General features: G+C 71.8%; 52 protein-coding genes and 1 pseudogene (1 of these 53 only partly in view). 27 read left to right on the top strand and 26 right to left on the bottom strand.

The features are described from left to right. Positions 1–20 precede the first annotated feature (20 nt). Complete coding sequence (locus ACWGJM_RS17435) at positions 21–473, bottom strand: DUF6924 domain-containing protein (RefSeq protein WP_453412550.1); 453 nt, start codon at positions 471–473, stop codon at positions 21–23. 283 nt (positions 474–756) lie between these two features. Here ACWGJM_RS17435 and ACWGJM_RS17430 point away from each other — a divergent pair, with 283 nt between their 5' ends. The 3 genes from ACWGJM_RS17430 (at position 757) to ACWGJM_RS17420 (ending at position 2901) form a co-directional block, all read left to right on the top strand. Continuing rightward, the gene (locus tag ACWGJM_RS17430; RefSeq protein ID WP_453412649.1) at positions 757–1467 is read left to right on the top strand and encodes a chitinase; all 711 of its coding nucleotides are present in this window, start codon (positions 757–759) and stop codon (positions 1465–1467) included. Between the two features lie 59 nt (positions 1468–1526). Next, positions 1527–2381: a glycoside hydrolase family protein gene (locus tag ACWGJM_RS17425; protein WP_453412549.1), complete on the top strand. Its 855-nt coding sequence runs from the start codon at positions 1527–1529 to the stop codon at positions 2379–2381. An 85-nt stretch (positions 2382–2466) separates the two neighbouring features. After that, complete coding sequence (locus tag ACWGJM_RS17420) at positions 2467–2901, top strand: septal ring lytic transglycosylase RlpA family protein (protein WP_453412548.1); 435 nt, start codon at positions 2467–2469, stop codon at positions 2899–2901. 52 nt (positions 2902–2953) lie between these two features. Here ACWGJM_RS17420 and ACWGJM_RS17415 read toward each other — a convergent pair whose 3' ends face one another. From ACWGJM_RS17415 to ACWGJM_RS17390, 6 genes are all read right to left on the bottom strand, one after another. Continuing rightward, positions 2954–4135, bottom strand: a complete 1182-nt coding sequence (locus ACWGJM_RS17415) for an ROK family transcriptional regulator (protein ID WP_453412547.1) — start codon at positions 4133–4135, stop codon at positions 2954–2956. 439 nt (positions 4136–4574) lie between these two features. Continuing rightward, complete coding sequence (locus ACWGJM_RS17410; RefSeq protein ID WP_453412546.1) at positions 4575–6095, bottom strand: serine/threonine-protein kinase; 1521 nt, start codon at positions 6093–6095, stop codon at positions 4575–4577. Positions 6096–6785: 690 nt separating this feature from the next. Then, the gene (locus tag ACWGJM_RS17405; protein ID WP_453412545.1) at positions 6786–7808 is read right to left on the bottom strand and encodes a LacI family DNA-binding transcriptional regulator; all 1023 of its coding nucleotides are present in this window, start codon (positions 7806–7808) and stop codon (positions 6786–6788) included. Between the two features lie 76 nt (positions 7809–7884). Then, positions 7885–8721, bottom strand: a complete 837-nt coding sequence (locus ACWGJM_RS17400; protein ID WP_453412544.1) for an ATP-binding cassette domain-containing protein — start codon at positions 8719–8721, stop codon at positions 7885–7887. After that, positions 8718–9713, bottom strand: a complete 996-nt coding sequence (locus ACWGJM_RS17395) for an ABC transporter permease (RefSeq protein ID WP_453412543.1) — start codon at positions 9711–9713, stop codon at positions 8718–8720. Before ACWGJM_RS17395 ends, ACWGJM_RS17400 begins: the two co-directional genes overlap by 4 nt. 165 nt (positions 9714–9878) lie before the next feature. Further along, a complete protein-coding gene (locus tag ACWGJM_RS17390) occupies positions 9879–10895 on the bottom strand; it encodes a substrate-binding domain-containing protein (protein ID WP_453412542.1) in 1017 nt (338 codons plus the stop codon). Between the two features lie 249 nt (positions 10896–11144). Here ACWGJM_RS17390 and ACWGJM_RS17385 point away from each other — a divergent pair, with 249 nt between their 5' ends. Beyond that, positions 11145–12107, top strand: a complete 963-nt coding sequence (locus tag ACWGJM_RS17385; protein ID WP_453412541.1) for a carbohydrate kinase family protein — start codon at positions 11145–11147, stop codon at positions 12105–12107. A gap of 79 nt (positions 12108–12186) precedes the next feature. After that, positions 12187–12477, top strand: a complete 291-nt coding sequence (locus ACWGJM_RS17380; protein WP_361447169.1) for a putative quinol monooxygenase — start codon at positions 12187–12189, stop codon at positions 12475–12477. Between the two features lie 213 nt (positions 12478–12690). Here the strand turns inward: ACWGJM_RS17380 and ACWGJM_RS17375 are convergent, their stop codons facing one another. Genes ACWGJM_RS17375 through ACWGJM_RS17340 form a run of 8 tightly spaced genes read right to left on the bottom strand, consistent with a single transcriptional unit; the run spans position 12691 to position 21201 of the window. Further along, entirely contained in the window at positions 12691–14244 is a 1554-nt protein-coding gene (locus tag ACWGJM_RS17375) for an NADase-type glycan-binding domain-containing protein (RefSeq protein WP_453412540.1), read from the bottom strand. Continuing rightward, positions 14241–14816, bottom strand: coding sequence for a phage tail protein (locus ACWGJM_RS17370; RefSeq protein ID WP_453412539.1), 576 nt, complete (start codon positions 14814–14816; stop codon positions 14241–14243). The genes ACWGJM_RS17375 and ACWGJM_RS17370 overlap by 4 nt, the downstream gene beginning before the upstream one ends. Next, positions 14816–16777 (bottom strand): putative baseplate assembly protein, encoded by a 1962-nt coding sequence (locus ACWGJM_RS17365; protein WP_453412538.1) that lies wholly within the window; start codon positions 16775–16777, stop codon positions 14816–14818. The genes ACWGJM_RS17370 and ACWGJM_RS17365 overlap by 1 nt, the downstream gene beginning before the upstream one ends. Then, positions 16777–17211 (bottom strand): GPW/gp25 family protein, encoded by a 435-nt coding sequence (locus tag ACWGJM_RS17360; RefSeq protein WP_361811883.1) that lies wholly within the window; start codon positions 17209–17211, stop codon positions 16777–16779. Before ACWGJM_RS17360 ends, ACWGJM_RS17365 begins: the two co-directional genes overlap by 1 nt. A 37-nt stretch (positions 17212–17248) precedes the next feature. Then, positions 17249–19156 carry a VgrG-related protein gene (locus ACWGJM_RS17355; protein ID WP_453412537.1) on the bottom strand — a complete coding sequence of 636 codons (1908 nt, stop codon included), beginning with the start codon at positions 19154–19156 and terminating at the stop codon, positions 17249–17251. Next, complete coding sequence (locus tag ACWGJM_RS17350) at positions 19156–19881, bottom strand: CIS tube protein (protein ID WP_453412536.1); 726 nt, start codon at positions 19879–19881, stop codon at positions 19156–19158. Before ACWGJM_RS17350 ends, ACWGJM_RS17355 begins: the two co-directional genes overlap by 1 nt. A gap of 14 nt (positions 19882–19895) precedes the next feature. Then, positions 19896–20318, bottom strand: a complete 423-nt coding sequence (locus ACWGJM_RS17345; RefSeq protein ID WP_453412535.1) for a phage tail protein — start codon at positions 20316–20318, stop codon at positions 19896–19898. Positions 20319–20370: 52 nt separating this feature from the next. After that, positions 20371–21201 carry a hypothetical protein gene (locus ACWGJM_RS17340; RefSeq protein WP_453412534.1) on the bottom strand — a complete coding sequence of 277 codons (831 nt, stop codon included), beginning with the start codon at positions 21199–21201 and terminating at the stop codon, positions 20371–20373. 109 nt (positions 21202–21310) lie between these two features. Between ACWGJM_RS17340 and ACWGJM_RS17335 the strand changes: the two genes are divergently transcribed. Together ACWGJM_RS17335 and ACWGJM_RS17330 are read left to right on the top strand one after the other, a co-directional pair. Then, positions 21311–21496: a hypothetical protein gene (locus ACWGJM_RS17335; protein ID WP_453412533.1), complete on the top strand. Its 186-nt coding sequence runs from the start codon at positions 21311–21313 to the stop codon at positions 21494–21496. A gap of 1146 nt (positions 21497–22642) precedes the next feature. Continuing rightward, positions 22643–23749: a hypothetical protein gene (locus ACWGJM_RS17330; RefSeq protein ID WP_453412532.1), complete on the top strand. Its 1107-nt coding sequence runs from the start codon at positions 22643–22645 to the stop codon at positions 23747–23749. Here the strand turns inward: ACWGJM_RS17330 and ACWGJM_RS17325 are convergent. Genes ACWGJM_RS17325 through ACWGJM_RS17310 form a run of 4 tightly spaced genes read right to left on the bottom strand, consistent with a single transcriptional unit; the run spans position 23698 to position 26486 of the window. Further along, positions 23698–23856, bottom strand: a complete 159-nt coding sequence (locus ACWGJM_RS17325) for a DUF6760 family protein (protein ID WP_165955685.1) — start codon at positions 23854–23856, stop codon at positions 23698–23700. The two genes, ACWGJM_RS17330 and ACWGJM_RS17325, sit on opposite strands and share 52 nt — an antisense overlap. After that, positions 23853–24374 carry a hypothetical protein gene (locus ACWGJM_RS17320; RefSeq protein ID WP_453412531.1) on the bottom strand — a complete coding sequence of 174 codons (522 nt, stop codon included), beginning with the start codon at positions 24372–24374 and terminating at the stop codon, positions 23853–23855. The genes ACWGJM_RS17325 and ACWGJM_RS17320 overlap by 4 nt, the downstream gene beginning before the upstream one ends. Next, complete coding sequence (locus tag ACWGJM_RS17315; RefSeq protein ID WP_132856017.1) at positions 24374–24817, bottom strand: phage tail protein; 444 nt, start codon at positions 24815–24817, stop codon at positions 24374–24376. Before ACWGJM_RS17315 ends, ACWGJM_RS17320 begins: the two co-directional genes overlap by 1 nt. A 55-nt stretch (positions 24818–24872) precedes the next feature. Then, positions 24873–26486: a phage tail sheath subtilisin-like domain-containing protein gene (locus ACWGJM_RS17310; RefSeq protein WP_453412530.1), complete on the bottom strand. Its 1614-nt coding sequence runs from the start codon at positions 26484–26486 to the stop codon at positions 24873–24875. Positions 26487–26703: 217 nt separating this feature from the next. Between ACWGJM_RS17310 and ACWGJM_RS17305 the strand changes: the two genes are divergently transcribed. From ACWGJM_RS17305 to ACWGJM_RS17295, 3 genes are all read left to right on the top strand, one after another. Further along, positions 26704–27837 (top strand): DUF4765 family protein, encoded by a 1134-nt coding sequence (locus tag ACWGJM_RS17305; protein ID WP_453412529.1) that lies wholly within the window; start codon positions 26704–26706, stop codon positions 27835–27837. Positions 27838–27940: 103 nt separating this feature from the next. Then, positions 27941–29362 carry a hydrolase gene (locus ACWGJM_RS17300; protein ID WP_453412528.1) on the top strand — a complete coding sequence of 474 codons (1422 nt, stop codon included), beginning with the start codon at positions 27941–27943 and terminating at the stop codon, positions 29360–29362. Between the two features lie 4 nt (positions 29363–29366). After that, positions 29367–30806 (top strand): RICIN domain-containing protein, encoded by a 1440-nt coding sequence (locus ACWGJM_RS17295; RefSeq protein WP_453412527.1) that lies wholly within the window; start codon positions 29367–29369, stop codon positions 30804–30806. Positions 30807–30827: 21 nt separating this feature from the next. Here ACWGJM_RS17295 and ACWGJM_RS17290 read toward each other — a convergent pair whose 3' ends face one another. The 3 genes from ACWGJM_RS17290 to ACWGJM_RS17280 form a co-directional block, all read right to left on the bottom strand. Next, on the bottom strand, positions 30828–32852 hold the full coding sequence (locus ACWGJM_RS17290; RefSeq protein WP_453412526.1) for an ATP-binding protein: 2025 nt from the start codon (positions 32850–32852) through the stop codon (positions 30828–30830). Then, a complete protein-coding gene (locus ACWGJM_RS17285) occupies positions 32849–33532 on the bottom strand; it encodes a DUF4255 domain-containing protein (protein WP_453412525.1) in 684 nt (227 codons plus the stop codon). The genes ACWGJM_RS17290 and ACWGJM_RS17285 overlap by 4 nt, the downstream gene beginning before the upstream one ends. A 158-nt stretch (positions 33533–33690) precedes the next feature. Beyond that, positions 33691–34353 carry a helix-turn-helix transcriptional regulator gene (locus ACWGJM_RS17280; RefSeq protein ID WP_453412524.1) on the bottom strand — a complete coding sequence of 221 codons (663 nt, stop codon included), beginning with the start codon at positions 34351–34353 and terminating at the stop codon, positions 33691–33693. 227 nt (positions 34354–34580) lie between these two features. Here ACWGJM_RS17280 and ACWGJM_RS17275 point away from each other — a divergent pair, with 227 nt between their 5' ends. From ACWGJM_RS17275 to ACWGJM_RS17245, 7 genes are all read left to right on the top strand, one after another. Further along, positions 34581–37448, top strand: a complete 2868-nt coding sequence (locus ACWGJM_RS17275; RefSeq protein WP_453412523.1) for a LuxR C-terminal-related transcriptional regulator — start codon at positions 34581–34583, stop codon at positions 37446–37448. Next, on the top strand, positions 37445–37909 hold the full coding sequence (locus ACWGJM_RS17270; protein WP_453412522.1) for a hypothetical protein: 465 nt from the start codon (positions 37445–37447) through the stop codon (positions 37907–37909). The genes ACWGJM_RS17275 and ACWGJM_RS17270 overlap by 4 nt, the downstream gene beginning before the upstream one ends. Positions 37910–37958: 49 nt before the next feature. Beyond that, positions 37959–38339 (top strand): sortase-dependent protein, encoded by a 381-nt coding sequence (locus ACWGJM_RS17265; protein WP_453412521.1) that lies wholly within the window; start codon positions 37959–37961, stop codon positions 38337–38339. After that, a complete protein-coding gene (locus ACWGJM_RS17260; protein WP_453412520.1) occupies positions 38336–38944 on the top strand; it encodes a class F sortase in 609 nt (202 codons plus the stop codon). The genes ACWGJM_RS17265 and ACWGJM_RS17260 overlap by 4 nt, the downstream gene beginning before the upstream one ends. A 101-nt stretch (positions 38945–39045) precedes the next feature. Then, complete coding sequence (locus ACWGJM_RS17255) at positions 39046–39537, top strand: RNA polymerase sigma factor (protein ID WP_453412519.1); 492 nt, start codon at positions 39046–39048, stop codon at positions 39535–39537. Beyond that, on the top strand, positions 39521–40015 hold the full coding sequence (locus tag ACWGJM_RS17250; RefSeq protein ID WP_453412518.1) for a hypothetical protein: 495 nt from the start codon (positions 39521–39523) through the stop codon (positions 40013–40015). Before ACWGJM_RS17255 ends, ACWGJM_RS17250 begins: the two co-directional genes overlap by 17 nt. Positions 40016–40046: 31 nt before the next feature. Next, the gene (locus ACWGJM_RS17245; RefSeq protein WP_453412517.1) at positions 40047–40577 is read left to right on the top strand and encodes a hypothetical protein; all 531 of its coding nucleotides are present in this window, start codon (positions 40047–40049) and stop codon (positions 40575–40577) included. On the opposite strand, the gene ACWGJM_RS17240 is transcribed toward ACWGJM_RS17245, so the two are convergent. Then, complete coding sequence (locus ACWGJM_RS17240) at positions 40570–41730, bottom strand: serine hydrolase domain-containing protein (RefSeq protein ID WP_453412516.1); 1161 nt, start codon at positions 41728–41730, stop codon at positions 40570–40572. The two genes, ACWGJM_RS17245 and ACWGJM_RS17240, sit on opposite strands and share 8 nt — an antisense overlap. Before the next feature lie 272 nt (positions 41731–42002). On the opposite strand from ACWGJM_RS17240, the gene ACWGJM_RS17235 reads away from it, so the two are divergent. Beyond that, positions 42003–43703, top strand: coding sequence for an RNA polymerase sigma factor (locus ACWGJM_RS17235; protein ID WP_453412515.1), 1701 nt, complete (start codon positions 42003–42005; stop codon positions 43701–43703). Here ACWGJM_RS17235 and ACWGJM_RS17230 read toward each other — a convergent pair. Both ACWGJM_RS17230 and ACWGJM_RS17225 read right to left on the bottom strand, forming a co-directional pair. Then, the gene (locus tag ACWGJM_RS17230; protein ID WP_453412514.1) at positions 43685–44392 is read right to left on the bottom strand and encodes a glycerophosphodiester phosphodiesterase; all 708 of its coding nucleotides are present in this window, start codon (positions 44390–44392) and stop codon (positions 43685–43687) included. The genes ACWGJM_RS17235 and ACWGJM_RS17230 overlap by 19 nt on opposite strands. A gap of 20 nt (positions 44393–44412) precedes the next feature. After that, positions 44413–45483, bottom strand: coding sequence for an adenosine deaminase (locus tag ACWGJM_RS17225; protein ID WP_453412513.1), 1071 nt, complete (start codon positions 45481–45483; stop codon positions 44413–44415). Positions 45484–45743: 260 nt separating this feature from the next. Here ACWGJM_RS17225 and ACWGJM_RS17220 point away from each other — a divergent pair, with 260 nt between their 5' ends. Beyond that, positions 45744–46409 carry a DUF4190 domain-containing protein gene (locus tag ACWGJM_RS17220; RefSeq protein ID WP_453412512.1) on the top strand — a complete coding sequence of 222 codons (666 nt, stop codon included), beginning with the start codon at positions 45744–45746 and terminating at the stop codon, positions 46407–46409. A gap of 21 nt (positions 46410–46430) precedes the next feature. Here the strand turns inward: ACWGJM_RS17220 and ACWGJM_RS17215 are convergent, their stop codons facing one another. Further along, positions 46431–46991: an NADAR family protein gene (locus ACWGJM_RS17215; RefSeq protein ID WP_453412511.1), complete on the bottom strand. Its 561-nt coding sequence runs from the start codon at positions 46989–46991 to the stop codon at positions 46431–46433. A gap of 209 nt (positions 46992–47200) precedes the next feature. On the opposite strand from ACWGJM_RS17215, the gene ACWGJM_RS17210 reads away from it, so the two are divergent. The 8 genes and pseudogenes from ACWGJM_RS17210 to ACWGJM_RS17175 form a co-directional block, all read left to right on the top strand. Beyond that, positions 47201–48736 (top strand): gamma-aminobutyraldehyde dehydrogenase, encoded by a 1536-nt coding sequence (locus ACWGJM_RS17210; RefSeq protein ID WP_453412510.1) that lies wholly within the window; start codon positions 47201–47203, stop codon positions 48734–48736. Between the two features lie 66 nt (positions 48737–48802). Then, the gene (locus ACWGJM_RS17205; protein WP_453412509.1) at positions 48803–50050 is read left to right on the top strand and encodes a polyamine ABC transporter substrate-binding protein; all 1248 of its coding nucleotides are present in this window, start codon (positions 48803–48805) and stop codon (positions 50048–50050) included. 5 nt (positions 50051–50055) lie between these two features. Then, complete coding sequence (locus ACWGJM_RS17200; RefSeq protein ID WP_453412508.1) at positions 50056–51222, top strand: ABC transporter ATP-binding protein; 1167 nt, start codon at positions 50056–50058, stop codon at positions 51220–51222. Further along, on the top strand, positions 51222–52151 hold the full coding sequence (locus ACWGJM_RS17195) for an ABC transporter permease (protein ID WP_453412507.1): 930 nt from the start codon (positions 51222–51224) through the stop codon (positions 52149–52151). The genes ACWGJM_RS17200 and ACWGJM_RS17195 overlap by 1 nt, the downstream gene beginning before the upstream one ends. Then, entirely contained in the window at positions 52152–52952 is an 801-nt protein-coding gene (locus ACWGJM_RS17190) for an ABC transporter permease (RefSeq protein WP_453412506.1), read from the top strand. Positions 52953–52974: 22 nt separating this feature from the next. Next, on the top strand, positions 52975–54393 hold the full coding sequence (locus ACWGJM_RS17185) for an NAD(P)/FAD-dependent oxidoreductase (RefSeq protein ID WP_453412505.1): 1419 nt from the start codon (positions 52975–52977) through the stop codon (positions 54391–54393). A gap of 114 nt (positions 54394–54507) precedes the next feature. Continuing rightward, positions 54508–54857 (top strand): annotated as a pseudogene (locus tag ACWGJM_RS17180) (hypothetical protein). Between the two features lie 85 nt (positions 54858–54942). After that, positions 54943–56219, top strand: the 5' portion of a protein-coding gene (locus ACWGJM_RS17175) for a chitinase (protein WP_453412504.1). Its footprint extends 538 nt past the window's final position; the window shows 1277 of its 1815 coding nt (coding positions 1–1277); its start codon is at positions 54943–54945; its stop codon lies off the right edge, out of view.

Below are 56219 nucleotides of genomic sequence, written 5' to 3'. Positions count from 1 at the left end.
CGCCGGCCCGAGGGCTACGCTCACCAGCGCAGGATCTTGTCCGGGGCTCGCACCGCGGCGTATGCGAACTCCCAGAAGTCCAGGTGCCCGATGGCCAGGTTCACGTGCACATCGTTGACCAGCGTGGGCCACAGGCGGAACGCACAGCCGAGTTCCTCGTCGCCCTCTTCCAGCTCCTCGGGCCTGGTGGAGACGGCGAGGAGGCTGTGGTCGCCTGTCATCGTGGCGGTGTCGGCCAGGAACACCACTTCGAGTCCCGGGTCGGCGACCACGGCGGAGAGGGCCACCTCATCAGGGCTCGCTCCCGCATAGGCAAGGTCGTCCACCAGGTGGCTGCGGACTTCGAACTCGCGGCCGGGCTGATCGAGGAGGGCTACGACTGCTCGCCACGCCTCGTCGTCCGAGTAGTCCGTGCGTACGACCAGGGCCTCGGTCTCGAAGTCATGCCCTGCACGGTTGATGATCGGTCGCATGAACCCCCTCCGGAAGAACACGGATGCCCGATCGCGAGGACCGGCGAACAGCTGCCCTGGATCATAAGGTCGTCATGCGCGGTATTCCGCCTGGCGGCGCATCAGTCGGGTTGGGAATTCTTGCTCTTCCGTCCGCGGTTATTGCGATCGAACTCCCCGAGCAACAACTGCCGTCCCGGCAGCAATTTCTGAGTCTTTTCGCCGGGCGGCGGCAGGTAACTTTGTCGCTGGATTCCCGATGGGCAACCCGCCTTTACTTCAAGGAGTTTCCCGCATGCGAAAGATGCGCGCCGTCTACGCCGTGCTCATGGCCGCACTGATAGCGATCTCCGCGATCAATCTGAGCGCCACCACGGCGTCCGCCGCAGAGCAAAGCGGCGGCTTCGTCGTCAGCCAGGCGCAGTACGACAAGATGTTCCCGCACCACAAGAAGCTCTACACCTACAAGGGCCTGGTCAAGGCGATGAAGGCATTCCCGGCCTTCGCGCACACGGGCGACGCCAAGACCAGGAAGCGTGAGGCCGCGGCCTTCCTCGCGAACGTCAGCCACGAGACCAGCGGGCTGATCTACATCAACGAGCAGAACAAGGCCAACTGGTCGACCTACTGCCAGGACGAGCCGTATGGCTGCCCGGCCGGCCAGTCCGCGTACCACGGCCGCGGCCCGCTCCAGATCAGCTGGAACTACAACTACAAGGCCGCCGGCGACGCGTTCCACGTCGACCTGCTGCACCACCCGAACCTCGCGGCGAAGAACTCCGTCGTGACCTGGAAGCTCGCGCTCTGGTACTGGATGACCCAGTCCGGCCCCGGCACCATGACGCCGCACCACGCGATGGTCAAGAGCGGCGGCTTCGGCGAGACCATCCGCAGCATCAACGGCGCCGTCGAGTGCAACGGCGCCAACCCGGCCGAGATGAAGGACCGGGTCGCGAAGTACAAGAAGTTCACCAAGATGCTCCACGTCGGCACCGGCAAGCACCTCAGCTGCTGACGTCCGCATGACCCCCGGACTCCCGGGCCAGAAACCTCGACCCTCAACAGGGAGACGTCATGCGTAAAGTACGCGTCCTCGCCCTGCCTCTCGTACTCTCGGCCGTGCTCGTGGCCGGCAGTCAGGGCGCCGCGCCCACCGCGTTCGCGGCCGGCGGCCATTCCGCTGCCGCCACCTCCGCGGCGAAGAAGAAAGGCATCAGCGCCTGGAAGTTCGACGGCGTCACCAAGGCGCTCGCCGACTCGAACTCCGGCTGGTTCTACACCTGGTCCTCGAGCAAGGGCGGAATCAAGCCGCCGCGCGGTGTCGAGTTCGTGCCCATGATCCATGACGCGGGCTCGGTGACCAAGAAGGAGCTCGGCCGAGCCAAGAAGCAGGGCAGGACCCTGCTCGGCTTCAACGAGCCCGACAGGCCGGATCAGGCGAACATGACCGTGAACCAGACGCTCGACCTGTGGCCCCGGCTCCAGTCGACCGGTCTGCGGCTCGGCGCTCCCGCCGTGGCCACCGGCGGTGATGTCGCCGGCGGCTGGCTGGACCGGTTCATGAAGGGCGCCGCCGCCCGCCACTACCGGGTCGACTTCATCCCCCTGCACTGGTACGGCGCGGACTTCGACGCCCAGCGCGCGACGGGCCAGTTGCGCAGCTATCTCGAGGCCGTGCACAAGCGCTACAAGAAGCCGATCTGGCTCACCGAATACGCCCTGATCGACTTCTCGTCCGGCACCCCGCGCTATCCGACCAAGGCGCAGCAGGCCGCGTTCGTGAAGAAGTCGACGACCATGCTCCAGCACCTGTCCTACGTCCGGCGCTACGCGTGGTTCACCCTCTCCACGAACCGTGGCGACGGCACCGGCCTTTATCACGGTGCGAAGGCCAACCGGGTGGGCGCCGCCTATCGCTCTGCGGGCTGAACAAGGGCCTTCGTCCCCATTCCGAAGCCTTCAGCTCCAACGGCGAGAGAAATCAAGAAAAACCAAGAGAAATGAGGCAGAGAACATGAGCAAGCGGACCCTGCACGCCTCCATCGCGGCCGGAGCAGCCGTACTGACCGCGATGGTCGCCCTCGCCCCGGCGAGTTCCGCCGCACCCGACTCCGCGCAGGCTCACAGGCCGAAGTGCTGGGCGACGCACTACGGCCCGATACCCGCCGGCAGCACCACGTCCAACGGCGACATCTTCGACAACAGCAAGAACACCGCGGCGACTTCGCTGACCCGCAAGCACCAGCTGCCCTTCGGCACCAGGGTGAGGGTCACCAACGTGGCGAACGGCAAGTCCCTGGTCGTGCGCATCAACGACCGTGGCACGTTCAAGCACACGAAGCAGGAACCCAAGTGCCTGGACCTGACCGACGGAGCCTTCCGCAGGCTCGGCGGGAGCCTCAACCCCGACGCCGGTCACATCGTCGTCCGGCAGAAGGTGCTGAAGTGACCCCCTGAGAGAGACGGGGTGACCGGCTGCCCGAGCAGCTGACGTCTCCGCGTCACGGCATGAGCGCCCGGGTTGTCTCCTGCAGCCCGGGCGCTCCGTGACCTGTGTGCCGCTGGAGCAGGGCGATGGCGCCGAGGGCGGTGCCGGAATCGCCGAGTCCGGCCGTAACCACTCGTGGCACCCCGTACGAGCAGCGCGCGACGTGCGTGTTGAGCACGCGTTCGATCGGCGCCATCAGGGCCCGACCGGCGGCGACCAGCTCACCGCCGACGACGATCACGTCGGGTCCGACGGCGTGGCTCACATCGGCCAGCACCCTGCCGACATACGCGCCCACCTGCGACAGAACCGCATGCGCGGCCTCGTCGCCGGCCTCCAGTGCGGTCACCAGCTCCGGCACGTCCGCTGCCGCACTTCCCGCGGTGCGGCAGGCGTCGAGTACGGCGCCGATCGAGGCCACGGTCTGCAGGCATCCGATCGCGCCGCACTCGCAGGGTGCGCCGCCCGGGTCCACGGTGATGTGGCCGAACATTCCGGAGCGGCCCTGGGCCCCACGGTGCAGTGTGCCGGCCATCACGAGTCCGCCGCCGACGCCGTGCGACAACCGCAGGTACAGCACGTTCTGTTCACCCGCGGTGGCTCCCCAGATCGTCTCGGCCAGGGTGGCCAGCCGGGTGTTGTTGTCGATCAGTGCCGGTGCGCCGAAGCGTTCGCGAACGCGTGCGGCTACGGCGGCGTGCCGAGGCGCCCACAACGGGCCGTTCCCCGGCGTGCCGACCGGCCCGACCACCCCGATGCCGATGCCTTTCAGGGCCCCCGGTCGCAGCGTCCCGTCCATCAGCTTGTCCGCCAGCCGCCACGCGAGGTCGATACGGGCCTGCCATGGAGTGTCGGGGCCGTGCGGTTCGCCCGTGGTGCCGACGATCTCGTGCGCCGTGTCCATCGCGGCCACCCGCACTGCCCGTCGCGCGAACTCGATGCCGAGCAGCCGGCCGGCCCCGGGGTTCAGGGTCAGTACCTCCGCCGGGCGGCCCCGTTTGCGTCGGGCCGCCTTCGGTACCGAGGCGAGGACGGTGCCGTTGTCCATGAGCGCTCCGACGGCGTCGTAGAGCGTGGTGCGCGACAGGCCGCTCAGGATCCCTAACTCTCCTCGGGTGAGCGGACCGTGCTCGCGCAGCAGGCGCAGTACCAGGGCCTCGTGCGCGGTGGAGGCCCGTGTCGTCTCTGACAGCATGGCGGAAGGTGCCCCCTCTTTGAGTACAGCTGTGGCGTGGGAGGACGGAGATGACTCCGTCGCCCGTGGCGCGAGAAGTTAGAGGGCGTCTTTGTGGGAATTCTGTGGGCCTGCGATGTGACGGTCGGCCGGGTGTGCCGCACGCGCGCCTGTTCTCCACCGGGTGCCGGCGTCCAGAAGCTCGGCACCCGGCGGACGGGCCCGAAGTGGAGGGGGCGACCGCCGGAGTCGGCAGCAATCCTCCGCGCCGGCGCCCGGAAGCGGACGCCGGCCTGGGTGCGGCTTCAGCCGCTGGGCCGCGCGCCGGATCACCCCGGGGAGGGGCGTGGACGGCTCCGGCCGGCGTGATCGCCAGCGGATGGAGGCAGCGGCTGGCAGCGCAGGTCGGAGCCCGCGATGGCCGGGCTCGAACGACGAGGCTGGTGCTCAGGGCTGCCTGTCAAGGTTGATGCGTGACGCTCACCTGCACGGTCAGCGTGCCCCTGTTGTCCTGGGAGCAGACACCGGCGCTGTCGTTCATGCCCAGTTGCAGGGAGGCGTTCCCGGTCGCTCGGAAAGTCAGCCTCCGCCCGACGGCGTGGACCGGGAAGTTCTGCTCACCCACGAGCCGGGCCAGCAGGGTGGCGTACGGAGCTGCGCCCTTGATCTTGCAGGCGTTCGCTCCGCCCGGCAGCTTGTTGGCGTTCGCGTCGTAACCGTCCGGCCCGGTCATGGGCAAGGTCGGGTAGTCGGCCGTCCATTCTCCGGACACATACTGCACAGTGATCCGGTCGCCCCGCTGGATGGACACTCCGGTGACCGACTGCCAACCGGCCGTCGACTGGACGACCTGACGGGTCGCCCCCGCTTTCGGATCCGCCTTGAGCGGCAGCGTCCCGGTGAGGAAGAGACCGCCCGCAACGCCCGCCGCCAGCACGGCCGTTCCGGCCAGTGCCCACCACAGCCGCTTCGGCCCCGCCGGGCGGGACGCCTGCGGCTGCGGCCGCGAAGGTTCGAGTGACGCGGTGTGCCGCGCCGTCGGCACGGTCTCCCCGGCCGGGACGCGCCACTTCTGGCTACCGGTCATCGTGTCCGCGTCGGCCAGTGGGGCCGAGGGCCGGAACTCGCGTACGGTTGCCGGAGGCAGCACATCGGCGTCAGGCTCGCCGGCCATGACCCCTCGCAGCGCGGAACGCACGGCGGCCGTCGAAGGACGCTCGCCCGGGGACTTGCGCAGCAGCGCTTCGACGACCGGGCGCAACGGACCGAGCCGCTCCGGCAGGCCGGGTTCCTCGTACGCCACCGCGTGCATCGTCGCGGGCGCTCCCGGTCTGCGGAAGGGGGACTGACCGCCGCACACCGTGGCAAGGGTCGCGCCCAGTGACCACAGGTCGGAGGCCGGCCCGACCTCTGCTCCCGTCACGCGCTCCGGTGCCATGAACTCGACGGAGCCGACCACTTGACCGGTGGTCGTCAGGAACTCGCCGTCGTCGAGGGCAGCGATGCCGAAGTCGGTGAGGACGGCGCTGCCGTCACGGCGCAGCAGCACGTTGGCGGGCTTGACGTCCCGGTGCAGGGTCCCGACCGCGTGGACGGCGTCCAGCGCGTCGATCAGTTGCAGGCCGACGGCGGCGGTCTGCTGCGGTGTGAGCGGTCCGGCCTCGGCGATCCGATGCGCCAGCGAGGACCCTTCGACGAGTTCCATGACGATCCACAGCCGGTCCTCGGACTCGACCAGGTCGTGGACTCCCACCACGTGGGGATGCGGCACCCGGGCGACCGCGCGGGCCTCGCGTTTGGCACGCCGTACCCGTACGCGGTGGTCCTCGTCGCCGTCGGTGAGGATGTGCAGTTCCTTGGCGGCGACCGGCCGATCCAGCAGTTGGTCGTGGGCGCGCCAGACCGTGCCCATGCCGCCTCTGCCGAGGACGTCGTGAAGCAGATACCGTCCGGCGATCACCCGTTCCGAACGCGTGGCCACCTCGTGATCACCATCTCCGGATATCACGCGCTCTCACATTTCCTTCGGGAGCGGTGGTCGCCGGAGCGCTGGACCGCGCCAGCCGCCCGCGGAACAATCCCACGCCCCGCAACGGCCTGGTCCTCACCCAGGATGCCGATCTTTCTCATATCTCGAACCGGAGCTTCCTCTGCTGCGTTCGCCCGAGCCGAGCACTGGCTGCGGATCTCCAGGATCGCCACCGGTCAGGGCCGGTGACGTGGCTGTTGCCACGTGTCGTCAGAACGCTACGAGTACCGGAGCGGGCCACCGGCTCCTGTGACACAGGTGGCTCTCGCCGCTCGATCCGGAAGGTGCGGTTACCGGTTCGGATTCACTTAGCACTCGTTCGCTCTGCCGTGCGCCATCGCGAGACATTAGAACCATGAGGAAAGCGGCAGCAAGGCCCGAAGGGGTGGATTAAATGCCCTGTCGCCGGGATTAATTCACTTCGTGTGGCTCCTCGGGCACGCGGCTGAGCTCGGGGTGGGTCCTCCCCGGAGCGCCGGCCGTAGCCGACTGGACCTGACCGACGGAGCCTTCCGCCGGCTCGGCGGCAGCCTCGACCCCGACGCCGGCCGCATCGTCGTCCGGCAGAAGGTCCTGAGGTCACCTCCGCCGCGGCATTCGGCTGACCGCTCGTCCCCGCGCCCGGATCGCGCGGGCCCCGCATCAAAGGGTCGGCGCCGGCTGCTCTCCCGAGCCTCGGACGATCAGCCGGGTGGGCACGGTGATGGTGCGGGCCCGGGAGCGGTCGCCGTCGAGGCGGGCCAGGGCGGTGGCCGCGGCGCTGCGGCCGATTTCCTCGGGGTCCTGGGCGACCACGGTCAGGGCCGGTTCCAGCGCCTCGGCGAGCGACACGTCGTCGAAGGCGACGACGGCCACGTCCTTGCGCTTGCCGCGGGCGAGTTCGGCGACGATGCCCAGCGCCATGATGTTGTTGCCGGCGAACAGGGCGGTGGGGGGATCGACCAGATCGAGCAGCTGGGCGGTCGCGGCCTCCGCCCCCTGCTGGTCGTGTGCGCTGACGACCAGGGAGCGGTCGTAGGGGATGTCGGCCTCTTGCAGGGCCGAGCGGTACCCGGCCAGGCGTTCGCGGCGGGTGTACAGCTTGACGGGCAGGTCACCGACGAAGCCGATGCGCCGGTGGCCATGGGCGACCAGGTGGGCGACCCCGTCGTGGGACCCCGCGCGGTTCGAGCTGACGATGCTGTCCGTGGACAGGCCGACTCCGGGCCGGTCGAGGAAGACCACGGGAAGCCCCGCCGTGCGGTGGGACTTCAGGTGGGCGTGGTCGGCGCCGACGGACGGCACGACGATCAGGATGCTGACGCGCCGGGCCAGGAACTTGTCCGTCAGGGCGCGTTCGCGGTCGGGATCGTCCGCGGAGGAGCCCATGAGCAGGGTCAGTCCGCGTTCGCGGACGGTGTCCTCGATGGCGCGGGCCACGGCTCCGAAGAAGGGGTTGGCGAGGTCCGGGATGACCAGACCGATGGTGGTGTCCGGGCCGCCGACGCGGATGTTGCGTGCCATGAGGTTCGGCCGGAAGCCGAGCTTGGCCACTGCGGCGAGCACCTGTTCCCTGGTCTCCGCCGAGGCGGGTCCGTCCTCGTTGAGGACGCGGGAGACAGTCTTGGCGCTGACTCCGACTTCTCGGGCGACGTCGGCCAGGGTGGGTGGGCGGTTCGCTGCCATGGAGGAAACCGTCTCCTGTGAGCCCTCTGTTCCGACCGCGGCCTCGGCCGGAAACCGTGAGAGCTGTGTCGAGTTGTCAGGTGGCCTGGACTCCGGCGGCCTTCGCGGCCTCCGAGTCCGCTACGACAGTACCGCCGGTCTCGTCGACGCTGAGCGCGCCGGTCATGATGGCGACGACCTCGGCCATGGAGTAGTCGGAGGGCTTGATCAGGGCGGCGCGCCGGCCCAGCCGGTGGACGTGGATACGGTCGGCGATCTCGAAGACGTGCGGCATGTTGTGGCTGATCAGGACGACCGGCATGCCCTTGTCGCGGACCCGGCGGATGAGGTCGAGGACCTGCGCGGACTCCTTGACGCCGAGGGCGGCGGTGGGTTCGTCCATGACGACGACGGAGCGGGCCCAGGCGACGGAGCGGGCGACCGCGACGGCCTGCCGCTGTCCGCCGGAGAGGGTCTCGACCGACTGGGTGAGCGACCGCAGGCCGATCTTCAGGTCGGCCATGTGCTCGGCGGCCTCCTGGCGCATCCGCTTCTTGTCGAGCATGCGGAAGACGCTGCCGAGGACGCCGGGGCGGCGGAGTTCACGGCCGAGGAACATGTTGGAGGCGATGTCCATGGACGCGGCCACGGCGAGGTCCTGATAGACCGTCTCGATGCCGTGGGCGCGTGCGCTCTGCGGTCCGGAGAACTGGATGGGTTCGCCGCCCAGCCGGATCTCGCCGGCGTCGGGGACCACCGCGCCGGTGAGGGCCTTGATGAGGCTGGTCTTGCCGGCTCCGTTGTCGCCGATGACGGCGAGGACCTCGCCGGGCATCAGGTCGAAGTCGGCGCCGTCGATGGCGGTGACATGACCGTAGCGCTTGACCAGACCACGGGCCTGAAGAACGGGCGTGGTGGAGGTGGTGGCGGTCATCGTGCCTTCTTCCGGGAGATCTGGTCGACGGTCACCGCGAGGATCACCAGGACGCCGGTGATCAGGGTCTGGTAGATGGAGGCGACCCCCATCAGCTGAAGGCCGTTGCGGAAGATGCCGACGATGAGGACGCCGATGAAGGTGCCCAGAACCGATCCACGGCCGCCGAAGAGGCTGGTCCCGCCGAGGACCACGGCGGTGATGCTGTCGAGGTTGTCGGTCTGGCCCGCCTGGGGGTCGCCGACTCCGGTGCGGGAGATGAGCAGCAGGGCGGCGACGCCGTAGAGCAGGCCGGCCACGGTGTAGATGCCGATGGTCAGGCGGGAGGTGCGGATGCCGTTCAGCCGGGCCGCCTCCTGGCTGTTGCCCAGGGCGTAGACGTGCCGGCCCCAGCCGGTGCTGCTCAACGCGTAGGCGAACAGCAGGAACAGGCCGATCGTGACCAGCGAGCCGTAGGTGATGTCGGTGTGGCCGAGCGGGAAGGTCTCCCCGAGAGCGGTCAGCGGGCCGGGCAGGCTCGAGACGGTCTGCTCCTCGGAGTAGATGTGGGTCAGCGCGAACGCCACGTTGAGCATGCCGAGGGTGACGATGAACGGCGGCAGCGGGATCTTCTGCACCAGCAGCCCGTTGAGCAGGCCGAAACCACCGCACACGACCAGCCCCAGCGCGATGGCGAGCAGCGGTGGCAGAGAGCCCTCGGCCGCCATCTTCGCGATCACGATGCTGCCGAACGCCATCACGGCTCCGCACGACAGGTCGATGCCCGCCGTGAGGATGATCAGGGTTTGTCCGATGGCGAGGGTGCCGACGACCATGACCTGCTGCACGATCAGGGAGAAGTTCCCCCCGGTGAGGAACTGGTCGGTCGAGAGGGAGAAGAAGACGCAGGCGATGATCAGGGCGGCCAGGGGTCCGGTGGTCGGTGCCGTGAGCAGTCTGCGGGCCGTGGTCGGTGCTTTCAGCTCCGCGTACGGCGTGGTCGTGGCTGTCATGCAGAGTCCTTGTCGGATTCCTTGTCGGAAGACAGATGACCTTGTCGGAGGGCGGGGACGGATGTCCTCGCCGCCGGACAAGGGGGGGCGGCCGTCCCTGGTCGGGGAGTGGGGCCGGCCGCCCCGCTGAGGGGAGTCGCGGTGTCGTACGGTCCTCGGGCCGGCTCAGCCCCAGCAGTTCTCCAGGCCGAAGGCGGTGTCCTTGGACGTGACGCCCGCCTGCGCCTTGTCGGTGATCAGGTTGACGCCGGTGTCGGTGTAACCCGACGCCTTCTTGCCGTCCTTGGCGTACGTCACGACGGCCTTGACGCCCTCGGCGGCCATCTTCAGCGGGTACTGCTGCGAAGTCGCCGCGATCTTGCCGTCCTTGACGGCCTGGGTGCCGGTGCAGCCGCCGTCCACCGAGACGATCAGGACGTCCTTCTCACGGCCCTTGGCCTTCAGGGCGGTGTACGCGCCCAGGGCGGCCGGCTCGTTGATGGTGTAGACGAGGTTGATGCCGGGTTCCTTCTGGAGGCAGTTCTCCATCGCCGTCTGGCCCTTGGCCTGGTCGCCGCCGGTGTCCTGGGCGCAGACGACGTCCTTGTCGGTGGCGCCGAAGCCCTTCAGGAAACCGTTGTGCCGCTGGACGCCGACGGAGACGCCCGGCGCCAGGTCGAGGGCGGCGATCTTCGCCTTCTTGCCCTTCATGGCGGCCTTGGCGTACTCGCCGATCAGCTGCCCGGCGTTGAGGTTGTTGGTGGCGAAGAGGGCGTCCACCGCGCTCTGCGGCTCGGTCGGGGTGTCCAGCGCGATGACGAGGACTCCCTTGGCACGGGCCTTCTGGATCGCCGGCACGATCGCCTTGGAGTCGCTCGGGGTGATCAGGATGCCCTTCACACCGGAGGCGACCATGTTCTCGATGGCGGTGACCTGACCGGCGTTGTCACCGTCGAACTTGCCCGCCGCGGTGACCAGCTGGGCGCCGTCCGCCTTGGCGGCCTTCTCCGCGCCCTCCTTCATCTTCACGAAGAACGGGTTGGTGTCGGTCTTGGTGATCAGACCGACCTTGACGGCGCCGGAGCCGGAGCTCGTGGAGCTCGATCCGGAGCCGGATCCGCAGGCCGTCAGGGTCAGGGCCGCGACGCCCGTGACCGCGGCGACTCTGAGGAGGGAGGAGGACAGACGAGTGGTGCGAGACATGAACGACTCCTGTGGGATAGCGAGCGGCACGGGGTGGGTTCAGAGCATGTCGCCCGGGAGTGTCATCGTTGACTTATGTCATCGTTGACACCGCCTGGCGAGGATGATGGACTCCGCATCCCGGCAACGTCAATGCCTTCCACCCGTCACAAATCGGCAACGTCCGTGGACGTCACCCCTGCGCAGCCGGCCGGCAGCCGCGTCGTGAGGTGACTCTTTCGTCCGACCTATCCGAGAGAAGAGCAGCCCATGAGCCCGCGTCAGATCACGGTTTTGGGAGAGTGCGTCGCGGACGCCTTCGCCGAACCGGCAAGCGCCTCGAACGAACTCGCGCTGCGGGTGCTGCCGGGCGGCGGACCTGCGAATACGGCGGTGGCCCTGGCTCGTCTCGGCACTCCGGCCCGCTTCCTCGCACGCCTGTCCGGTGATGTGTTCGGCCGCCTGTTCCGGTCCCACCTGGAGGCGTCCGGCGTGGATCTGTCGGATGCCGTCGCGGCCGCCGAGCCGAGCACGCTGGCGGTGGCGGAACTGGACGCCCTGGGGCAGGCGGCGTTCTCCTTCCACGCGCAGAACACGGCCGACTGGCAGTGGACGCCGGCCGAGCTGGCAGGGGTGGATCTGTCCGGAACCGCCTGTGTGCACACCGGCTCACTCGCGCTGGTCCGCGAGCCCGGCGCGGCGGTGGTCGAGGAGTTCCTGGCCGCGGCCTCTGTCCGGGCCACCATCAGCATCGACCCCAACGTCCGGCCGCTGCTGGTCCGCCCCGAGGCCTACCGTGCCCGGCTGGCGCACTGGTGCGGCCTCGCCGACGTACTGCGGCTGAGCGAGGACGACCTGGAACTCCTCCTGCCCGGAACATCACCCGAGCGGGCGTGCGACATCTGGCACGCCGCCGGAGCGCGGCTGGTGGTGATCACCCGCGGCGCCGACGGCGTCCTGGCCTCACTCGACGGTGAACGGGTGCGGGTGCCCGCCGTGCAGACGCGGGTGGTCGACACGGTCGGCGCCGGGGACTCCTTCACGGCGGGCCTGCTGCACCACCTCGGTACCCGCGGACAGCTCGGCGGCAGGCTGACCGGCCTTGAGCTCGGCGAGGTGGCCGAAGCGTGTGTGTTCGGCACCCGGGTCGCGGCCCTGACCTGCTCGGTGGCCGGCCCCAATCCGCCCTGGGAGAGCCAGTTGGCGCAGCTCGCCACCGCCGAAGGCGCCTGACGGACAGGCCGCTTCCGATCCCTGGACATGTACCTCCGAGAACCGAGAACCGAGAACCAAGGACCGAGGACACGAGACCATGAAGAAGACCCTGCTCGCCGAGTTCACCGCCCGTGAAGGGGCGGAGGACGAGGTCTCCCGCCTGATCCGTGAGTACGCCCTGAAGGTGCGGGAGGAGGAGGGCAACCTCGTCTTCGACGTCTACACCAAGGAGTCGGCTCCGCGCGCCTACTGGATCTTCGAGGTGTACCGGGACGAGGACGCCTTCCAGGCGCATCTGAACGCCCCGTACGGTGGCCCGTTCAACGCAGCCCTCACCCCGCTGATCGAAGAGGACGCCTCCGTGCTGACGTTCCTCGCCCCGCTGTAGCCGTTGCGGGCATCGGTTGCTTCGCCGCCCCGACTCTGACCCCGAGACGGCGAAGTACCACCGATAGGGCGGAAACGAAAGGCACCTCGTGGAATCGAGAACGAGGCGCCTCGCGCTGTCGAGCATAGCCGCCCCGGGTGACGGGGGCCTGGGAACTTCCTCACGCGAGTCAGGGCGCGGGTACGGCCTCGTCGCCGGGGCGCCGCCCGTGTCTCAGTTCGCGTTCGACGGGCCGAAGAACTCGATCTCGGCGATGGCCACCTGCTTGCTCGCGGAGGGCTGGTAGGCGGATTCGAGGGTGAGGCGGACCGCGGTGACCTCGCCGACCCGGAAGGCGCGGCGTTGGGCGCCGGCGCCCTGGTCGAGGGTGAGTTCACGGGTCGTGGTCTTGCCGTCGGCCGTGGTGACGCGGGCCTCGACGCGGTGCGGGAGGGCCGACTTGGTGAGCTGGTCGGCGTGGGTCGACGTCCCCGGCGTGATGATCAGGTCGAGGAGCCGGGTCGGCTGGTCGAAGCGGGCCTCGATCCACTGGCCCTGGCCGGACTCGGACACCCCCGGACCCCACCAGGTGTTGCTGAGCTTGTCGAAGGCCAGCTCGGGCTTGTGCCCCGGGTAGGAGCGGGACGCGGTGACCTTGTCCGGGGCGACCGGGGCCCGCTTGGCGAAGTGGTCGCGGGTCGCCTGGACGCCGTTGGGGATGTTGACGGCCAGCACGATCAGCACGGTCAGCACGAGCGCCGCCCCGAGCCAGGTCAGTACGCGGTCGAAGGCACGGCGCAGCCGCGGGCGGTCGCCGGCCCACGGGGTCTCGCGGTTGCCGTATCCCCACAGCCGGCGCCACCACGGAAGGCGCGCGGGGGTGTGGCCCTCCCCGGCCATGGGCATCGCGCACCGGGCGCAGTAGTGCCGGTCGGGCCGGTTGCGCGTGGCACACCAGGGGCACGGGATCCCGCCGTCCGCGCCGAGTTCCTCACCCGGGGCCCGGACGACCTGCGGACGCTGCGGGGCCGGACGGCCGGGCAGCACCGGGGCGACGGAGGGCGACGCGGTGGGGCGCGGATCCGGGTCGGAGACGGGCACGAGGAGCTGGCGGGCGCGGTCGGTCAGGCCGTCCGGGTGGCCGGGGGCCGGTGCCGGGCCCGCGCTGGGGACGGGTTCGGTGGGGGCGGTCTCGTCCACGGGAGCGGGAGCGGGGGCGTGGGCGTGGGCGTGGGCGGGTGCGGAGGGACGGGCGGCGGTGGGCGAGGGAACGGTGTCGGGGTCCTCGGGCGGAGTGCCGGCGTCGGCGGTGTTCTCGCCGTGGCCGTCCGGGCCGGCGTCCGAATCACCGGTCGCAGTGGACTCGCCCAGCGGGTCCCGTGGAGTGCGCGCCAGGCCGGTGCCGCCGTCCGGGCGAGAGAAGGCGTCCCAGCCGGGGCCCGCGTCGGCCGGGGCGGCGGTCGCCGAGGCGGGTGCGGGTGCGGAGGCAGGGGCGGCCGGTTGGGCCGAGGGCGCGGTGCGCCGCGCCTGAGCCGGGTCGCCCGCCGGTTCGTCGCCGGAACGGGCCGCCGCCGTAGCGGGCCTGGCCGCCACGGCGTTCCCCGGGTCGCCCGCCGGTCCCTCACCGGAACGGTCCCCGGAGCCGCCGGCCGCTGCCGTCGAGGCCCCGGTCGCGGCCCGGGCCGTCGCCCGGTCCGTCCAGCCGAGCACCGCCCCGCAGGCGTCGCAGAACGACTGCCCCGGTTCCGCGCGGGTGCCGCATTCGGCGCAGTTCTGGGTGGTCGTCATCTCTCCGGGGTCCTTTCGGCGGGTCGGGTGGTGTCCGCGGCGGTCACCTGGACCGTGTACGGCATGTGGGCGGGACGGGCGGCGGCCACCAGGGTGTCCAGGCGGTGCCGGTCGGCGGCGGTCGGGTCGGGCAGCCGCAGACGGACGTGCAGCCGGGGGCGCGGTTCGCCGGGGACGGGGCCGAGCGGGCGGGCGCTCCAGTCGGCGCCCCCGCTCTCGCTGATCTCCGGTTCCACGCCGAACGCCAGCCGCACCGCCTCGGCCAGCCCGCGTCGGGTGCCGCGGATGCGGTGCAGATACGCGGCGGCGGCCACGGCGGCCCGCAGCAGGGGCTCGGGTTCGCTGCCGTCGGTCTCCGCGCCGACCCAGACGCCCAGCCACCGGGCGTAGTCGAGCGGGGCGAGGGACGGCCGGAAGTAGGTGTCCAGGCAGTCCAGCACGCTGTGGATCGGCGCGATCACCTCGTCCAGACCGGCGACGAACCGCTGGGCCAGATCGTCGTCGGCGAACACGGCGGGCAGCATCATGCCGATCGGCGCGGAGGAGCCCAGACCGTCGATGGAACCTCTCATCAGGAGCCGTCCCCGATCACCCGTACGCGATGGTCGAACGAGAACACCAGCGACGGCGGCGACAGGTCGATGCGGTCGGTCGCCTCCCCGCGCTTGCCGGACAGCGGGTCGGCGGGATGCAGGACCACCTGGTCGACCAGCTCCACCCCCGGCACGCGCTGGAGCACCGCGAACACCTCACCGGACTGCACGGGCCGCCCGAACGGCCAGCCCTTCCCCTCCGCGCCACCGGTCAGCGGGTCGAGGTGCCGGTAGAGCGCGTCGTGCGCCTCCCGCCGCACCCGGTCGGTATCGGCACCCCGGAAGGCGTGCACCGTGGCGACCACCGTCACGCCCTGGTAGTAGGGCGGCCCCACCGCCAGCCGCGTCCCGATCAGCCGCCGTTCGTCCAGGTGCCGGGTGATGCGGTCCAACAGGGCGTCACCGGGGACCAGTTGCTCGAAGCGCAGCCGCCCGCCCGGGTCCGCGACCGCCTGCGGGACGACCAGGACCCGTACCGCGTACGCCCCGTGTTCGCCTTCCTCGCCCTCCAGGCAGGTGATGCGCGCGGTCTCGGGTGCGGCGCGGCGGGCCAGTTCCTCGTAGTCGCGCAGGGTCACCGCCCGTTCCTGGGCGCGCAGGGTGATCGGCGCGCGGACCTTCGCCTCCTCGACCGTCTCCCCGTCGACCCCGCCGCGCGCGGCCTCCCGGTTGACGACCTCGGAGACGTACGGGATGGAGGTGCGCAGGATCTGCACGGCGCCCCGGGCCACGTTGCCCGCGCGGCCGCCGCCGGTGCGGTAGCGGCGGGCGCGGACCGGGGAACCCTTGGGGGCGACCGTCCCGTACTGGCGCAGGGAGCCGTCGGGTTCGCGCACGGCCGGGCCGAAGGCGATCTCGCCGGTCGTGGCGTCGAGGGTGATGTGCCGGTCGTACGGGCCCGAGGCCGCGAAGTGCGGCACGACCTGCCAGTCCACCCACCCGTCGTGCTCGGCGGTCTGGAGCAGCACCGGCGGTTCGTCGCCGACCACGGGAGCGTGCGCGAGCCGCAGCCGCTGTCCGGGCAGCCCGGTGGACTCGCCGAGCGCCTCGTCGTACACCGTCTCCGCGTGGACGACGGAGGTGGTGCCGCCGATGGTGAAGGCCTCGGCGGCCCGGACGGTGGGGGAGGTGGTGTAGAAGGGCTGGCCGGGAAGGGGTTCGGTGACCCGGCAGCGGATCCAGCCCGCCTCCTGGCCGGCGTTGCGGGACAGCACGTGCCCGCCGGGGACGTGCAGGACCACCTCACCCGGGCGGTTGAGGCCGCCCGTGCCGTCCCGGTCGACCTCGCAGGGCTGCCAGCCGTCCGCGGTCCACGCCTCCCACACCAGCGGCGGCTGCCGCGGGTCCACGCCGACGCCGTCCACCCGGCTGTCCAGGTCCAGGGCGAGCGCGCAGTGCGGCACGGCCGCGGTCAGGCCCAGCAGCATGCAGTCGCCGGGGTCGGGGGACTCCGAGAAGCACAGCAGGTCCTTGTCCTCCTCGGGGAGGTCATGCGTCCGCTCCACCGCCGCCGCACCCCGGTGCTGCACCAGCAGATGACGCAACTCGCAGGGTACGACGGTCAGTTCGCGCTCGGTGGCGAAGACGACCGCCTCCTCGCTCTCAGTGCGCACGGTGGCGACCTCGGTGCCGGCCGGCACGGAGATCGGCTCCTCCTGGGGCGCCGACAGCCAGAACGTCACGTCCGTGCGGGCGGCGGACGGCGGGAACAGGGTGATCCCCACCAGGTCCAGGAACGCCAGGTGGTTCTTCTCCGGCACCCGGTTGAGCCGGTAGACGATCTGGTCGGCCATGTGGGCGACCGTCTCGACCAGGGTGACGCCGGGGTCGGAGACGTTGTGGTCGGTCCACTCCGGGGCGCGCTGCTGGATGTAGCGCTTGGCGTCGTCGACGAACTGCTGGAAGCGGCGGTCGTCGAGGTTGGGGGAGGGCAGGGCCATCAGCGGTCGCTTTCCGGAGCCGGGGAGGTGCCGTCCGGCTCGTCGTGGGACGGAATGACGTAGAACGGGAAGACCAGGCTGCGCGGGTTGTTGGTGCCGCGGATCGAGTAGCGGACGTCGATGTACAGCACGCTCTGGTCGGAGCCGGCCGTGACCTCGACGTCGTCTACCTCGATGCGCGGCTCCCAGCGGTCGAGGCTGACGTGCACCTCGTGCTGGATGCGGCCCGCGGTCTGCTCGTTGACCGGCGCGAACACCAGGTCGTGGATCGCGCAGCCGAAGTCCGGCCGCATCGGACGCTCGCCCGGCGCGGTGGACAGCACCAGCCGGATCGCCTCCTCGACCTCCCGCTCCCCGCTGACCAGGGCGATCCCGCCGGTCGGCCCGATGCGCAGCGGAAACGACCAGCCGGAGCCGACGAACTGTTCGGCCATCAGAACCACACCCCGCCTTCCACGGAAACGGTCACGGTCACGGGATCACCATCGGCACGGGGATGGTGGTGACGCCGAACACGGGGGACCCGACCAGGGTGGTCGGCGCCTTGATCGTCGTGTTGGCGGCCGACGTGATCTGCACGGTGCCGACGCCGGTGAGGTTCGCGACGCCCAGGGCGTTCAGGTTCAGGGCACCCGCCGCGTTCACCCCGATCTCGCCGGCGGCCCTCACATTGACCATGCCGCCGCCCTGGATGCTGAGCGGGCCGCCGCTCTTGATGGTCAGGCTGCGCCGGGCGCTCAGCGTGAGATCGGTGCCGGCCTCGACCGACACCGACCGGCTGCCCTTGATCGTGACCGAGCCCCTGCTGTCCACGACGATCTCGGTCTTCGTCCGGTCCAGGTGGATGACCAGCTGCTTGTCGCCGGACGTCAGCCGGACGCCCTGCTTGCGGCCGCCGGTCTTCTGGCTGAGCAGATCCATACGGTTGCCGTCCCGGTCGGAGACGGTGTGCCGGCTCGCCTTCTTGCGCACGGTGTCGTGCAGCGGCACGTCACTGACGACGGTCGGCTTGTCCTTGCCGTTGTACAGCCCACCGATCACGAACGGATGATCGAGGGCTCCCCGGTCGAACGCGACGAGCACCTCGTCGTTGACGTCCATCGGGAAGATGCCGCCGCCGCCGAGGCCGCCCAGCTGCACCGTCCGCGTCCAGTCGCTGACGTAGGTGTCGTCCAGCCACGGGAACTGCAACCGGACCCGCCCCTGCTTGAGCGGGTCGTTCACGTCGGTGACCAGGGCGTTGGCCACGCTGGGCAGTCGGGGCGCGGTGTCCGCGCCGCTGGAGCTGAGCCCGTACAGCGAACGCCACTGCCGTCCGCTGACCGTCACCCAGGCCTCGTAGTGCTTGCCGTCGCCGAAGACGTGCCGTACGGAGGTGACGGTGTACTTGCCCTCGAACGGCCGGCCCACGTCCGCGAGCGCCACCGGAACTCCCGGACGCAGCTTGGGATTTCCCCGCGCGACGACCTCCAGCTCGGCGAACGCGCCGGTGACGTCGTCGGCGAGGGCGTCGGCGGCGAACTTCACCTCGTTCTGCTTGTCGTAGGGCGTGCCCGTGTCGACCAGCTTGGCCGTCTTGAACTTCCCGGCCGCCGCGCCCGGCGTGGTCCCGATGCCGATACCCGGGTTGTCGGTCGCGGGCGCGGTGGCGGTGAGCTTCTTCTTCGTGGTCACGTCCCACCCGCGCGACTCGACCTTGCCGACCTGGTCGGCGGCCGTGACCGCGGCCCGCAGCCGCAGGATGTCGTGTCCGGCCTGGAGCACGAACGGGCTCTTGTCGCCGTCGGTGTTCGGCGAGGGCGCGCCGGAAGCCGACTTGGGCTTCACGAACTGGAACTTCCCGTCCGCGTCCACCGACATCACCATCTCGTTCTCGTCGGCGAGCCGCGCGAGGAAGTCCCAGTCGGTGACGTTGGACTGGCTGATGAACTCGTACACCGTCCTCGTCGACTCGATCCGCCCGACCGGCACCCCGTCCTGGGCGGCCAGCTTCCGGGCGATGTCGGAGGCGCTCTGGTTGCGGTAGGCGGCCACCCGGCGCTGCCGCAGCAGGCGGTGCCCGAAGTCGTAGCCGCGGATCACGGTGAAGGTGCCGGTGCCGTCGTAGTCGGCCTCAAGACCGGTCACCTCGCCCGTCAGCAGCGGATCGGAGGCGCCCTGCCCGTCGGCGACCGGGGCGAGGACGACCGGCGTGCCGAAGGTGACGCCCAGCTTGCCGAGGATCAGCCGGTACGGGTCCCGGAAGGTCAGCCGGAACGCGGCCGGCACGCCGACGCCCTGGTCGACGTAGCTGTCGACGAGGGCCCGGGCGAACTCGGAGGGCAGCTTGGCCCCGCCGATCTTCACCTCGACGACGTTCGAGAACGCGGACCGCACCATCAGGCACGCACCTCCTCGGCGGCGGGCAGTACGAGCTCGGTGCCGGTCGGCAGGTGCGCGGGGTCGTCGATGCCGTTGGCCTCGGCGATGGCCCGCCAGGCGGCCGCGTTGCCGTACTCCCGCCAGGCCAGCGACTGAAGCGAGTCGCCCGCGACGACGCGGTGCACGCGCTGCGCGGTGAGCGCGCCTGACGTCGGGTTCTGCCCCTTGGTCCTGCTCGGGATCTCGTGCAGTTGCAGCCGGCAGGTGGCGCGGATGGGCACGCCGGTCGTCCCGAAGAGCGTGTAGGTGGCCTCCACGGAACTGACGTAGGCCGTGAACCGGGCGGTGGAGAAGGACCCCCACTGGAGCACCACCCAGGGTGGCGAAGGCTGTTTCGCGGCGATGCTCTTGGTCGTCACCTCGCAGCAGTCGAGCAGCGACTCGACCTTCTTCAGCACGGTGTTGCTGGTCGGCTCGTCGGAGGAGTCGAGGAAGATCTCCACGCTCATCTCCCGGGGCCGGGAGCCCATGAACTCCGGCAGGGAGCCGTCCCGTTCGATCTGCGCGGGGGTGGTCTTCCACTCGGCGTGCCGGGTCAGCGACAGCTGCGCCGGATTGAAGTCGAAGCCGAACGTCTTGATGATCCCGCCGGGGGTCGTGCTGCCACCGACGGGCGGTTCGTGGATCGCGAGCGTGGCGCGTACGAGGCTCTTGCCGGCGCCGCCCTTGCTGCCCTTGGCCATGCTGGTCCGTCCCCTCAGTCCGTGAACCCGTGGTGGGCGATCTCCAGGACCTCGGTCGCCACGGCCGGGTTGGCGGGGTCGAGGGTGGGACCGGTCCAGCTCACCGGCAGTACGTCGATCAGCCCCCAGCGAGCCACTTCGGAACCGTCCGCGCGCAGCGCCGCGATCTGGGCGGTGGGCCGCTTGATCCCCGTCTGCACGGACGAGATCCACTTTGCGACCTTGGTGGTGTCCGGGGTGAGCGGGCGGGTCAGCCGGATCGTGGAGAACGTGACCCGGGTCGGCAGCTGCCAGACGAAGCCGTTGTTGCCGCCCTCCTGGCGGTGCTCGACCTCCACCTGCGACGACAGCCCCTCGCATCCGTTGAAGTAGCCGAGGCTCTCGCCGTCGATGCTGAGGCTGAACCAGATGGTGGAGCCCGGGTCCTGGCGGGACATCGCGGGTGGGCCTTTCTGTCGTTCCTGTGGTTCCTGGTCGGTCGGGGGCCGGTCAGCGGCGGGGGTCGCGGAGCTTGCCGATCCGTTCGCGGTCCAGGCGGAGTTCCGTGCGGATCAGACGGGTGATGCGGCCGATGATCCGGTGCACGAGTTCGTCCAGCTGGAAGTCGGTCAGCTCCCTCGGGTCGAAGGCACCCGGCGCGATCGCCGCGTACTCGGGCGGGGGTGGTCCACCGGGAGACGGGGTGTACGGGGGTGGAGCGGCGGCCTGGGCCGTGTACGGGGGTGGAGCGGCGGCCTGGGCCGTGTACGGGGGCGGCGGCGCCTCTGCCCGGCGGGTGACGGGCGGCCTGGACAAGGTGTCGGCGACGGTTGCCGCCGCGGCGGCCGCCAGGGCACCGGTGGCCGAGCCCTTGGCCGGCTTCTTCGCCCTCTTCCCGAAACGCTGGACGACGGGGAGGGGCGTGGCGGGAGCGGTGGGCGCGGCGGGGCCCGGAGGCGTGGCGGTGCCCTGGGGAGCGGCGGGCCCCGGAGGCGTGGCGGTGCCTGGAGGCGGGGGCGGCGTGAGAGGGGCTACCGGCAGGGGAGTACGGCCGGTGGGGGGCGTGGTGCCTGTGGGACGGTGCGGCGGGGTGAGCCGGGTGAGGGCGGGCGAGCGTGGGGCGGCTGAGCGTTGCACGGTGGTCGGGCCCGGCGTCGACGCCGACTGCGGTACGGCCGGGGCCAGGGGCAGGGCGGGGGGCGGGGCCGCCGGGGCCGGTGCGTCGACGAGGCGCGTCGCGTCGGCGGGCGGGGTGGTCATGGGAGCGCCGAGGGAGGAACGGCGGGGAGCGGCAGCCGGGGCCGTGGCGGGCGTGGTGGCCGGGGTGACGCGCTGCACCACGGGTGGAATTGCGGCGGGGGAGTTGGGGGCATCGGGGGCGTTTACCGGCACGGGCGCGGGTGCGGGCGCGGGTGCGGGTGCGCTCGGCCGGGCCGGCGGATCGTGTCGGGTGGGCGCGGTTGGCCGGGCCCCGGGGCTCGGCTGGACGGACGGGGCCGCGGGGGCGGCGGGCAGCGAGGAGATCGGTGCGCCGAGGCCGAGGCGGGGCGTGTGGCGGGTCGCGCTGCGCTGGATGGAGGGTGTTGTGTCGGGCGCGGGCGCGGGCGCGCTGCCGGTCGGCGCCGTGGTCCGCTGAGCGGGGGGCGTGTTCACGTCGGGCGCGGGTGAAGCGCTGGGCGTGGCCGGTTCGGAAATCGGTGTGGTGGTCGGTGTGTTCGGGGGCGGCGCGACCTGCTGTGCGTCCACCACCGACCGGGGCTGCGGAGTGGCCGCGGCGGCGGAAGGCGTGGGGCGGCCCGAGCCGGTGGCCGACTGTCGCTGGACGACGGGAGGCGCTGCGCCGGGGCGCTCGGTCGTCGGGGGCGGCGCCGAGGGGGCCGGGGCGGCGGCTGTGGCGGGGAGGTCTCCCTGGGCGTGCCCGGTGCCGGCGTGGCGGCTGTCCGCCGACGCAGTGCTGGGCAAGGGGGCGTTGGCACCCGGCTGTCGTTGGACGACGGGCAGGGTTTCGTCGGGGCGGCCGGTCGTCGCGGGCGGAGCCGAGGACGCGGCGGCCGTGACGGGGAGACCTCCGTGGGCATGCTCGGCGCCGGAGTCCGCACCTTGGCTGTCGTCGGGGCCCGGGGCAGTTGTGGGGGCGGGGCCGTCGGTCAGGGATCGCTGTACAGGGATGCCACCGGTCGCCGAACCGCCGGTCGCCGTGACACCACCGGGCGATGTCGCCGTCCGCCGGAGTGTGGGCGCGGGCGCGGTGCGGTGAGCCGCAGCGGGCGGGGTGTGGTCCAGCGGTGGCGTGGGTGATCCGCTGGTGGACACGGAGGGCCGTCGCTGGATGGTGGGTGTGGGTGTGGGTGTGGGTGTGGGTGTGGGTGCGGGTGTGGGTGCGGGTGCGGTGTGGTGCTTCGTGCCGGCCGGGGTGTGGTTCGGCGTTGGAGTGGGTGGCTCGCTCGGCTGTGGGGCCGTTGGCGCGTTGGGTGTCGTGTCGTTCGCGGGTGTGGAGGCCCGTCGCTGGACGGTGGGCGCGGGTTCGGAGCGGTGAGCCGTACTGTCCTGGCCACCGGCCGTCGGTGTCGCGGGCGTTGCGCTCGTGAGCGGGGCGAGCCGGCGTTGGACGATGGGCGCGGGTGCGGCGCCGTGAGCGGCGGCGTCCTGACCGCCGTCCGGTGATGACGTGGGTGACCCGTCCGTGTCCTTCGACGTCGTCGGGCCCGAGGGCGCGCCGCCCGCAGGCGCGGGGAGCCGTCGCGCCACCGGGAGTGTCCGCCGCTGAACCGCCGTCGCCCCGGTGCGTGCCCGTGTCAGGGACCTCGGCCGGGGCGAAGAGCCCGCCGGGACAGGTGTCACCCGGAGCCCGGAGACGGGGAGCGGCGCGTTCACCGCCGGTGCGGAGGGCGGCTCGGGAGACACCACCGGGACATCCGGACCGGAAACCGTGGCCGCCCGCGCCGACGCGGGCGGCACCGAGCCGCCGGCGCCCGCCCGCTGGACCGAGGGCGCCTGCCCGCCCGTACGCACGGCTCCGGCGGACGGGGTCGACGCGAACGCGGAGGGGGACGCGGTGGGCCCGCTCGGCGGGGTGTCGGTGCCCGGTGGGGTCGACGTGAAGGCGGCGTTGGAGGCGGTGGGCCTGCTTGGCGGGGTGTCGGTGCCCGGTGGGGTCGACGTGAAGGCGGGGTTGGAGGCGGTGGGCCCGCTCGGCGGGGTGTCTCCGGCGGGCGGGGCCGAAGAGAACACGGAGGTGGACGCGGCGGCCCCGCCGGGCGCGGTCGCCCCGGTCGGAGTCGACGCGGACATGGCGGTAGGTCCGCCGGGAGCGACCGGCCCCCTCGGTACGACCGCTCGGGCAGGTGAGGCCGATCCGCCCGCCGCAGCGGCCGTGCCCACCGTACGCGGCCCCTCGCCCACACCACCCGGCACCCGCGGCGGAAGCAGCCGCAGCGGTACCGCCGGGGCCCGCTGCACCACCGGCTGTCCGGGAGGACCGGCCAACGGCAGGACGCCGACCGGGTTTTCGAGGCCGGACACGGGCCGTGCCGCCGACGAGCGGAACGTGTCGCCGAGCATCGCGCTCGACCGCCCGTCCAGCACCGCATGGGACGCCGTGCCCATGAACGACGGGTTCTGCCACGTCGGCAGCCGCCCCCCGAACCGGGCGTCGGCGACCCCGGCCGGGCCGAGAGCCATGGCCCGCTGGATCGGTGGCAGCCCCGGCCAGGAGGCGGCCACCACCGGCCGCCCGCCCGTCGGTACGTCACCGCTCGCGGGCTCCGGGCCCACCGCGGCGCCGGCGGCGCCCTCGGCAGGCGTCCGCTTGCGGAACCGGTCCAGGAAACCCACCGCTCAGCCCTCCGCGCCGGCCCGCGTCACCAGGGACGCGATCTGGTCCGTGTAACGGCGGCGGTCGTGGTGTTCCAGGTCCAGGATCTCCTCCAGGCTCCAGTGGAAGTGGTAGGCGACGTACGCGATCTCCTCGTGCAGCCGGTCGGTCGCGTACGTCACGATTCCCCCAGGCGGCTCCCGCCGAGTTCCACTTCGAACGGCTCCGCGCAGTGCGGACACCGCACGGCGGCCCGGGTGTGGCCCTCCGCGTTGATCTGGCGGTAGAAGTCCTGGAGGAAGGCCAGGTCGGAGGCGAACATGTTCTCCACGATCCCGTCGTGCACCAAGGGCAGCGTGCCGAGCCGGGTGATGACCCGGCCCAGCAGCACCACCGACAGGAACGCCGGGTTCTCCTGCACCCGCACATCGCGCAGCGGGACGAGTTCGTCCCGCGCCGTCGACAGGCGCATCACACCGTCCCGGTGGACGGTGCCCGCCTCGTCGACGTACCCGCGCGGCAGTTGGAAGGGGAACTCCGTGCGCAGTGACTCCTGTTGCTGCACGGGGGCGGGCCCCGGAGCGGGGGCCGGCAGCGACTCCGGCCCCGGCCCGGGCACCTCGGCACCCGCCTCCGCCCCCGGCGCCTCCGCGCCGGAGTAGGTGACGGCGCCGCCGGCCCTGGCAGCCGTTCGCCGCATTACTCGATGACCAGTTCTTCGAACGCGATGGTCACCGTCTCGGTGAGGGCGGACGCCTCGCCCGCCTTCACCGTGCTCGCGTCGATCTTGTTGCACCAGGCGTTGCGCAGGTGGTAGCGCTTCACCGGGTTGTTCTGGAAGTCCATCATGATGATGGAGGCGTTCTTGCGGGCCGTGGTCATCTGGCCCGAGATGGACTCGTTGATCCACTGGGTGAACGAGGCCGACTGGGTCATACCGCGGACGACCGTGCAGGTGCCGTTCTTCTTCACACCCGGCAGGTTCTTGACCACGTTCTGGCCGTTGGGGGTGTTCTGCTGGTAGGTGATGACGTCCTGCTCGATGCTGAGGCCGCTGACCTCGGCCAGGTACTCGACCATCACGCCGTCGATCTGGAGGCCGAAATTGTGTGAGGTGAGGGCGTCACCCGGCTGGAGACTCATGTGTTCGCTGTCCTTGTGAGGGTCCTACTGGGGGAAGGGCGTACGGAGGGGAGTCCTACTCCTCCAACTCCCCGTTGCCGCTGGAGAACTGGGCCAGCCGGAAGATCACGAACTCGGCGGGCTTGACCGGGGCGATGCCGATCTCGCAGACGACCCGGCCGACGTCGACCGACTCCGGCGGGTTGGTCTCCTCGTCGCACTTGACGTAGTACGCCTCCTCGGGCCGCTGGCCGAAGAGCGCGCCGCTGCGCCACTCGTTGACCAGGAACGCCGAGATGTTGCGCCGGATGCGGGCCCACAGGGCGTGGTCGTTCGGTTCGAACACCACCCACTGGGTGCCGATGAGGATCGACTCCTCCAGGTAGTTGAAGTACCGGCGGATGTTCAGGTAGCGCCAGGCCGGGTCGGAGGACAGGGTGCGCGCGCCCCACACCCGGATGCCGCGGCCCGGGAACGCGCGGATGCAGTTGACGCCGATCGGGTTGAGCAGGTCCTGCTCGCCGCGGGTGATCTGGATCTCCAGGTCGACCGCGCCGCGTACGACCTCGTTGGCGGGTGCCTTGTGGACGCCGCGCTCGGAGTCGTTGCGGGCCCAGACGCCGGCGACGTGGCCGCTCGGCGGGATCAGCCGGGACTGGCCGCTCGCCGGGTCGAAGGTCTTGATCCACGGGTAGTACAACGCCGCGTACTTGGAGTCGTAACCCGCGGTCTCCTGCCGCCAGACGCGGATCTGGCGGGCGTTCATGCTCGGCGGCGGGTCGATGATCGCGACCCGGTCGCCCATCAGCTCGCAGTGCGCGATCAGCCCGAGCTGGACCGCCTTGACGGCCTCCAGGTCGATCGCGCCGCGCTGGTAGGCGGCCATCAGGTCGGGCACCGTGACCATGGAGATCTCGTCGATCGCCTCCAGGCCGCCGAAGCCGGTGCGGTCGGCGGAGTCGCCGAGGTACGTCGCCGGGCCGGGGTGCGACTCGTCCGGAGCGCCGGACGACGCACCGGCCGACGGTACGGCGGGAGCGGCGGCCGGGGCCGGGAGGGCCACCGTCTGGTTGTCCGGGCGGGCCAGCTGCGCGGCCGGCGCGGCCTCGGTGACGGTGATGAGCTTGGAGCGCTCCTTGACCTGCGTGACGACGTAGTTGCGGCCGCCCTTCTTGGCGGTCACGTCGAAGCTCTCGACGGGCTTGTCGCCGTCCTTGACGATCAGCTTGAACCGCTCGGCGGGCCCCTCGCCCTCCGGGTCGGCGACCTCGACGCTCAGCGAGCCGCTGCTGCCCGGGGCGATGGCCGTCACCGTGAACGTGCCGAGCTGCCGCGGCTCGGCCGGCGGCAGCGCGGCCGGGGCGGCGGAACCGGTCACGGCGGCCGGAGCGGTACCGGCCGAGCCGTCGACGGGCGCGCCCTCGGCGGAGCCGCCGACGCGGACCACGTAGGCCGCCGTTCCGCCGTTGTTGAAGAAGCCGTAGACGGAGTGCGCGAGGAAGTACCCCTCGGTGAACTCGCCGAAGGAGGCGACGTACTGGCTCCAGTTGGTCACCAGCGTCGGCTCGTTCAGCGGACCGGTCGGCGCGAGTCCCACGAAGGCCGCGACCGACGTGCCCACCCCCTCGATGGGGCGCGAGCCGCTGGCCACCTCCTCGACGTAGACGCCGGGCGACAGGTAGGACGGCATGCTCTGCTCTCCTCGGGGTACGAGACAGGAACGCCTTCCACCCTCACGCGCGCGGGACACCCGCGGGAACGGCCTTCGGTGCCGGGGCGGGGGCAGGCCCCTTGCCCCCAAGGGCAGTGCGTCACGTTGCCCCCAGCGATGCCCCTGGGTACCTTCCGGCGTCCGGCGTGCTCCGGTAAGGCTGGAGGAACAGCCACCGAGCGTCGAGGGGAACGTAGTGCGCGCACACGGATCACCGGCCCAGCGAACCGCCGAACAGGACACCGCCCGCCGCGCGGCCGCGCCGGTCACCCACGTGCAACGCATGCTGGCACTCCAGCGGACGGCGGGCAACGCGGCGGTGGCCCGTGCGGTGCAGGAGGAACGGCACGAGCACTCCGAGGGCTGCGGCCACGGCCCGTCGGTGCAGCGGTCGACGGTGCACGAGGTGCTGCGCACCCCCGGGCGTCCCCTGGACACGCCGTTGCGCACGGAGATGGAGGCCCGGTACGGGGGCGCCGACTTCAGCGGGGTCCGCGTGCACACCGACACGGTGGCCCAGCGGTCAGCGGCGGATATCGGCGCGAAGGCCTACACCTCCGGCTCGCACGTGGTGTGGGACGGTACCGACAAGCCCACCCTCGCCCATGAACTGACGCATGTCATCCAGCAGAGCCAGGGCGCCGTCCCGGGCACGGACAACGGCTCCGGGCTGCGCGTGTCCGACCCCTCCGACTGGGCCGAAAAGCAGGCGGAGGAGACCGCCCGGCAGGTGATGGCGGGCCCGGTACCAGCACAGCGTGCGGTCCGTGACGGCGCCGCCGGCCCGGCGGCCCCCGCGAGCGCGCCCACCGTGCAACGCGTGCTGGAGCTTGCCACCAACCCGAGCCAACTGACCGAGAGCGACGACGACTACAGCTCCGAGGACGACCTCTCCGCCCAGGAGACGCAACTTCCGGCGGCGACGTCCGACAGCGCCGTGGAGGCCGCGGTGGAGGCGGGCGGCGAGACCGTGGTGACCCTGTACCGGGGTGACGACATGGCGAGGATCCGCGCGATGGCGGAGCACAACTCGGCCGGCGGTGCCACCCCCGACGCCAACACCCCCGCGCCCACCGAGGCACAGGCCGGCGCCCAGGTCAGCCGGGGACGTCTCTACCCGGAGTTCACCGCGGACCGCTACATCGCGCGGCAGTTCAGCCGCCAGGGGGCGCGGGGCGTGGTCGTGGTGCGCATCAAGGCCAAGTATCTCACCCGAGGTTCCGAGTCCGAAGAGGGCTGGGTGGCGCTGCCCGGAGCGCCGGTCGAGGTGGTCGCCATCGTGGACCGCAGCCGGGGCAAGACGCAGGGACGGGCGGTGAACGCCTCCTGACCCGCGGACCGGGCCGTCGGGGCAGCACACCCTGCCCCTTCCCCACCGGCGTCTGCCCCTGCGACCGGTGACCCGGCTCCCGGCGTCCTCGTAGCTTCGGCGCATGAGTCTGTGGACTTCTCTGGAGCCGGCTTCCGCGACGGTGGATCCGGGTGGCAGTACGCGTGTGCGGTTGCGGTTGCGCAATACCGGTGACGTGGTCGACGAGTACCGTTTCGAGCCGGTGGGGCCGGTCGCTCCGTGGACGACGGTGGAGCCCCCGTCGCTTCGGCTCTACCCGGGGACGACGGGGACGGTGGAGCTGACGTTCGCGCCGCCGCGTACGCCGGACGCGACCGCCGGTCCGAACCCGTACGCGGTGCGGATCACGCCGACGGAGCATCCGGAGGCGACGACGGTCCCCGAGGGGAACCTGACGATCACTCCGTTCACGGAGGTGTGGGCGGAGCTGGTGCCGCCGACGGTGAAGGGCCGTTTCCGTGGGCGCCCGCGCCTGGCGGTCGACAATCTCGGCAACACCAGGCTTACCGCGTCGGTCGGCGGCAGCGACAACGGCGACCAGCTGTCGTACGACATCCACCCGAGCAACGTGCAGATCGAGCCGGGCCGGGCCGCGTTCGTGAAGGCGACGCTGAAGCCGCGGAAGATCATCTGGTTCGGGGCGAAGGAGCAGCGGCCGTACACGCTGTCCGTGCTCCGGTCCGGGACCGACCCGATGCCCGTCGAGGGGACTTACGTCCAGCGCGGTTTCCTGCCCCGCTGGCTGGCCACCTTCTTCGGTGTCTTCACGGCCCTCGCGGTCACCTTCGTGATGCTGTGGATCGCCTACAAACCCAATGTCGGCACCGGCGCCACCGAGAAGGTCGCCGAAGCCGGCACCACCCTCGCACCCAGCCCCTCGGCGACCGCGTCGCCGGCGCTGCCGCCGGCCCCCGCCATGACCAGCGCACCGCCGACCGCCGACAGCGGTGACGCGGGCGGGTCCGGCGGCGGAGGCGGAGGCGGCGCCAAGGCCACGGTGACGGCCAAACCCAAGACGGACACGGCGGCGACCGCCGTGAACCGGCTGGCGGCACACGACCCCAGCGGGCGGCACGTCTGCTACCGCGCTTACGTCCAGGACGACGGCTGGCAGAAGCCGGTGTGCGACGGCACCGTCGCCGGCACGGTCGGCCAAGGCAAGCCGATCAAGGCACTCAACGTCGCGGTGTACGGCGTCCAGGGCTCCTCCGGCAACGCCATGGTGTACAACCCCCAGTCGACCAACGGCCAGGGCACGTGGAAGCCGAGCTGGACGGCCATCGTCGCCGACGGCAAGGACAACTACATCGGCAGCACGAAGAAGGACGATCCGTACCTGGTGACCTTCGTCTGGAACGTCGGCTCCGGGCAGGCATGCAGCGTGGTCAAGATCAGCGACCAGGACTGGGACGGCCAGACCTGCAACAACGCACGCCCCGACCTCAATACCGCCGGCCACTTCGACAACTCGCGCCGGCTCGAAGCCATCAAACTGACGGTGTGAAGGCATGAGTCTGTGGACTTCTCTCGAGCCGGCTTCCGCGACGGTGGATCCGGGTGGCAGTACGCGTGTGCGGTTGCGGTTGCGCAATACCGGTGACGTGGTCGACGAGTACCGTTTCGAGCCGGTGGGGCCGGTCGCTCCGTGGACGACGGTGGAACCGCAGACGCTTCGGCTCTACCCGGGGACGACGGGGACGGTGGAGCTGACCTTCGCGCCGCCGCGTACGCCGGACGCGACCGCCGGTCCGAACCCGTACGCGGTGCGGATCACGCCGACGGAGCATCCGGAGGCGACGACGGTCCCCGAGGGGAACCTGACGATCACTCCGTTCACGGAGGTGCGGGTGGAGCTGGTGCCGCCGACGGTGAAGGGCCGTTTCCGTGGGCGCCCGCGCCTGGCGGTCGACAATCTCGGCAACACCAGGCTCACCGCCTCGGTCGGCGGCAGCGACAACGGCGACCAGCTGTCGTACGACATCCACCCGAGCAACGTGCAGATCGAGCCGGGCCGGGCCGCGTTCGTGAAGGCGACGCTGAAGCCGCGGAAGATCATCTGGTTCGGGGCGAAGGAGCAGCGGCCGTACACGCTGTCCGTGCTCCGGTCCGGGACCGACCCGATGCCCGTCGAGGGGACTTACGTCCAGCGCGGTTTCCTGCCCCGCTGGCTGGCCACCTTCTTCGGTGTCTTCACGGCCCTCGCGGTCACCTTCGTGATGCTGTGGATCGCCTACAAACCCAATGTCGGCACCGGCGCCACCGAGAAGGTCGCCGAAGCCGGCACCACCCTCGCACCGTCCCCGACCCCCACCCCGGCGCTCACCTCGGCCGCCCCACCCGAGTCCGCCGCGGCCGGGACACCGACGGCCGCCTCCGGCGACAGCGACAAGGGTGGCGGCGGCGGTTCGGGCGGCGGTGGCGGCGGCGGTGCGCCGGCCGCGACCAAGAAGGCCCCGGCGCCCGTCGTGCCGGCGAGCAACATCCTGCTGCGCAACACCACCACCAAGAAGTGCGCGGACATCCCGAACTATGACAAGGGCATGATCAACGGCCCCGTACGCGAGTTCACCTGCGACGGCACCACGCACGACAACCAGCTGTGGAACCTGGAGGTGAAGTACGAGAAGGGCGGTCCGCGAGGCCGTGCCCTCTTCCAGATCCGCAACGTCAAGGACCAGCTCTGCATGGACCTGCCCTACTACGGGGCCGAGCCCATCAGGACCCCGGTCACCGAGTTCACCTGCGACGGCACGACGGCCGACAACCAGCTGTGGTGGGTGCAGAAGCAGCAGAGCGGCGCCTACTGGATCCGCAACTTCGCCAGCGACAACAAGTGCCTGGACGTGGACGGTTACAGCACCGGCGGCAACGACGCCAAGCTCACGATCTTCGACTGCTCCAACACCGACGATCAGGAATGGCTGATCGTCCACCCCGCGAACGGCTGACACGACCGGTCCGAGGGCCCCTCACCAGGAGCCCTCTCCGGGGAGCAGCCGGCCTGCCTTGCGGTACTCCCGGCGGGCGCCCTCCAGGAGGTCGGCCGCGGTGACCGCGTCGCCGCGGCCCGCGGCGAGGTACGCCGCGGTCACCACGGCGCTGCGGATGGAGCCGCCGGCCAGCTCGAAGTCGGCGGCCACCGGACCGGGGTCGATGCCGTCGGCGCAGGGCACGTGGGACAGGGAGTGCCGCCACAGGGCGAGGCGCTGCCCGGCGTCGGGGAAGGGGAAGTCGACCACCAGGTCCAGCCGCCGGGTGAACGCCTCGTCGATGTTGGCGCGCAGGTTGGTGGTGAGCAGGGCGATGCCGTCGAACGACTCAAGCCGCTGGAGCAGGTAGGCGCTCTCCATGTTGGCGTACCGGTCGTGGGAGTCCTTCACCTCGGACCGCTTGCCGAAGACGGCGTCGGCCTCGTCGAAGAGGAGCACGGCGTCCGTGCGGTCGGCCTCGGTGAAGATGCGCTCGAGGTTCTTCTCGGTCTCGCCGACGTACTTGTCGACCACGGACGACAGCTGGACCACGTAGAGGTCGAGACCCAGCTCGGCCGCGACGACCTCGGCGGAGAGCGTCTTGCCGGTGCCGGACTCGCCCGCGAACAGGCCGAGCACACCCCGGCCCCGGCCGCCGCCCGCGCTGAGCCGCCAGTCGCCGAGGACCCGGTCGCGGTGCCGGGCGCGCAGGGCGAGCTCCCGCAGCTCGGTCAGCGGGCGGTCGGGCAGCACGAGGTCGGTCCAGTCGACGGCGGGACGGATCCGGCGGGCATGCTGCTCCAGACCGGAGGCGGACTGCTGACGGGCGGCGACACGCAGATGGGCGGGGGAGAGCGGGGCGCCCTCGAAACCGGCGAGGCCCTGGGCGGCCCGGGCGGCGCGGGCGATCCGGTCGTCGGGCAGGTGGTACGGCGCGACGGTGGCCGCCAGGTCGAAGCCGGGCTCCTCGCCGAGCACGGCCGACCAGGTGCCCACCGCCCCCGCGTGGCGCCGGGGCACCTCCAGGACGAGGGGGTCGTGGTCGCACCACTGGGGGTCGTACGGGCGCGGGCCGGTGATCAGGACGGTGACGTCGGACGCCGCCCGCAACTCCCCGAGCAGCGCGCCCGGCCGGTCCGGCAGGCCGGAGACCACGACGGCGTGCCCGCCGAGCCGTGCCTCCCGCAGCAGCTCGGGCACCCGGTCCTCGGGGCCGGTGAAGCGCAGGGCGGGCAGCCCCGCCGCGTCCAGGGCGGCGGCGGCACAGACGAGTCCGTCGCCCTCGCGGCCCTCGCGGAGATAGACGGAGAGCGGGGGACCGGCGGCCAGCCGGGCGGCCAGCAGGTGCACGAAGTCGGTGAACTCGCCGTCGTCACCCGGGACTTCGCCGTACGGCCGCGGGGGCGCCGGCAGCGGATGGAGCTGTCCGGCGAGCGCGGCGTCGGGCGTGTCGTCGCCCAGCAGATGCGCCACGAGCCGGTCGGGCACGCGCAACGAGCGGCCGAGGAAGGGGCGTTCGGGTTCCTCAACCGTGAGCAGCCGCAGCGCGCACAGCGGGGCCGAGGGGTGCAGCCGGGCCCGGGCGCCCGCCGAGTGGGCGGGGATCCCGCACAGGTCGAAGGCGAGGCCGGCGGTGGCCCGCCGCCTGCTGACGTCGTCGTTGAGGTAGCCGTACAGCGGCTCGAACGTGCGGTCCAGGTCGGGGGCGAGCGCGATGAGCAGCAGGGTGGTGTCGAGCTCGGTCAGGTCGAGGCGGGCGGCCAGGGCCGCCAGGCGGTCGTCCGTCGGCGCGGCGGGGCCGGGCGCCCCGGGCGGCAGGGGCTCCGCCGGGCGCAGCAGATGCCGTACCGCTTCCTCCGACAGGTACAGGCCGCGTAAGGGGTCGGTGGCCGTGGGGTCGTCGGCCGAGCGGCGCTCGACCAGCAGCGCGACCCGGTCGCGCAGGGCGGCGAGGCGGACGAGGAGCGGGGCGGCGGGATCGGACGCCGCCGCCGCAGCGTCGTACGCCGGGGTCGACGTGGTCATGTCACCCGGCCCGTCCCGCCGGGACGCCCGGCCGCCTTCCGGGCGTCCCGGGCCGCCGCCACCTGCCGTGGCCGGTGCGCGCGCTCCTCCGCCTCGGACGGGACGCCGTCCATGGCGCGCAACCGGACCGCCGCCCCCTCGGTGACCGGCGGCCCGGCGTCGTACTCGGGGTAGGCCGGGAAGGGCGCGGTGACCACCAGGTCGAGGGACGGCTTCAGCTCACCGCCGAGCGCGGACCAGATCTCCGCCAGGGAACGCGACTCCGTCTGGATACCGGCCACCGACAGCGGTACCGCCATGCCCAGCGCGCCCAGCGCTCCGGGCAGTTCGGCGGGACCCAGCAGCTCGCGCGGGATCAGGGTGGCCAGCACGGCGGACAGCAGCCGGTGTTCGTCCTGGGGCTGCTTGGTCCACGCCGTCACCAGGTACGACAGCCGGAACCAGCGCGGCGGCTGGCGGCGCTTGACGACCACCTCGCGCTCGTCGAGCACGGGTATGTGCCCGCGCTGGCGGCGGTTCACGTCCTCCCGGATGTCGTACAGGTAGGCGTTGATCGTGGGGGCGTTGCGGCGGGCGGCCCAGTCCCGGGTGGGGGCGTCGAAGGCGACGTCGATACCCGAACCGGTCAGCGCGCCACCCCCGAGCAGGGCCTTGAGGACCTCGTCCACCTCGTGGATCACCGTCGTGCTCCCGCCCGCCCTGCCGTGCCCGGTCTCACTCGTCCGCCTGCCGCCGTGTCCGATCCTGCCCTCCCGGACGGCCGTCCCCGCAGGCACGCCGGGGACGACGGCGGGGCAGAGCGGAGCGCCCAACGGGCCGGTATCGGATGCCCGTTCGGTCAGATGTAACCTTCCCGCAGGGCATGCGCCACGGCGTGCGCCCGGTTGCGCAGGTGCAGTCGGGTGGTGAGCCCGTGCATCACGTTCTTGACGGTCCGTTCGGAGTAGGACAGCTTGCTGGCGATCTCTCCGGTGTCGAACCCCTCGGCGACCAGCCGCAGCACGTCCACCTCACGCGACGTCAGGCCCGAGGCGGGGGCGCCCGGCCGGCCGGCCGCGCTGCGGTGCAGCGTGCCCACCTGGGTGATGAGCCGGCCGAGCAGGTCGCCGGGCAGGTCGCCGTCACCACGGGCCGCCGCCAGGACGGCCTGCACCAGACGGGTCGCGGTGGCCTCGTGGCGCCACACGATCGCGCCCACCCCGCACTCGATCACGTCGAGCAGCTCGGCCTCCCGCAGGGACCGCACGACGAGCACCGCCCGCGCCCCCTCGCTGCGCACCAGCCGGCGCAGCCGGGTCAGCGCGGCCTCGTCGAGCATGTCGTCGACGAGCAGCGCCACCGTGCCCGGGCCCGGCTCCTCCCTGAGGTCGATCTCCGGGTACCGGCGCAACTGGCTCAGCACCCCCTCCCGCAGGATCGGGTCCGGGGCGTGCACCGCCACCGGTATCCGCTCGGCGGAGCCGGCCGTGCCGGGATGTGTGGTCCGCGATGAGCTGAGCAAGCGTTTCCCCCATGTCCACGTGCGTGCCACCTCTGCGGGGCCGGTGGCAGGCGTGTGTTCCCCACACTCCTGGGGCCGGCGGGACCCGCGCAATCGTGGAGCACCACGAGCGGCACCACGAGATCGGCGGTACGACGACCACGAGGTCTGTGACCCGCACCACGCCCGTGACGTCTGTGACGACCGCGACGTCTACGACGGTGACCCGTCCGAGCAAGGAGGCAGGGATGTCCGGACCGTACGGTGACCAGCCGAGCGAACACCACGAGGCCGCCGCGCTGCTCGCGGCCGGGGCCGCCCGCGCCCGGGCCGGAGCGGGCGGCCTGGTGCTGCTGCGCGGGGCCACCGGCACCGGCCGGACCACCGTCCTGGAGGCCGCCGCCGAGGACGCAGCCGACCACGGCATGCGGGTGCTGCGCGCCCGCTGCTCACCCGGCGACGCCGGCGTCCCCTTCGCCGCCGTCCGCCAACTCCTCAGCCCCGTCCAGTGGTCCGGGCAGCAGGAAGGCGTCGGCGGCGAGCGCGAACAGGCCGCCCTGCTGTGGCGGGTCCTGCGCGAGTACGCCGCCGAGTCCCCGCTGCTGATCGCCGTCGACGACGTCCACCTCGCCGACGCCCCCTCGTACCGCTGGCTGGTGGAGTCCGCCCGGCACGTGGACCGATTACGGATGCCGATCCTGCTGGTGGTGACCGAACGCAGCCAGTACGACGTGGACCCGCCCGCACCGGGCTTCACCCACACCCTCTCGCCCGCCCTCGTCCACACCCACACCCTCGCCCCGCTCACCGCGGACGCGGCGGCCGGACTGGTACGCACCCGGGCCCCGGCGGCCACCGGGGCATGGGTCGACGGCTGCGTACGGGCCGGCGCCGGCAGCCCGATGCTGCTGCACGCCCTCCTCGACGACCTCGCCGACCCGGACCGGCACCCGGCCGTGCCGGAGACCGCCGCCGCGCTGTACCCGGGCGCGTACCCGGCGGCCGTGGCGTGGTGGCTGGACAGCGCGGGGCCCGGCACGGCCGAGGTGGCGCGGGCGCTCGCCGTCCTGGAGGAGGGCTGGGACGGCACGGAGGGCGGCGACCCCGGCTGCACCGCAGAAGGCCTGGGCGGGCTGCTCGCCGAGCTCGCGGACGCCGACCCGGCCCGGGTGACGGGCTGGCTCACCGCGATGACCGGCCTGGGTGTGCTGTCCCCCGACGCCGACGGCCGCCCCCGGTACGCCCACCCCCTGCTGCGGGACGCGGTGCTCACCGGCGTGCCCGCGGCCCGGCGGCGCGCGGCGCACCGGCAGGCCGCCGAGCGGATGCTGCACCGCGGCGCCCCCACCGAGACGGTCGCCCGGCAGCTGCTGCTGTCCGGCCCGGCGGGCGACCCCTGGGCGCCGGGCGTGCTCCAGGACGCCGCCGGTCTGGCCCTGCGCGACGGCCGTTCCGACGCCGCCGTCGCCTTTCTGCGCCGGGCCCTCGACGAGCCGCTGCCCGACGAGCGCCGGCAGCGGCTGCTGACCGAACTGGGCTCCCTGGAGTGCGCCGGCCCGGGGCCCGCGTCCGGGATCTCCCGGCTCAGCGAGGCCCTGCGACTGCCCGGCGCCCCGCGGGACCGGGTCCGGGCGGCCCTCGCCCTCGGGACCGCACTGGCCGGACGCGGCAGGGCCCGCGCCGCCGTCGAGGTGCTGCGCACGGTGGACGGCCAGCTCGCCGGCCGCCCCGATCTGGCAGGTCCCCTGCACAGTGCCTCCGCGCTGCTGTCCGACCAGGACCAGACGATCCGCCGTGACGTGTACGGGTGGCTGTGCGACACCGCCGCACGCTCGCCCGAGCTGATGGGGCCGGCCACCCGGGCCTTGCTCGTCCGGCACGCGGCCACCGCCGGGCTCACCTCGGCGGACGACGCGATGAAGCAGGTGCGTGCCCTGCTCGCCGAGCCCGCCGACCCGCTGACCGAGCCGTTCCTGCTGGGCACGGCCGCCGCGGTCGCCCAGTGGGCCGACGAACTCGACGAGGCGGACCGGCTCGTGGACCGCGGCCTGGCCGGTCAGCGCCCCGACCTGCTGCACCCGATGCACGAGGCGCTGCTCAACACACGGGCCGACATCGCGGCGGCCCGCGGCGAGTACGGGCGGCTGCCCGCCGAACCGCCCGTGACCGCGGACACCGGGCCCGCCAACGCGCACGCCCTCACCCTGATCGCACTCGTGGAACAGGGCCGTACGGACGAGGCGCGGCGGCTCGCCGACGGCTTCGACCTGCACGCGGCGCCCGACTCCTGGGAGCTGAACCGGTTCCTGTACGCGCGTGGTGTGCAGCGGGCCGCCGCGGGCGATGCCGCGGGGGCACTGCACGACTTCCTGGAGTGCGGCCGCCGCCAGTCGGCCCGCGAGGTGATCAGCCCGGTCGTCACCCCGTGGCGCTCGGCCGCCGCCGAGTGCCGGCTCACCCTCGGCAGTCCCCGGGAGGCGCTCGCGCTCGCCGAGGAGGAGCTGCGGCTGGCCAGGGTGTGGGGCACGCCCCGCACGGTGGGCCGCGCCGTGCGGGTGCTCGGCACGGTCACGGGGGGCCGGCGCGGTCTGGAGCTGGCCGAGGAGGCCGTGCGGCTGCTGCGGGACGCCGGTACCGGCACGGAGCCGGAGCTGGTCGCCGCGCTCGTCGCGCGGGGCCGGCAGCTGACCGCCGCCGGCGACCGCGTCCGGGCCCGGGAGGGCCTGCGGGAGGCGGCCGAGCGCGCCGAGCGGCTGGCCGCGCCGCGCCTGCGCTCACTTGCCGAGGAGGCCCTCCGTGAGGGCGGGGCCCGCCGTACGGGCGCCGCCCGCACCGGTTCCGGCGCCCTCACCGGCAGCGAGCGCCGCATCGCCCAACTCGCCGCCGACGGCCGCACGAACACGGAGATCGCCGCCCTGCTGCACCTCGCCCGGCGCACCGTGGAGACCCATCTCACCCACGTCTACAAGAAGTTGGGGATACGGCGGCGGGGCGAGCTGCGCGAGGCGCTGGCCCGGGACCAGGGCGCTGCCGGCTCGCCGGCGAGAGCGGTGCCGCCGCCTTCCGGAGGCCCAGCCGGTCGTCGGGGTCCTGGAGCAGGGTGCCCTGGGTCGTGAGCATGCGGCGGACCATCGGTTCCGGCACGCGGATCACCACCGGTGCCGGGAGGGTGATCTCCCGTACCGCGGTCGACGTACGGCCGGACCGCACCCGGTCGGTCACCTCGGCCACCCCCCTGACGTCGAGCGTGAACTGCACCAGGACCGAGGTCATCTTGGGTTTGTGCAGCTGCATCGAGCCGGAGGAGTTCACCGCCGCGTCGGTCGCGCCGCCCGAGCCGCCGGTGTCGCCCATCAGCTGGTTGAGCCGGAACTCGTCGGCGTTCGGCAGACCGGCGCCGAACGGTCCCCGCCCCTGCCTGCCGTGGTCGGCCGAGCTCTGGCCGTCCGTCTGGGTGGGCCGGGGCGCCTCCAGGTCCGTCGAACAGCTCGACCGTGAGCACGACGCACGCCACACGGCTTTGCCATCTCTTTACAACCCGCCCCACCGCTGCCTCGTCTCTCCGCTCGATCCATGACACGGCTCGCCCCGCGACGGGCGGGCCGGCCGACGAAAGAGAGCGATTCATGCGCCGAACTGTCCTCAGTGCCGCAGCATTCGCGTGCGCCGCCGTGCTGGCGAGCACGGTGCCCGCGTTCGCGGACGGGACCGCGAGCCCCGTCCCGTCCACCCGCCCGGCCGCCACCGAGGCACCGTCGCCGGTCCCGAGCGAGCGCCGCGGTGCCGGCCAGGAGGCGTCCACCCGGCCGAGCGCCGCTCCGAGCAAGGTGCGGGACCGGGGCCAGGTCGCCGTCGTCCCCAGGGGCGCGGCGAACACGGGTGTGGCCTCCGGGTCCGACAGCTCCGGAAGTGACGGAACGCTGATCGGCGGGGGCGTCGCCGGAGCCGTCGCCCTGGGCGGTGCGGCATTCCTGGTGATCCGCCGCCGACGGGTGACCGGGGCGTGAACCGACTCTCCAGGCGTGCGTTCGCCGGCGCGGTGGCCGCCGCACTGCTCACCGGTTGCGGTGGCTCGCCGGCCCCACGGGCGACGGCCCGCCCCGCCGGCACGCACACGCCCGGGCGGCCCTCGGCCCACTCGGTCCGCGCGGCGGCCCGTTCGGTGCCGGTGCGGCTGCTGATCCCGGCCATCGGGGTCGACACCCCGATCGTCAAGCTGGGGCTGGCCCAGGACGGCACGGTGCAGGTACCCCCGGTCACGGCCCACGACCGGGCGGGCTGGTACCGGCACTCGCCGACGCCGGGCCAGGTCGGCCCGTCGGTGATCCTCGGTCATGTCACGGTCGGCGCCTACGGCGACGGGGTCTTCCGGCACCTCGACCGGCTGCGCCGGGGCGACCGGATCGAGGCACGCCTGGAGAACGGCACGTCGGCGAAGTTCGCCGTCACCTCCGTACGGACGGTCGCCAAGGCGGACTTCCCGACGGACGCGGTCTACGGCGACGTGGACCGTCCGGAGCTGCGGCTCATCACCTGCGGCGGACCCCGCACCGGCGACGGCTACCTCGACAACGTGATCGTCTTCGCCGCGCTGAGCGCCACCGGCTCCTGACCCGCCGCCCGGAGCCCGGGCCCGACCGGCGCACGACCATGGAACGTGCGCCGTCGGCCCGGGCTCTTCCCCATGAGTGCTCGAACCCCCCATGGAGAGCGTTGAAACGGTCCCGCGAGAAGGCAGCAGCCGAGCTGTTCGCCGCCCTCTATCCGCGCCTGGCCAGCTGGTGCCGCCGCCTGGTCGACGACGACGAGACGGCCCATGAGGTCGCCTCGGAGGCGTTCACCCGGCTCTGGGCCCGCTGGACGTCCGTGGCGGAGCCCCGGGGCTTCCTCTACGTCACCGCCGCCAACCTCGTACGGGACCACTGGCGCAAGCTCGAACGTGAGCGAAGGGCCGTGCACCGCGCCGGAGTCGAAGCGGCCGTCCGCCCGCCCGCCGAGCAGGCCGACCCGTCGGTCCGGCTGCTCGTGCAGGCGCTGCCGGAACGACTGCGCACGCCCATTCTGCTGCACTACTACGCTGACATGCCGATCCGGGAGGTGGCCGTGCTGACCGGGCGCAAGGAAGGAACCGTCAAGGCCGACCTGCACGCGGCCCGTGAACTGCTCCGCGCCCACCTGAGGAGAAGTCTTGATCACACACTCTGACGACGGTCCGGACTTCGACCCCGACGACCCCCTCGCCGTCATCCTCCGCCCGCCCTCCGAGCATCTCGCCGCGCCCCCGGGCCGGTTCCAGGAGATCCGCCGGACCGCGGGCCGCCGCAGGGTGTTCCGCGCGGCGGCCGGAGTCGGCGCGTCGTGCGCGGTCGCCGCCGTCCTCGCGCTGCCGTTCCTGCGGGCGAGCCACGAGCCACCCGCGTCCCCGGTGGTCCCGCTCGCCCCGCCCCCCGCGAGCAGCCCGTCGGACGTGCCGTCCCCGTCGGCCTCGCCCGGCCGCGGTCACACCACCGTCCCGAGCCCTCGTCCCACCCCCCGTTCCACCGGAACGAGCCCGACCCGCGGTCGCGGGGCGACCGAGAAGGTCCCCACGACCGCGCCCAGCCGCTCGGCGTCGGAGACATCGAGCGTGCCCGACGCGGAGCCGTCGGTGAGCCAGGAGCGGACCGGGCGCACCCGGTTTTGAACATGTTCAACTCTGGGCGTACGCTCCTGCCATGAGCGACAGAGCCGCCCAACTCAAGGGCATCCGCGTCTGGCTGGTCTGCTTCGTCGTGTGCCTGGTGCTCAGCGGCGCCACCGCCTTCCCCCTGGTCCACGAACTGCGCTGGACGGAGGACGTGCTGCGCTCGCTGTCCGTGCCGGAGCACCTGCCGGGGCTCATGGACTGGATCTCGCGCGTGCGGCAGGGGCTGGACACCGCCGACGCCGAGTACCCCTTCCTCCTCTACGGCACGGACTGGCTGGCCTTCGCCCACCTGGTCATCGCGGTCGCCTTCTACGGGCCGTACCGCGACCCCGTCCGCAACATCTGGGTCGTCGAGTTCGGGATGATCGCCTGCGCCGGAATCATCCCGCTCGCGCTCATCTGCGGGCCGATCCGTCAGATCCCCTTCTGGTGGAGTCTGATCGACATGTCGTTCGGGGTGTTCGGGGTCGTCCCGCTGTATGTCGTACGGCGGAAGATCAAGCGGCTGGAGGCGTTCGGTCTCGGTCCGTCGGACCGGGGTTCCGTACCCGCTACTTGAGCGCCGCCAGGGCGATGCGCTCGGCCACCGGGTTCATCTCCTCACCCTTGGCGTCCGTCGAGCCGACCGAGTAGACGAGCGTGCGGCTCAGGTTCCTGGTCGCCGCGATGACGCTGTTGTAGCCGTACCGGCCGCCGGACTTGAGCCAGTAGACCTTTCCCTCGTACTCGAAGCGCTGGAGCCCCGCGCTGTAGGTGGCGCCGTCGATCCCCGACGGGACCGTGAACATCTCCTCCAGCTGCGGCCCGGACACGATCCGGCCCCGGAAGAGCGAGGTGAGCAGCCGCTCCAGGTCGGCGGTCGTGGAGATCATGTCCCCGGCCGCCCGACGGTCCGCCTGGTTCCACTCCGTCACGTCGACGAACTCCTTCGTCCCGTCGGCCTTCGTCACCTTCTGGTAGCCGTGGTTGTGCGGGCCGAGGATGCGAGGGTCGGTGCCCGGGAAGTACGTGTCCCGCATCCCGGCCGGGCGCAGCACCAGCCGGGTGGCCTCGTCGGCGTAGGAGTGGCCCGTCACCTTCTCGATCAGCATGCCGAGGATCGTGTAGTTGATGTTGAGGTAGTCCTGCTTCCTGCCCGGGCGGAACTCCGGCCCCTTCGCCACCGCCGACTTCACGACCTGGGCCGGGGTGATCGTGTCGAAGCGGTGCGCGTACTGGTCCTCGAAGGAGTCGCCCCAGCCGTCACCGGACTGGATGCCGCTGGTGTGGTTCAGCAACTGCCGTACGGTGACCGGCTTGCGGAACTTGGGGCCGAGGAGACCCGGAAGGTAGTGCTCGATCGACGCGTTCAGATCGACGCGGCCCTCGGCGGCCAGCCTCAGCACGGCCGCCGCCGTCACCACCTTCGTGGTCGAACCGGCCCGGAAGCGGGCGTCGGGGTCCGCCGCCCGGCCGCTCGCCAGGTCGTGCACCCCCGCGCTGCCCCGCCAGGTGCCCTCGGTGCCGCCGACCCGGACGAGTGCGACGGTCGCGTCGTCGTCGGGGAGGCTCTTGATCGCCTCGCGCAGCGCGGCGGCGTCCGGACCGGCCGTCGTGGGCGCGGAGGCCGAGGCGGCCGGCGCCGAGGCGAAGGCGGGCACGGCCAGCGGACCGGCGCCGAGGGCCAGGACGAGGGAGGCGGCGAGGAGGGTGGTGCGGCGACGAGCGCGCATCGGATGCTCCTGAGGAGGTCGGCGGAAAGCTCGTGATCATCCTCGTGGGGTGTGACGGTCCCCGGATCGTCGGTGAGGAGGGCGATCGCCCCTGACGTATCCCTCATCAAGTCCACCCGCACATGGGGTAGTTGTCGGGGTCGACCCCTAGGGAGCGGTGATCCGCGCCCACCCTGCCGCCGAAAAATTGTTATCCCCGGCCCTCGGCTCCGTCTCCGCACTGTGATCCCCGACATTGCCAACAGCACGACCCCGCCTGAAAGGGTGCGGGCATGAGGACGCACGCGGACGGCAAGGCCGGGCGGCAGTGGCGCTCGACCATCGCGGCGGCACAGGACGGCGACCGGCGGGCCATGGACGAACTGGTCCAGGGCTGGCTGCCGTTGGTGTACAACGTCGTGGGCCGGGCGCTGAACGGCCACGCCGACGTCGACGACGTCGTCCAGGAGACCATGCTGCGGGCCGTCGGGAACCTCGGCACCCTGCGGGACCCGGACAGCTTCCGGTCCTGGCTGATGGCCATCGCCATGCGGCAGATACGGGACCGGGCCCGCCGCAGGACGGCCCAGCGGCTGGACGAGAACGTGCCCGAGGACGCCGCCGACTTCGCCGGACTCACCGTGCTGAAGCTCCAACTGGAGGGGCAGCGGCGCGAGGTCGCGGAGGCGGTGCGCTGGCTGGACCCCGAGGACCGGCAACTGCTGTCGCTGTGGTGGCTGGAGGTCGCCGGCGAGCTGACCCGGCGCGAACTGGCGGCGGCCGTCGGCATCAGCCGGCAGCACGCCGCTGTGCGCGTGCAGCGGATGAAGGAGCGGCTGGAGACCTCACGCGGCATCGTGCGCGCCCTGGACGGGGCGTGCCCCGAACTGCGGGAGCTGACCGGCCGCTGGGACGGCCGCCCCGACTCGGTGTGGCGCAAACGGCTGGCCCGGCACGTCAGGGGCTGCGGCTACTGCGGCGACACCCGCGAGTCGGTCGTACCGGCGGCGCGCCTCCTCGCCGGGATCGCCCTGCTGCCGGTCCCGGCGGGCTTCACGCTGTCACTGGCCCTCGGCGGCAAGACGGCGGTTGCCGCCACCACGGCGACCACGGCGACGGCGGCCACCTCGACCGGCTGGTCCGCCAAGGTGCTGGGTGCGCTGACCAAGCCGGCCGTGGCAGTGACGGCGGGCGCGACGATCGTCGCGGGCGGCGCCTATGTCGTCGTACAGACCCCCGACGACCCGCCCGCGCGCACCGCGCCCGCCCCCACGGCACAGACCGCGACCGCGCCCCCGCCACCGGCCACCACCCGCCCGTCGTCCGCGTCCCCCTCGCCGACGCCGTCCCCCTCGAAGGGGACGGACCGGTACGGCACGGTCGTCGACGCCGTCGACCGCGCCCCGGACCCGGACACCCCGCCCGGGGCCCTGCCGCACCGGCCCGCGTCCGGCGTCACCAGCAGCGGCGGGGCGCACGCCACCATGAACCACCGGGGGGACAGCGTGACCCTCAGCGGCCAGGGCTACGTCCTCGTCCGCTGGCAGATCTCGCCGCAGTACCGGGCCGGCAGCCTGGTCATGCCGAGCTGGACCGGTCTGAAGGGCAAGCTCTTCCATGTGGCCTCGGGCGGCGGCCGCCGCATGGACGACCCCGTCAGCAGCACCGACGGCTCCGCCACCGGCATGGGCGACTCGGCCACCGGCTACGCCGTCCTGCCGTCCGGCACCCAGCAGATGTGGCAGAACGAGTACTTCTACGTCGACGGCAGCGTCACCCTCACCGTGAACGAGCGCGGCGCCGACTACGGCCTGAACGTCTTCCCGACGACCTGGGACGCGGTGGAGAAGGACGTGACGACCGGCCCCGGCCAGGGGGCCAAGCGCTACGGTCTCGTCCGCGACACCGGCAAGGACGACGCCCCGGTTCCCCAGTACCTCACCCGCGCCACGCCGGCCGACCCGGCGACGGTCGCTCAGCGATCGAGGGTGTAGCCGGCGGTGCCCGTGCGCAGGGCGCACAGCAGGTCGATGCGGTTCGTGGTGATCGAATCCACGCCGAGGTCGAGCAGGCGGCGCAGGGAGCGGCGGGTGTCGGGGGTCCATACGGACAACAGGTGGCCGTCGCGGTGGACGCGGGCCGCGAGGGCGTGGTCGACCAGTGCGAAGCGGTAGTTCAGCCAGCGCGGCCGTACCACGTCGAGCAGGCCGGCCCGCGGTGGCGCCAGCGTCGTCCAGGTCAGGGCTATCTCGGCGGAGGGGTCCGCGGCGCGCACCGCGAGCATCATCTCGGCTCCCGCGCAGTAGTACACGCGGTCCCGCGCCCCGCACTCCCGTACGACGCCGATGATCTCCCGCACCGCCCGGGGGTCGGCCCGCCCGGGCAGGTCGATCATCGCCCGGGTGCCGTCCGTCGCGGCCAGCGCGTCCACCAGCGTCGGCACCCCGCCCGCGGTGAGCCCGCGCACCTCGTCGGCCGACAGCGAGCGCAGCGGCCGGTCGTGCCCCCACAGCCGCTTCAGCGTGTCGTCGTGCAGCAGCACGGGCATGCCGTCACGGGTGAGCCGTACGTCGAACTCGACCGCGTCCGCGCCCTGGTCGAGCGCGGAACGCAGCGAGTCGAGCGTGTTCTCGCGGAACCGGTAGGGGTCTCCGCGGTGGGCCACGGCGGTCACTGTCTGCATGGGCCCCATTGTGGGGGGAGTCAGGAAGCGAGCCACGCCGAGGTGTAGGCGTCGATCTCCTCGGCGATCCGGGCCTTGCCCGCCGTGTCCAGGAAGGACGCCTCGACGGCGTTCTTCGCGAGGCCGGCGAGGCCGCGCTCGTCGAGGTCGAGGAGGCGGGCGGCGACCCCGTACTCGTTGTTGAGGTCGGTGCCGAACATGGGCGGGTCGTCGGAGTTGACCGTGACCAGGATCCCGGCCCGCACGAACTCCCGGATCGGGTGCTCGTCGAGGGTGCGGACCGCGCGCGTGGCGATGTTGGAGGTCGGGCAGACCTCCAGCGGGATGCGGTGCTCGGCGAGGTGGGCGAGCAGCTTCGGGTCCTGGGCGGAACTGGTGCCGTGCCCGATGCGCTCGGCGCCCAGCTCGCTGAGGGCGTCCCACACCGTCTGCGGGCCGGTGGTCTCGCCCGCGTGCGGCACCGAGTGCAGCCCGGCGGCGATGGCCCGGTCGAAGTACGGCTTGAACTGCGGGCGCGGTACGCCGATCTCGGGCCCGCCCAGACCGAAGGAGACCAGGCCCTCCGGGCGCAGCCGGTCGTCGGTGGCCAGCCGTGCCGTCTCCTCGGCCGACTCCAGGCCCGCCTCGCCGGGGATGTCGAAGCACCAGCGCAGCACGGTCCCGAACTCCGCCTCGGCCGCCTTGCGCGCGTCCTCGATGGCGTCCATGAAGGCGGCCTCGTCGATGCCGCGCCGGGTCGAGGAGAACGGGGTGATGGTCAGCTCGGCGTACCGCACCTGCTGCCGGGCCAGGTCGCGGGCCACCTCGTACGTCAGCAGCCGGACGTCTTCCGGGTTCCGGATCAGGTCGACGACCGACAGGTACACGTCGATGAAGTGCGCGAAGTCGGTGAAGGTGAAGTAGTCGGCCAGGGCCTCGGGGTCGGTGGGGACCTTGGAGTCGGGGTGGCGGGCGGCCAGTTCGGAGACGATCCGGGGGGAGGCGGAGCCGACGTGGTGGACGTGCAGTTCGGCCTTGGGCAGCCCGGCGATGAAGGCGTGCAGGCCGCGGTCGGCGGTGCCGGCGGCGGGTACGGCGCTGAAGTCGGTCAAGGTTCCTCCCCGGAACGGCGCCCACGGACCGTGGTCCGGGCGCGGGTGATCGGCTGATCGGTGACTCGGGGATCATCGTAGGACGGGCCCGTACCGAGCGTGGACCGGCCTTACCATGACGGCACGCCGAGGAGAGGGGACCGCCGACCATGTCCGACGAGGCGCCACAGGCTCCGGGGAGCACCGCGGGGCCCCTTCCGGGGCAGAGGGCGGGCGATCCCGCGCCTGCGGACCGGGTTCCTGGCGGCTCGGGGTCCGGCGTGCCTCTGGACAAGCCGGGAGCCCCGGACCGGACCGCGCCCGCACCGTCCGACGCCCCTCGGGCCGAACCCAGCCCCTGGGCGGCCCCGGCCTCCCACCCCGGGCCGGGCGACACCGCCGTCTCCGGTGCCGCGGGCACCCCCGCACCGCCCTTCGTCCACGACCAGCAGACCGTCACCTCTCTTCCGGACGCGCCGCCGGCCTGGGCCGGCCCCTTCGCCGCCCCGTCGCCGGTCCCGGCGCCGCCCGTGGCGGGGAGCCCGCCCCCGAACCCCTTCGCCCCGCCCGCCGTGACCAGCCCGCAGCCCCTGTACGCCCCCGTCCCGCCGCCGCCCATAGCCCCCGACGGCCCCGGACAGCTCCCGTACGGCTATCCGGCCGGGCCCGGGTACGGCTGGCCCGGCATGCAGCCGACGCAGGACAACGGGATGGGCACGGCGGCGCTGTCACTGGGCATCCTGGCCGCCGTCTGCTTCTGTCTGTGGCCGCTGGCCATCGTGCTCGGCGTGCTGGCAGTGATCTTCGGCGTGATCGGCCGCGGCAAGGCCGGCCGCGGGGAGGCGACCAACGGGGGTCAGGCCCTGGCCGGCATCATCTGCGGCGCCGCCGGCATCGTCCTCGGCCTGGTGATGATCGCCTTCTACGTCTCGGTGGCCGGGCGCTGACCGAGGGCGACCGGGCGACCCTCAGGCCCCGTGCGCCAGCCTCTCCCGCGCCTCCATGAGCGCGAACCCCAGCAGGTTCGGCCCCCGCCACCGCTCCGGGTTCGCCGCCGCCTCGTCGTCCGCCGCGAGGCCGATGCCCCACACCCGGTCCACGGGGCTGGCCTCCACCAGGACCCGGTCCCCGGTGTTCAGCAGGAACTCCCGCAGATCATCGTGCGCGGAGAACTTGTGGACGCTGCCCTCGACCACGATCCGGAACCGCTCGCGCTCCCATATCGACTCGTCGAAGCCGCGCACCAGCCGCCCCGCCTTCTTGGCCTGCGAGGGATGCCCCGCCGCCAGCACCCGGCGCTCCGCCTCCGCGTCCTCGAAGAGCCGCGCCTTTCCGGCCATCATCCAGTGCTCGGCCGTGGCGTACTCCACCCCGTCCACCACGAACGGTGACGGCCACCACTGACTCAGACAGCTCGCGCCGACCCGTCCGTCCGGCCGCGGCCGGTGTCCCCAGAAGTGCAGGTACTTGACCCTCGCCCCCGCGCGGACCTCCCTGATCAGGGCCTCCACAGCATCGATCTTCCCCATGCACGCGAGTCTGGCACGCACCACTGACACTCCGTCCCCCCTTTACCGCGCCGACTCGACACCTGGTCGACAGATTCCGTCGCGTAACCAAAAGGCAACAACGGAATCACTTGTTGGAGTCCCTTAGCTCTGTCAGGATCGGCACTCAAATCGAGCTGGAGCTACGCCACCCGCCCCCCGGGACGGGGTCGACGGCCGAGGAGAGCGACATGCACAACCCGGGCACCGCCACCCCGGAACGATTCCCCGCGCAGGAGCGCCTCGCGGAGGGCGCGCAGTTCATCGCCGGACGCCTCACCCAGGGCACCTCCGGCCGCACGCACGCCGTGATCGACCCGGCGAGCGGCAAGGACGTGTACACGTACGAGCTGGCCGGGACGGGCGACGTCGACGCGGCCGTGGCCGCCGCCCGCGAGGCCTTCCCGGCCTGGGCCGCGACCACCCCGGGCGAGCGCTCCGACGCGCTGCACCGCTTCGCCGCCGTGATCGCCGACCGTGCCGAGGACTTCGCCCGCGCCGAGTCCCTCCAGTGCGGCAAACCGCTCAAGCTCACCCGGGAGTTCGATGTCCCGGGGACCATCGACAACACCGCCTTCTTCGCGGGCGCCGCCCGGCATCTCCAGGGGCAGTCCGCCGGTGAGTACTCCGGCGACCACACCTCGTACGTCCGCCGCGAGCCCATCGGTGTCGTCGGCTCCATCGCACCCTGGAACTACCCGCTCCAGATGGCCGCCTGGAAGATCCTCCCGGCGATCGCCGCGGGCAACACCATCGTGCTGAAGCCCGCCGAGCTCACCCCGCTGACCTCACTGCTCTTCGCGCAGGCGGCGACCGACGCCGGCATCCCGGACGGGGTGATCAACATCGTCACCGGCACCGGCCGGGAAGCCGGCGAGCACCTCATCGGTCACCCGGACGTGGCCATGACCTCCTTCACCGGGTCCACCGCCGTCGGCAAGCGGGTCGCCGAGATCGCCACCGCCACCGTCAAGCGCCTCCACCTGGAGCTCGGCGGCAAGGCCCCCTTTGTGGTCTTCGACGACGCGGACCTGGAGGCGGCCGTCCACGGCGCCGTCGCGGGCGCGCTCATCAACACCGGACAGGACTGCACCGCCGCCACGCGCGCGTACGTGCAGCGCCCGCTCTACGAGGCGTTCGTCGAGCGGACCGCCGCCCTCATGGAGACCGTCCGGCTCGGTGACCCCTTCGCCCCCGGCACCGACCTCGGCCCGCTCATCTCGCACGTCCAGCGGGACCGCGTCGCCGCCTTCGTCGACCGGGCGCGTGGCTACGCGCGCGTGGTGGCCGGCGGCGAGGCTCCGCAGGGAGACCTCGCGAACGGCGCCTACTACCGGCCCACCCTGATCGCCGACGCACCGCAGGACAGCGAGATCGTCCAGGCGGAGATCTTCGGGCCCGTGCTGGCCGTGCTCCCGTTCGACGGTGACGACGAGGGCATCCGGCTGGCCAACGACACCCCGTACGGTCTCGCCGCCTCGGCGTGGAGCCGGGACGTCTACCGCGCGAACCGCGCGACACGCGAGATCAAGGCGGGATGCGTCTGGGTCAACGACCACATTCCGATCATCAGCGAGATGCCGCACGGAGGCTATAAGCAGTCCGGCTTCGGCAAGGACATGTCGGCGTACTCGTTCGAGGAGTACACCCAGGTCAAGCACGTTATGTTCGACAACACGGCGGTGGCTCGGAAGGACTGGCACCGCACGATCTTCGGGGACCGATAGCGAAGACCGGCCGCTGCCGACGACCACGGCGGGCCCAACCCTCCCTCCCGAAAGGGCACCACGCGCATGGAGCAGTACGAGCCCGACCGCCTGACGCCGGTCCAAGTGGCCGCGATGCGGCGCAGCCTTCGCAATGGCCGGGCCGCCATGACCCGCCGGTCGCTGCTGCGCGCCTCCGCGGGCGGAGCGCTCACCCTGGGCGGTCTCGGGGCGCTGAGCGCCTGCGGGATCCCGGCGGCCGGCAAGACACAGGGCGGCACGTCCGCCGCGGACCACTCGGCCGCGGAGAAGGTCGTCAACTTCTCCAACTGGACCGAGTACATCGACATCGACGACAGCGGCAAGCACCACCCCACGCTGGAGAGGTTCGCCAGGCGGACCGGCATCAAGGTCAAGTACACCGAGGACATCAACGACAACAACGATTTCTTCGGCAAGATCAAGCCGCAGCTCGCCGCGGGCCAGGACACCGGCCGCGACATCATCGTCCTCACCGACTGGCTCGCCGCCCGGCTGATCCGCCTGGGGTGGGTCCAGAAACTGGACCCGTCCAACCTGCCGCACGCCTACACCAACCTGTCGGCGCAGTTCCGCAACCCCGACTGGGACCCGGGCCGCGCCTACTCCTACCCGTGGCAGGGCATCTCGACCGTCATCGCCTACAACAAGAAGGCGCTCGACGGCATCGAGGTGAAGTCGGTCTCCGACCTGCTCGACAACCCCAAGCTCAAGGGCCGCGTCGGCTTCCTGTCGGAGATGCGCGACAGCATCGGCATGACGCTGCTCGACATGGGCAAGGACCCCGCGAAGTTCAGCGACGACGACTTCGACGCGGTGATCGCCCGGCTCCAGAAGGCCGTCGACAAGGGCCAGATCCGCCGCTTCACCGGCAACGACTACACCTCCGACCTCACCAAGGGCGACTTCGCGGCCTGCGTCGCCTGGGCCGGTGACGTCGTCCAGCTCAAGGCGGACAGCCCGGACGTCGACTTCGTCATCCCCGACACCGGCTACATGACGTCGACCGACAACATGCTGATCCCCAACAAGGCGCGCCACAAGACGAACGCCGAACGGCTGATCGACTTCTACTACGAGCCCGCGGAGGCCGCCGCGCTCGCCGCCTACATCAACTACGTGTCTCCGGTCGACGGTGTGAAGCCCTACCTTGCGAAGATCGACAAGGACGCGGCGAACAACCCGCTGATCGTTCCCGACAAGGCCATGCAGGCCAAGTCCCATGCCTTCCGCTCCCTGAGCCAGAAGGAAGAGACGGCCTACGAAGAGAAGTTCGCGAAGCTCACAGGGGCGTGACGACGATGAAGACGACTGACAGCAACGGCGACGTCCGCCTTTCCGGAATAGGCAAGAGCTACGGCTCCTTCACCGCCGTCCACCCGCTGGACCTGACCGTCCCGCAGGGCTCCTTCTTCGCCCTGCTCGGCGCCTCCGGCTGCGGCAAGACCACCACCCTGCGCATGATCGCCGGTCTGGAGGAACCTTCCTCCGGCACCGTGCACCTCGGCGACCAGGACGTCACCCACCTGCCGCCGTACAAGCGGCCGGTGAACACCGTCTTCCAGTCCTACGCGCTCTTCCCGCACCTCGACATCTTCGAGAACGTCGCCTTCGGCCTGCGCCGGCGTGGCGTCAAGAGCGTGAAGAAGCAGGTCGAGGAGATGCTGGACCTCGTGCAGCTGGGAGAGCAGGCGCGCAAGAAGCCGCACCAGCTCTCCGGCGGCCAGCAGCAGCGGGTCGCCGTGGCCCGCGCGCTCATCAACCACCCGAAGGTGCTCCTCCTCGACGAGCCCCTCGGCGCCCTCGACCTCAAACTGCGCCGCCAGATGCAGCTGGAGCTCAAGCGCATCCAGACCGAGGTCGGCATCACCTTCGTCCACGTCACGCACGACCAGGAGGAGGCCATGACGATGGCCGACACGGTCGCCGTGATGAACGCGGGCCGCGTGGAGCAGCTCGGCTCGCCCACCGACCTGTACGAGAACCCGCAGACCACCTTCGTCGCGAACTTCCTCGGCACCTCCAACCTGATCGAGGCCGAGGTCGACACCAGGAACGGCGACGACATCGTCCTCAAGGCCGGCGGCGGCAAACTCGTGCTGCCCCAGGCGCGCTGTTCCGCCCCGGCGACGTCCGGCGGCAAGGTGCTGGTGGGCATCCGTCCCGAGAAGATCTCGCTCACGCACGCCGACGACGCGGGGGAGATCCCCGAGGGCCGCAACCGCATCACCGGCAAGATCGCCGACTCCAGCTTCATCGGCGTCTCCACGCAGTACGTGATCGACAGCCCGGTCTGCCCGGAGTTCGAGGTCTACGCCCAGAACATCGACCGCGACACCCGCCTGGTCCCGGGCGCCGAAGTCGTCCTGCACTGGAACCCGGCCCACACCTTCGGCCTGGACGCGGAGCAGTCCCTGCTTGCTGGGACAGTGGGCTCCGCGGGCACCGAGGAAGAGGTCGCCGCCTGATGTCGACGCTCACCGAGGCGCCCCCGCCTCTCGCCCCCGCCACCCCCGAGAAGAAGCCCCCGCGCAAGCGCGGCCGGTTCACGCCGTACTGGCTGCTGCTGCCCGGCATCCTCTGGCTGATCGTCTTCTTCGCGCTGCCGATGATCTACCAGGCCTCCACCTCCGTGCAGACGGGCTCCCTGGAGGAGGGCTACAAGGTCACCTGGCACTTCGCGACCTACTGGGACGCGCTCGCCGAGTACTGGCCGCAGTTCCTGCGCTCGGTCCTGTACGCCGCCGCCGCGACCGTGCTGTGCCTGCTGCTCGGCTACCCGCTGGCCTACCTGATCGCCTTCCGCGCGGGCCGCTGGCGGAACCTGATCATGATCCTGGTGATCGCGCCGTTCTTCACCAGCTTCCTCATCCGCACCCTCGCCTGGAAGACGATCCTCGCGGACAGCGGACCGGTCGTCGGCGCCCTCAACACGCTGCACATCCTCGACCTCACCGACTGGCTCGGCTGGACGGCGGGCGACCGCGTGCTGGCCACACCGCTGGCGGTGGTGTGCGGCCTGACGTACAACTTCCTGCCCTTCATGATCCTTCCGCTGTACACCTCGCTGGAGCGGATCGACGGGCGGCTGCACGAGGCGGCCGGCGATCTGTACGCCAGGCCCTGGACCACCTTCCGCAAGGTCACCTTCCCGCTGTCGATGCCGGGCGTGGTCTCCGGCACGCTGCTGACCTTCATCCCCGCGGCCGGCGACTACGTCAACGCCGAACTCCTCGGCTCCACCGACACCCGCATGATCGGCAACGTCATCCAGACGCAGTTCCTGCGGATTCTGGACTACCCGACGGCCGCCGCCCTCTCCTTCATCCTCATGGCCGCGATCCTCCTCATGGTCACGGTCTACATCCGCCGGTCCGGGACGGAGGATCTGGTCTAAATGCCCTTCGTCACCTGGCTCAAGCGCCATCTCGTCGTCATCGCGGGACTGCTGACGCTCGCCTATCTCCTGCTGCCCAACGTCGTCGTCACGGTGTTCTCCTTCAACAAACCGAAGGGCCGCTTCAACTACGAATGGCAGCAGTTCTCCACGGACGCCTGGAAGGACCCGTGCGGTGTCGCCGACATGTGCGGCTCGCTGTCCATCAGCCTCCAGATCGCCGTGTGGGCGACGGTCGGCGCCACGCTGCTCGGCACCATGATCGCCTTCGCGCTGGTCCGCTACCGCTTCCGCGCGCGGTCGGCCGTGAACTCGCTGATCTTCCTGCCGATGGCCATGCCCGAGGTCGTCATGGCGGCCTCGCTGCTCACCCTGTTCCTCAACATGGGTGCTCAGCTGGGCTTCTGGACGATCCTGATCGCGCACATCATGTTCTGCCTCAGCTTCGTCGTCGTCGCGGTCAAGGCGCGCGTGATGTCGATGGACCCGCGCCTGGAGGAGGCCGCCCGGGACCTCTACGCCGGGCCGGTGCAGACCTTCCTGCGGGTCACCCTGCCCATCGCGGCACCCGGAATCGCCGCGGGCGCGCTGCTGTCCTTCGCGCTCTCCTTCGACGATTTCATCATCACCAATTTCAACGCGGGCTCGACCGTCACCTTCCCCATGTTCGTGTGGGGTTCGGCGCAGCGCGGAACGCCCGTCCAGATCAATGTCATCGGCACGGCCATGTTCCTGGTCGCCGTGCTGTTCGTCCTGACCTCGATGCTCATCACCAACCGCCGTAACAAGCAAAAGGCATAAAGTCCTGTAGGGAGTTGAAATCATGGCCCCGAGCGCCATGACCCATTGGATCAAGTCTCTTTCCGAAGCACAGCCGGTCCCGTACTGGCTCGAAGACCCCGGCAAGCCCCACCCCGAGCCCGCTCTCACCGGTACCGAGACCTGCGACCTGCTGGTCGTCGGCGGCGGGTACAGCGGACTGTGGACCGCGCTCAACGCCAAGGAGCGCGACCCGCAGCGGGACGTGGTGCTGCTGGAGGGCCGTGAGGTGGGCTGGGCCGCCTCGGGCCGCAACGGCGGCTTCTGCGCCGCCTCCCTCACGCACGGACTGCCCAACGGCCTCACCCGCTGGCCGGACGAGATCCACACGCTCCAGCAGCTGGGCGAGCGCAACCTCGACGAGATCGAGGCGGCGGTGGCCCGGTACGGAATCGACTGCGACTTCGAACGCACCGGCGAGATCGACGTCGCCACCGAGACCTACCAGGCGTGGGAACTGCGCGACTGGTTCAAGGAGCTCCAGGGCAAGGGCCTCGCCGACGGTCTCGAGTTCCTCGACGCCGACGCCGTGCGCGAACAGGTGAACTCGCCCACCTTCGAGGCGGGCCTGCACGACCGCCGGGGCGTGGCCATGCTGCACCCGGCCAAGCTCGCCTGGGGCCTCAAGCGGGCCTGCCTCCGGCTGGGCGTGCGGGTCTACGAGCACACGCCGGCCCTGACCCTGAAGCCGTACGGCGGCGGCATGGCCGTGGACACCCCGTACGGCACGGTCCGCGCCCGCCGGGTCGCGCTCGGCACGAACATCTTCCCCAGCCTGCTGCGGCGCGTACGCTCCTACACGGTCCCCGTCTACGACTACGCGCTGATGACGGAGCCCCTGTCCGCCGACCAGCTGGCGTCGATCGGCTGGAAGAACAGACAGGGCCTGGGGGATTCCGCGAACCAGTTCCACTACTTCCGCCTGTCCGCCGACAACCGGATCCTGTGGGGCGGCTACGACGCGATCCACCACTACGGCGGCCGGGTCCGCTCCGAGTACGACGACCGCCCGGAGACCTACGCCAAGCTCGCCGGGCACTTCTTCACCTGCTTCCCGCAACTGGAGGGCGTCCGCTTCACGCACGCGTGGGGCGGCGCGATCGACACCTGCTCGCGCTTCTCGGCGTTCTTCGGCACCGCCCACCAGGGGAAGGTGGCGTACGCGGCGGGCTACACGGGCCTCGGTGTCGGCGCCACCCGCTTCGGTGCCGACGTGATGCTGGACCTGCTGGACGGCGAACGCACCGAGCGGACGGAGCTGGAGATGGTCCGCAAGAAGCCGCTGCCCTTCCCGCCCGAGCCCTTCGCCTGGACCGGTATCGCCCTCACCAAGTGGTCCCTGGCCCGCGCGGACGCCCACGGCGGCCGCCGCAACCTGTGGCTGAGGACGATGGACCGACTGGGGCTGGGCTTCGACAGCTGACCACCGACGGCCGACGGGCGGGTGTGACCCGGTTCACTCCGGGTGCCGGGACCCGCGTAATGCCCGCCGGGAGACCTCCCTCTCCCTCGTGAACCACGTTGGTGAACCACGTTCGTGAACCACGGACGAGAGGGAGGCAGGTCTTCCCATGACTGGGCCAAGACGGCGGTCGAGTGGCCGGCATCCGTCGCACCGGATCCCGAGGCCTGCCGCTGGGAATGGGAGCGCAGCCCGCTGGGGGTCGCCCTGGTGCCGCCGGCACCGCGGCCCGCTGGCCCGGCACCGGCATCCGCGCCGCCGGACCCGGCACCTGGATCGTCGTGCCGCACCCGGGCCGGGCCACCACCGTGCGCCGGCTGGTGCTGCCCGACGGCTCCGGCACGCTCACCGGTCCCACCTTGCTGGAACTGGCGATGCGAGAGGCGGCGGCGGAGCCGGCCAGGGGTGGAGAGGAGGGCGGGTAGCGTCCCGGCACCTTGACAACAGGATTGGTCTGGACCAAGTTGAGTGCGCTCCACCCCTCCAACACCCCCAGCTCCGGAGGCCCTTGTGGACCGCGCCAGACCCGACCGACGCCCCAGATCCGTCCTCGCCCTGCTCACGGCCGCGCTGCTGGCCGTACCCGGCATCACCGCGCTCTCGTCGGCCGCCCGAGCGGCCGACGCGGATCTCGCGAAGAACGGCGGTTTTGAATCCGCCCTCGACAGCTGGGTCTGTACAGCCGGTACGACCGTCACATCACCCGTGCACAGCGGAAGTTCCGCACTGCGGGCGACTCCGGCCGGCAGCGACAACGCCCAGTGCGCGCAGACGGTCACCGTGCAGCCGAACTCGCAGTACACGCTGTCCGGGTACGTCCGCGGCTCCTACGTCTACCTGGGTGCGAACGGCACCGGCACCACCGACGTCTCCACCTGGACCCAGTCGGCCCCCGACTGGCAGAAGCTCACCACCACCTTCACCACCGGCGCCGCCACGACGAAGGTGACCATCTACACGCACGGCTGGTACGGCACCGGCGCCTACTACGCCGACGACATCTCCCTGATCGGCCCGGGTGCGAGCACCGGGCAGCCGCCCGCCGCGCCCACCGGCCTGAAGACCGGCACGGTCACCTCGTCCTCCGTCGCCCTGTCCTGGTCGGCGGTGACGGGCGCGACCGGCTACGCGGTCTACCGCGACGGGGCCAGGGTGCAGACGGTGACCGGCGCTTCGGCCACCGTCACCGGGCTCTCCCCCTCCACCGCGTACAGCTTCCAGGTAACCGCGACCAACGACGCCGGCGAGTCCGCCAGATCGGCCGCCGTGACCGCGACGACCACGGCCGGCACCGGCGGCGGCTCGGGCGGCCTGCCTGGCCACGCCCTGGTCGGTTACCTCCACGCGAGCTTCGCCAACGGCTCCGGCTACACCCGCCTGGCCGACGTACCCGACAGCTGGGACGTCATCGACCTCGCCTTCGGTGAGCCCACCTCGGTCACCTCGGGTGACATCCGCTTCAACCGCTGCCCGGTCACCGAATGCCCGAACGTCGAGAGCGACGCCGACTTCAAGGCGGCGATCAAGGCCAAGCAGACGGCCGGCAAGAAGGTGCTGATCTCGATCGGCGGCCAGAACGGCCAGGTCCAGCTGACGACGACGGCCGCCAGGGACACCTTCGTCTCCTCGGTCTCGAAGATCATCGACGATTACGGCCTCGACGGCCTCGACATCGACTTCGAGGGCCACTCGCTGTCCCTGAACGCGAACGACACGGACTTCAAGAACCCCACGACCCCCGTGATCGTGAACCTGATCTCGGCCCTGAAGACCCTGAAGGCCAAGTA

The organism is Streptomyces sp. NPDC054834 (assembly GCF_053611185.1).
Note: the sequence above shows the minus strand (reverse complement) of the source record. Positions and strands in the feature narration are given on the sequence as shown.

What these genes read in the sequence shown, in the direction of transcription:
- ACWGJM_RS17425 (WP_453412549.1), top strand. Translation starts at nt 1,527, where the DNA reads ATGCGTAAAGTACGCGTCCTCGCCCTGCCTCTCGTACTCTCGGCCGTG.
- ACWGJM_RS17245 (WP_453412517.1), top strand. Translation starts at nt 40,047, where the DNA reads ATGAGCGACAGAGCCGCCCAACTCAAGGGCATCCGCGTCTGGCTGGTC.
- ACWGJM_RS17235 (WP_453412515.1), top strand. Translation starts at nt 42,003, where the DNA reads ATGAGGACGCACGCGGACGGCAAGGCCGGGCGGCAGTGGCGCTCGACC.
- ACWGJM_RS17190 (WP_453412506.1), top strand. Translation starts at nt 52,152, where the DNA reads ATGCCCTTCGTCACCTGGCTCAAGCGCCATCTCGTCGTCATCGCGGGA.
- ACWGJM_RS17400 (WP_453412544.1), bottom strand. Translation starts at nt 8,721, where the DNA reads ATGACCGCCACCACCTCCACCACGCCCGTTCTTCAGGCCCGTGGTCTG.
- ACWGJM_RS17435 (WP_453412550.1), bottom strand. Translation starts at nt 473, where the DNA reads ATGCGACCGATCATCAACCGTGCAGGGCATGACTTCGAGACCGAGGCC.
- ACWGJM_RS17415 (WP_453412547.1), bottom strand. Translation starts at nt 4,135, where the DNA reads ATGCTGTCAGAGACGACACGGGCCTCCACCGCGCACGAGGCCCTGGTA.
- ACWGJM_RS17345 (WP_453412535.1), bottom strand. Translation starts at nt 20,318, where the DNA reads ATGTCCCGCCAGGACCCGGGCTCCACCATCTGGTTCAGCCTCAGCATC.
- ACWGJM_RS17380 (WP_361447169.1), top strand. Translation starts at nt 12,187, where the DNA reads ATGAAGAAGACCCTGCTCGCCGAGTTCACCGCCCGTGAAGGGGCGGAG.
- ACWGJM_RS17290 (WP_453412526.1), bottom strand. Translation starts at nt 32,852, where the DNA reads ATGACCACGTCGACCCCGGCGTACGACGCTGCGGCGGCGGCGTCCGAT.
- ACWGJM_RS17200 (WP_453412508.1), top strand. Translation starts at nt 50,056, where the DNA reads ATGAAGACGACTGACAGCAACGGCGACGTCCGCCTTTCCGGAATAGGC.
- ACWGJM_RS17430 (WP_453412649.1), top strand. Translation starts at nt 757, where the DNA reads ATGCGCGCCGTCTACGCCGTGCTCATGGCCGCACTGATAGCGATCTCC.
- ACWGJM_RS17300 (WP_453412528.1), top strand. Translation starts at nt 27,941, where the DNA reads ATGAGTCTGTGGACTTCTCTGGAGCCGGCTTCCGCGACGGTGGATCCG.
- ACWGJM_RS17295 (WP_453412527.1), top strand. Translation starts at nt 29,367, where the DNA reads ATGAGTCTGTGGACTTCTCTCGAGCCGGCTTCCGCGACGGTGGATCCG.
- ACWGJM_RS17230 (WP_453412514.1), bottom strand. Translation starts at nt 44,392, where the DNA reads ATGCAGACAGTGACCGCCGTGGCCCACCGCGGAGACCCCTACCGGTTC.
- ACWGJM_RS17390 (WP_453412542.1), bottom strand. Translation starts at nt 10,895, where the DNA reads ATGTCTCGCACCACTCGTCTGTCCTCCTCCCTCCTCAGAGTCGCCGCG.
- ACWGJM_RS17320 (WP_453412531.1), bottom strand. Translation starts at nt 24,374, where the DNA reads ATGCGGCGAACGGCTGCCAGGGCCGGCGGCGCCGTCACCTACTCCGGC.
- ACWGJM_RS17370 (WP_453412539.1), bottom strand. Translation starts at nt 14,816, where the DNA reads ATGAGAGGTTCCATCGACGGTCTGGGCTCCTCCGCGCCGATCGGCATG.
- ACWGJM_RS17365 (WP_453412538.1), bottom strand. Translation starts at nt 16,777, where the DNA reads ATGGCCCTGCCCTCCCCCAACCTCGACGACCGCCGCTTCCAGCAGTTC.
- ACWGJM_RS17315 (WP_132856017.1), bottom strand. Translation starts at nt 24,817, where the DNA reads ATGAGTCTCCAGCCGGGTGACGCCCTCACCTCACACAATTTCGGCCTC.
- ACWGJM_RS17185 (WP_453412505.1), top strand. Translation starts at nt 52,975, where the DNA reads ATGGCCCCGAGCGCCATGACCCATTGGATCAAGTCTCTTTCCGAAGCA.
- ACWGJM_RS17355 (WP_453412537.1), bottom strand. Translation starts at nt 19,156, where the DNA reads ATGGTGCGGTCCGCGTTCTCGAACGTCGTCGAGGTGAAGATCGGCGGG.
- ACWGJM_RS17395 (WP_453412543.1), bottom strand. Translation starts at nt 9,713, where the DNA reads ATGACAGCCACGACCACGCCGTACGCGGAGCTGAAAGCACCGACCACG.
- ACWGJM_RS17195 (WP_453412507.1), top strand. Translation starts at nt 51,222, where the DNA reads ATGTCGACGCTCACCGAGGCGCCCCCGCCTCTCGCCCCCGCCACCCCC.
- ACWGJM_RS17240 (WP_453412516.1), bottom strand. Translation starts at nt 41,730, where the DNA reads ATGCGCGCTCGTCGCCGCACCACCCTCCTCGCCGCCTCCCTCGTCCTG.
- ACWGJM_RS17265 (WP_453412521.1), top strand. Translation starts at nt 37,959, where the DNA reads ATGCGCCGAACTGTCCTCAGTGCCGCAGCATTCGCGTGCGCCGCCGTG.
- ACWGJM_RS17210 (WP_453412510.1), top strand. Translation starts at nt 47,201, where the DNA reads ATGCACAACCCGGGCACCGCCACCCCGGAACGATTCCCCGCGCAGGAG.
- ACWGJM_RS17215 (WP_453412511.1), bottom strand. Translation starts at nt 46,991, where the DNA reads ATGGGGAAGATCGATGCTGTGGAGGCCCTGATCAGGGAGGTCCGCGCG.
- ACWGJM_RS17405 (WP_453412545.1), bottom strand. Translation starts at nt 7,808, where the DNA reads ATGGCAGCGAACCGCCCACCCACCCTGGCCGACGTCGCCCGAGAAGTC.
- ACWGJM_RS17350 (WP_453412536.1), bottom strand. Translation starts at nt 19,881, where the DNA reads ATGGCCAAGGGCAGCAAGGGCGGCGCCGGCAAGAGCCTCGTACGCGCC.
- ACWGJM_RS17310 (WP_453412530.1), bottom strand. Translation starts at nt 26,486, where the DNA reads ATGCCGTCCTACCTGTCGCCCGGCGTCTACGTCGAGGAGGTGGCCAGC.
- ACWGJM_RS17360 (WP_361811883.1), bottom strand. Translation starts at nt 17,211, where the DNA reads ATGGCCGAACAGTTCGTCGGCTCCGGCTGGTCGTTTCCGCTGCGCATC.
- ACWGJM_RS17385 (WP_453412541.1), top strand. Translation starts at nt 11,145, where the DNA reads ATGAGCCCGCGTCAGATCACGGTTTTGGGAGAGTGCGTCGCGGACGCC.
- ACWGJM_RS17420 (WP_453412548.1), top strand. Translation starts at nt 2,467, where the DNA reads ATGAGCAAGCGGACCCTGCACGCCTCCATCGCGGCCGGAGCAGCCGTA.
- ACWGJM_RS17275 (WP_453412523.1), top strand. Translation starts at nt 34,581, where the DNA reads ATGTCCGGACCGTACGGTGACCAGCCGAGCGAACACCACGAGGCCGCC.
- ACWGJM_RS17205 (WP_453412509.1), top strand. Translation starts at nt 48,803, where the DNA reads ATGGAGCAGTACGAGCCCGACCGCCTGACGCCGGTCCAAGTGGCCGCG.
- ACWGJM_RS17375 (WP_453412540.1), bottom strand. Translation starts at nt 14,244, where the DNA reads ATGACGACCACCCAGAACTGCGCCGAATGCGGCACCCGCGCGGAACCG.